General features: G+C 58.2%; 43 protein-coding genes and 8 pseudogenes (1 of these 51 running past the window's edge). 20 read left to right on the forward strand and 31 right to left on the reverse strand.

Annotated features, from left to right (window positions below):
• From GGD50_RS28175 to GGD50_RS28190, 4 genes are all read right to left on the reverse strand, one after another.
• A protein-coding gene (locus tag GGD50_RS28175; protein WP_183940365.1) for a glycogen/starch/alpha-glucan phosphorylase crosses the window boundary here: on the reverse strand, nucleotides 1-1,165 show its beginning. Its footprint begins 1,346 nt before the window's first position; only the first 1,165 of its 2,511 coding nucleotides appear in the window; its start codon is at nucleotides 1,163-1,165; its stop codon lies off the left edge, out of view.
• Nucleotides 1,166-1,303: 138 nt separating this feature from the next.
• Nucleotides 1,304-1,963: a CBS domain-containing protein gene (locus GGD50_RS28180; protein ID WP_183940367.1), complete on the reverse strand. Its 660-nt coding sequence runs from the start codon at nucleotides 1,961-1,963 to the stop codon at nucleotides 1,304-1,306.
• Nucleotides 1,964-2,192: 229 nt separating this feature from the next.
• On the reverse strand, nucleotides 2,193-3,512 hold the full coding sequence (locus GGD50_RS28185; RefSeq protein WP_183940369.1) for a glucoamylase family protein: 1,320 nt from the start codon (nucleotides 3,510-3,512) through the stop codon (nucleotides 2,193-2,195).
• A gap of 124 nt (nucleotides 3,513-3,636) precedes the next feature.
• Nucleotides 3,637-6,099: a phosphoketolase family protein gene (locus GGD50_RS28190; RefSeq protein WP_183940371.1), complete on the reverse strand. Its 2,463-nt coding sequence runs from the start codon at nucleotides 6,097-6,099 to the stop codon at nucleotides 3,637-3,639.
• 595 nt (nucleotides 6,100-6,694) lie between these two features.
• Between GGD50_RS28190 and GGD50_RS28195 the strand changes: the two genes are divergently transcribed.
• Nucleotides 6,695-7,165 (forward strand): GGDEF domain-containing protein, encoded by a 471-nt coding sequence (locus GGD50_RS28195; RefSeq protein WP_343070029.1) that lies wholly within the window; start codon nucleotides 6,695-6,697, stop codon nucleotides 7,163-7,165.
• 118 nt (nucleotides 7,166-7,283) lie between these two features.
• Here the strand turns inward: GGD50_RS28195 and GGD50_RS33575 are convergent.
• The 12 genes and pseudogenes from GGD50_RS33575 to GGD50_RS28250 all read right to left on the reverse strand — a co-directional run.
• Nucleotides 7,284-7,413 (reverse strand): annotated as a pseudogene (locus tag GGD50_RS33575) (IS110 family transposase); the annotation flags it as partial.
• 358 nt (nucleotides 7,414-7,771) lie between these two features.
• Complete coding sequence (locus GGD50_RS28200; protein WP_183940375.1) at nucleotides 7,772-8,194, reverse strand: type II toxin-antitoxin system VapC family toxin; 423 nt, start codon at nucleotides 8,192-8,194, stop codon at nucleotides 7,772-7,774.
• Complete coding sequence (locus GGD50_RS28205; protein WP_183940378.1) at nucleotides 8,191-8,445, reverse strand: type II toxin-antitoxin system Phd/YefM family antitoxin; 255 nt, start codon at nucleotides 8,443-8,445, stop codon at nucleotides 8,191-8,193. Before GGD50_RS28205 ends, GGD50_RS28200 begins: the two co-directional genes overlap by 4 nt.
• A 228-nt stretch (nucleotides 8,446-8,673) precedes the next feature.
• A complete protein-coding gene (locus GGD50_RS28210; RefSeq protein WP_183940380.1) occupies nucleotides 8,674-9,834 on the reverse strand; it encodes an amidase family protein in 1,161 nt (386 codons plus the stop codon).
• A gap of 11 nt (nucleotides 9,835-9,845) precedes the next feature.
• The gene (locus tag GGD50_RS28215; protein ID WP_183940382.1) at nucleotides 9,846-10,553 is read right to left on the reverse strand and encodes an ABC transporter ATP-binding protein; all 708 of its coding nucleotides are present in this window, start codon (nucleotides 10,551-10,553) and stop codon (nucleotides 9,846-9,848) included.
• On the reverse strand, nucleotides 10,546-12,303 hold the full coding sequence (locus tag GGD50_RS28220; RefSeq protein WP_183940385.1) for a branched-chain amino acid ABC transporter ATP-binding protein/permease: 1,758 nt from the start codon (nucleotides 12,301-12,303) through the stop codon (nucleotides 10,546-10,548). The genes GGD50_RS28215 and GGD50_RS28220 overlap by 8 nt, the downstream gene beginning before the upstream one ends.
• Nucleotides 12,296-13,129: a branched-chain amino acid ABC transporter permease gene (locus tag GGD50_RS28225; RefSeq protein ID WP_183940387.1), complete on the reverse strand. Its 834-nt coding sequence runs from the start codon at nucleotides 13,127-13,129 to the stop codon at nucleotides 12,296-12,298. Before GGD50_RS28225 ends, GGD50_RS28220 begins: the two co-directional genes overlap by 8 nt.
• Before the next feature lie 50 nt (nucleotides 13,130-13,179).
• The gene (locus GGD50_RS28230; RefSeq protein ID WP_183940389.1) at nucleotides 13,180-14,328 is read right to left on the reverse strand and encodes a substrate-binding protein; all 1,149 of its coding nucleotides are present in this window, start codon (nucleotides 14,326-14,328) and stop codon (nucleotides 13,180-13,182) included.
• Between the two features lie 30 nt (nucleotides 14,329-14,358).
• Nucleotides 14,359-15,204, reverse strand: coding sequence for a nitrilase family protein (locus GGD50_RS28235; RefSeq protein ID WP_183940391.1), 846 nt, complete (start codon nucleotides 15,202-15,204; stop codon nucleotides 14,359-14,361).
• Between the two features lie 194 nt (nucleotides 15,205-15,398).
• A complete protein-coding gene (locus GGD50_RS28240; protein ID WP_183940393.1) occupies nucleotides 15,399-16,022 on the reverse strand; it encodes an ANTAR domain-containing response regulator in 624 nt (207 codons plus the stop codon).
• 1 nt (nucleotide 16,023) lies between these two features.
• Nucleotides 16,024-17,157, reverse strand: a complete 1,134-nt coding sequence (locus tag GGD50_RS28245) for a transporter substrate-binding domain-containing protein (protein WP_183940395.1) — start codon at nucleotides 17,155-17,157, stop codon at nucleotides 16,024-16,026.
• 732 nt (nucleotides 17,158-17,889) lie between these two features.
• Entirely contained in the window at nucleotides 17,890-18,255 is a 366-nt protein-coding gene (locus GGD50_RS28250; protein WP_183940396.1) for a winged helix-turn-helix transcriptional regulator, read from the reverse strand.
• A gap of 349 nt (nucleotides 18,256-18,604) precedes the next feature.
• Between GGD50_RS28250 and GGD50_RS28255 the strand changes: the two genes are divergently transcribed.
• From GGD50_RS28255 to GGD50_RS28265, 3 genes and pseudogenes are all read left to right on the forward strand, one after another.
• Nucleotides 18,605-19,024 (forward strand): GlcG/HbpS family heme-binding protein, encoded by a 420-nt coding sequence (locus GGD50_RS28255; RefSeq protein WP_183940398.1) that lies wholly within the window; start codon nucleotides 18,605-18,607, stop codon nucleotides 19,022-19,024.
• Between the two features lie 23 nt (nucleotides 19,025-19,047).
• A complete protein-coding gene (locus GGD50_RS28260; RefSeq protein WP_183940399.1) occupies nucleotides 19,048-20,064 on the forward strand; it encodes a zinc-binding alcohol dehydrogenase family protein in 1,017 nt (338 codons plus the stop codon).
• Nucleotides 20,065-20,122: 58 nt separating this feature from the next.
• Nucleotides 20,123-20,398: pseudogene (locus GGD50_RS28265) on the forward strand (type 2 periplasmic-binding domain-containing protein); the annotation flags it as partial.
• A gap of 339 nt (nucleotides 20,399-20,737) precedes the next feature.
• On the opposite strand, the gene GGD50_RS28270 reads toward GGD50_RS28265, so the two are convergent.
• The 5 genes and pseudogenes from GGD50_RS28270 to GGD50_RS28290 form a co-directional block, all read right to left on the reverse strand.
• A complete protein-coding gene (locus GGD50_RS28270) occupies nucleotides 20,738-21,175 on the reverse strand; it encodes a hypothetical protein (protein WP_246451575.1) in 438 nt (145 codons plus the stop codon).
• A 181-nt stretch (nucleotides 21,176-21,356) separates the two neighbouring features.
• Complete coding sequence (locus GGD50_RS28275; protein ID WP_183940400.1) at nucleotides 21,357-21,713, reverse strand: hypothetical protein; 357 nt, start codon at nucleotides 21,711-21,713, stop codon at nucleotides 21,357-21,359.
• 521 nt (nucleotides 21,714-22,234) lie between these two features.
• Nucleotides 22,235-22,627, reverse strand: a pseudogene (locus GGD50_RS32955) (hypothetical protein); the annotation flags it as partial.
• 28 nt (nucleotides 22,628-22,655) lie between these two features.
• Nucleotides 22,656-24,047 carry an aldehyde dehydrogenase family protein gene (locus GGD50_RS28285; protein ID WP_183940401.1) on the reverse strand — a complete coding sequence of 464 codons (1,392 nt, stop codon included), beginning with the start codon at nucleotides 24,045-24,047 and terminating at the stop codon, nucleotides 22,656-22,658.
• Nucleotides 24,037-25,695 carry an acetolactate synthase large subunit gene (locus GGD50_RS28290; RefSeq protein ID WP_183940402.1) on the reverse strand — a complete coding sequence of 553 codons (1,659 nt, stop codon included), beginning with the start codon at nucleotides 25,693-25,695 and terminating at the stop codon, nucleotides 24,037-24,039. The genes GGD50_RS28285 and GGD50_RS28290 overlap by 11 nt, the downstream gene beginning before the upstream one ends.
• Before the next feature lie 626 nt (nucleotides 25,696-26,321).
• Here GGD50_RS28290 and GGD50_RS28300 point away from each other — a divergent pair.
• From GGD50_RS28300 to GGD50_RS28310, 4 genes and pseudogenes are all read left to right on the forward strand, one after another.
• A pseudogene (locus GGD50_RS28300) lies at nucleotides 26,322-27,428 on the forward strand (IS630 family transposase); the annotation flags it as partial.
• Between the two features lie 114 nt (nucleotides 27,429-27,542).
• The gene (locus GGD50_RS32960; protein ID WP_246451577.1) at nucleotides 27,543-27,692 is read left to right on the forward strand and encodes a hypothetical protein; all 150 of its coding nucleotides are present in this window, start codon (nucleotides 27,543-27,545) and stop codon (nucleotides 27,690-27,692) included.
• A 25-nt stretch (nucleotides 27,693-27,717) separates the two neighbouring features.
• Nucleotides 27,718-28,851 (forward strand): type II toxin-antitoxin system HipA family toxin, encoded by a 1,134-nt coding sequence (locus GGD50_RS28305; protein WP_246451578.1) that lies wholly within the window; start codon nucleotides 27,718-27,720, stop codon nucleotides 28,849-28,851.
• Between the two features lie 2 nt (nucleotides 28,852-28,853).
• Entirely contained in the window at nucleotides 28,854-29,162 is a 309-nt protein-coding gene (locus tag GGD50_RS28310) for a helix-turn-helix domain-containing protein (protein WP_183940403.1), read from the forward strand.
• A 1,014-nt stretch (nucleotides 29,163-30,176) separates the two neighbouring features.
• Here the strand turns inward: GGD50_RS28310 and GGD50_RS28315 are convergent.
• From GGD50_RS28315 to GGD50_RS28320, 3 genes and pseudogenes are all read right to left on the reverse strand, one after another.
• Entirely contained in the window at nucleotides 30,177-31,484 is a 1,308-nt protein-coding gene (locus tag GGD50_RS28315; protein WP_246451579.1) for a GMC family oxidoreductase, read from the reverse strand.
• A gap of 273 nt (nucleotides 31,485-31,757) precedes the next feature.
• A pseudogene (locus GGD50_RS33580) lies at nucleotides 31,758-31,853 on the reverse strand (hypothetical protein); the annotation flags it as partial.
• A 531-nt stretch (nucleotides 31,854-32,384) separates the two neighbouring features.
• Nucleotides 32,385-33,350, reverse strand: coding sequence for a hydrogen peroxide-inducible genes activator (locus GGD50_RS28320; RefSeq protein WP_183940405.1), 966 nt, complete (start codon nucleotides 33,348-33,350; stop codon nucleotides 32,385-32,387).
• Nucleotides 33,351-33,686: 336 nt separating this feature from the next.
• Between GGD50_RS28320 and katG the strand changes: the two genes are divergently transcribed.
• On the forward strand, nucleotides 33,687-35,885 hold the full coding sequence (gene katG, locus GGD50_RS28325; protein ID WP_183940406.1) for a catalase/peroxidase HPI: 2,199 nt from the start codon (nucleotides 33,687-33,689) through the stop codon (nucleotides 35,883-35,885).
• A 91-nt stretch (nucleotides 35,886-35,976) separates the two neighbouring features.
• On the forward strand, nucleotides 35,977-36,222 hold the full coding sequence (locus GGD50_RS28330; RefSeq protein WP_183940407.1) for a hypothetical protein: 246 nt from the start codon (nucleotides 35,977-35,979) through the stop codon (nucleotides 36,220-36,222).
• A gap of 37 nt (nucleotides 36,223-36,259) precedes the next feature.
• On the opposite strand, the gene GGD50_RS28335 is transcribed toward GGD50_RS28330, so the two are convergent.
• Both GGD50_RS28335 and GGD50_RS28340 read right to left on the reverse strand, forming a co-directional pair.
• On the reverse strand, nucleotides 36,260-36,730 hold the full coding sequence (locus tag GGD50_RS28335; protein ID WP_183940408.1) for a GNAT family N-acetyltransferase: 471 nt from the start codon (nucleotides 36,728-36,730) through the stop codon (nucleotides 36,260-36,262).
• 243 nt (nucleotides 36,731-36,973) lie between these two features.
• A complete protein-coding gene (locus GGD50_RS28340; protein ID WP_183940447.1) occupies nucleotides 36,974-37,195 on the reverse strand; it encodes a hypothetical protein in 222 nt (73 codons plus the stop codon).
• A gap of 563 nt (nucleotides 37,196-37,758) precedes the next feature.
• Here GGD50_RS28340 and GGD50_RS28345 point away from each other — a divergent pair.
• The 6 genes from GGD50_RS28345 (at nucleotide 37,759) to GGD50_RS28370 (ending at nucleotide 45,874) form a co-directional block, all read left to right on the forward strand.
• The gene (locus tag GGD50_RS28345) at nucleotides 37,759-38,457 is read left to right on the forward strand and encodes a CerR family C-terminal domain-containing protein (protein WP_183940409.1); all 699 of its coding nucleotides are present in this window, start codon (nucleotides 37,759-37,761) and stop codon (nucleotides 38,455-38,457) included.
• Entirely contained in the window at nucleotides 38,454-39,467 is a 1,014-nt protein-coding gene (gene hlyD, locus GGD50_RS28350; protein WP_183940410.1) for a secretion protein HlyD, read from the forward strand. Before GGD50_RS28345 ends, hlyD begins: the two co-directional genes overlap by 4 nt.
• Nucleotides 39,464-41,206: an ATP-binding cassette domain-containing protein gene (locus GGD50_RS28355; protein ID WP_183940411.1), complete on the forward strand. Its 1,743-nt coding sequence runs from the start codon at nucleotides 39,464-39,466 to the stop codon at nucleotides 41,204-41,206. The genes hlyD and GGD50_RS28355 overlap by 4 nt, the downstream gene beginning before the upstream one ends.
• Nucleotides 41,203-42,357, forward strand: coding sequence for an ABC transporter permease (locus tag GGD50_RS28360; RefSeq protein ID WP_183940413.1), 1,155 nt, complete (start codon nucleotides 41,203-41,205; stop codon nucleotides 42,355-42,357). Before GGD50_RS28355 ends, GGD50_RS28360 begins: the two co-directional genes overlap by 4 nt.
• A gap of 1 nt (nucleotide 42,358) precedes the next feature.
• The gene (locus GGD50_RS28365) at nucleotides 42,359-43,471 is read left to right on the forward strand and encodes an ABC transporter permease (protein ID WP_183940415.1); all 1,113 of its coding nucleotides are present in this window, start codon (nucleotides 42,359-42,361) and stop codon (nucleotides 43,469-43,471) included.
• Nucleotides 43,472-43,927: 456 nt separating this feature from the next.
• Entirely contained in the window at nucleotides 43,928-45,874 is a 1,947-nt protein-coding gene (locus GGD50_RS28370; RefSeq protein ID WP_183940417.1) for a HAMP domain-containing methyl-accepting chemotaxis protein, read from the forward strand.
• A gap of 446 nt (nucleotides 45,875-46,320) precedes the next feature.
• Here GGD50_RS28370 and vapC read toward each other — a convergent pair whose 3' ends face one another.
• The 4 genes and pseudogenes from vapC to GGD50_RS28390 form a co-directional block, all read right to left on the reverse strand.
• Nucleotides 46,321-46,740 (reverse strand): type II toxin-antitoxin system tRNA(fMet)-specific endonuclease VapC, encoded by a 420-nt coding sequence (vapC, locus tag GGD50_RS28375; RefSeq protein WP_183940418.1) that lies wholly within the window; start codon nucleotides 46,738-46,740, stop codon nucleotides 46,321-46,323.
• Between the two features lies 1 nt (nucleotide 46,741).
• Nucleotides 46,742-46,963 carry a type II toxin-antitoxin system VapB family antitoxin gene (gene vapB, locus GGD50_RS28380; RefSeq protein WP_183940420.1) on the reverse strand — a complete coding sequence of 74 codons (222 nt, stop codon included), beginning with the start codon at nucleotides 46,961-46,963 and terminating at the stop codon, nucleotides 46,742-46,744.
• Between the two features lie 360 nt (nucleotides 46,964-47,323).
• Entirely contained in the window at nucleotides 47,324-48,106 is a 783-nt protein-coding gene (locus GGD50_RS28385) for an ABC transporter permease (protein WP_425503998.1), read from the reverse strand.
• Between the two features lie 11 nt (nucleotides 48,107-48,117).
• Nucleotides 48,118-48,774: pseudogene (locus GGD50_RS28390) on the reverse strand (ABC transporter permease); the annotation flags it as partial.
• 19 nt (nucleotides 48,775-48,793) lie between these two features.
• Here GGD50_RS28390 and GGD50_RS32970 point away from each other — a divergent pair.
• From GGD50_RS32970 to GGD50_RS28405, 4 genes and pseudogenes are all read left to right on the forward strand, one after another.
• Nucleotides 48,794-49,102: pseudogene (locus GGD50_RS32970) on the forward strand (ISL3 family transposase); the annotation flags it as partial.
• A gap of 107 nt (nucleotides 49,103-49,209) precedes the next feature.
• Nucleotides 49,210-49,461, forward strand: coding sequence for a type II toxin-antitoxin system prevent-host-death family antitoxin (locus GGD50_RS28395; protein WP_183940426.1), 252 nt, complete (start codon nucleotides 49,210-49,212; stop codon nucleotides 49,459-49,461).
• Complete coding sequence (locus GGD50_RS28400) at nucleotides 49,454-49,849, forward strand: type II toxin-antitoxin system PemK/MazF family toxin (protein ID WP_183940428.1); 396 nt, start codon at nucleotides 49,454-49,456, stop codon at nucleotides 49,847-49,849. Before GGD50_RS28395 ends, GGD50_RS28400 begins: the two co-directional genes overlap by 8 nt.
• 520 nt (nucleotides 49,850-50,369) lie before the next feature.
• A pseudogene (locus GGD50_RS28405) lies at nucleotides 50,370-50,915 on the forward strand (transposase); the annotation flags it as partial.
• A 205-nt stretch (nucleotides 50,916-51,120) separates the two neighbouring features.
• Here the strand turns inward: GGD50_RS28405 and GGD50_RS32600 are convergent.
• The coding region (locus GGD50_RS32600) for a hypothetical protein (protein ID WP_210318989.1) at nucleotides 51,121-51,307 on the reverse strand (187 nt) is incomplete at its 5' end.

The following is a 51,307-nucleotide window of genomic DNA, read 5'->3' on the forward strand; positions in this document are numbered from 1 at the left end:
TCTCCAGCGCCTCGGGTAGAAGCGTGTGATTGGTGTAGGCAAGGCAAGCCCTGGTTATATCCCAGGCATTATCCCAACCGAGATTCGCATCATCGAGCAGGATACGCATCAGTTCAGCGACTGCCATGCTCGGGTGCGTGTCGTTGAGCTGGATCGCCACCTTATCGGGCAAAACATGCCAATCGGTATTATTTGAGCGAAACCGCCGCACGAGGTCGGCAAGTGAACATGCGACCAGGAAATATTCCTGAACGAACCGCAGGCCCTGTCCCATGCTCGTCGAATCGTCGGGGTAAAGAACCCGGGTGACCGTCTCGGCCGTCAGGCGTTGTGCCAGCGCACTAACGAACTCACCGGCGCCGAAAGTCTGGAAATCGAAGCTTTCCGGTGTTGCAGCCGCCCAAAGCCGCAGCGTATTTATGGTCCTGCCGCCGTAGCCGACGATCGGGCGGTCGTAGGGTATGCCGATCAGGTTGGACGGTCTCCCGACGGCGATCCGCAGATTCCCGCCGCGAACCTCGAAGGAGCAGCCGAGTTTGATTTCCACGGCTTCCTGCGGGCGAGCGACCTCCCAGGGATCCGGCCGGCGCAGCCAGTTGTCCGGCTGCTCGCGTTGCCAGCCATCGACGATCGTCTGTTTGAAAATCCCGTACTCGTAACGCAGCCCATATCCCATCGCCGGCAGTTGCATCGTTGCCATCGAGTCCAGGAAGCAGGCGGCGAGCCGCCCCAGCCCGCCGTTGCCCAGCCCTGCGTCGGGCTCCTCGGCAAGAATGGCCGGTTCGTCTATATGTTCGTGGTCGAAAAACCGCCTGGTGACAGGATCAAGGCGGAGATTGAGAATATTGTTGCTGAGAGATCGCCCGATCAGGAACTCCATCGACAGATAATAGACCCGCTTCGGGTTCTCCCTGCCGTACGTCTGTTCCGTCCGTTGCCAGCGCTGCGACAGCACATCCCTGACGGATCGGGCAATCGCCTCATATCGCTCACGGTTTCCCGCAATTTCGGGAGCGATAACATTGTCGAAAAGCAAATGACGCTCATAGAGCCCATCATTGCTTGCCCTGAATTGGATCGGCCCGCAACCATATTGTTCTGGAAGATGCAGAGAGGAAAGTGACTTGAAATCCTGCGGCTGAACAGCCGCCTTCTCGCTGCTCATGCTACCCCCTAGCCGTGCCCCGGTAGACACTCCAACAGTTGTAATTGGTTTCCGCTTTCGCGGGAGCCCGCTTGCGTCAGCGGCTCTGGCACTCTGGTTGCCAGAGTCTCTAAATATCCAGGGCCCTCTTCTGGTTCTCTAGGTCTCATGCTTCGGAAAATGATCGACAACGCCAGTGACGCCGCGGACACTCTCGGCGGCGACGCGCGCGGCCTTGCGGCATTCCTCCGTCGAAACATTTCCCCACAAATGTACAACGCCGTTTGCCACGGTCACCGTCAGATCCTGCCCTTCGAGACCGGTATTCTCACTGAGACGGATCATGATGCTGCGACGGATCGCTTCATCACCAGGAGCCGTTTCATCGGGCTTGGCGAAGATAATCGCCTGGAGAAGATCGGCGCGGCTCACAATGCCGACGACAGCGCCCGCTCTCATCACTGGAATGCGCTTGATACCGTGCTCCTCCATCAGGTTAGCAACGCGCGCAAGCGAAGTGTCCTCCTCGACAGACACCGGATTGCAGCTCATCACATCGGCGACTTTCCATGCGTTGCTCTTGATGTATGTCCTGGCCTTTTCCTCCGGGGACAACGACTCGTCGGCCATGGTTCGATGACCTAACTCGGACCTCCGCAACAGATCGCCCTCTGTGATGAGGCCAACCAATCGTCCTTCATCGTCGATAACCGGGACACCGCTGATATGATTGGCAAGCATCAGCTCTGCGGCCTGCTTGACGCTGTTGTCCGGCGAGACCTTGATAATTCTTGCCTTCATCACGTCTCTGACTAGCATCGTGTCAACTCCGACATAGAAATCCGAGCCACAAATTCGCCGTTTCCAATATAGCTCCGCGCAAAGGCTGAGACAACTCAGGGACAGTACTGAGCGAGGTCCGCGCAAGCAAAAAAAGGACTCCGACTATCATTGATTGGGGTCCAACATAGCGGCCCGGTTGTACATCTCCCGCAACAGGTTTGGCGCCGCAACGGCAACGCTCAGTGCTCTCTTCGTGGACTCTCCGCTACAGCCACGCGCCGGCAAATCCCGCTCGGCGCAGTCCACGGACGACCGGCTCACAATTGCGCATCAGTTTCCAGAGGAAACCGGTGCGATAGTTCTCGATCATCAGCGCCACCGGCCCTTGATCGATCCCAAAATGGTAAGGGCTGATCCACCACCCGGTTGCGCTCTTCTCGTCCTTGAACGTCTGATTGAAAGATGGCTTGAAGCCATAGAGCCGCGTCATCCCCAGCTTCAAGGCAGCGAAATTGCGGACGGTTGGAATGACGATCTCGGGCGCAAACGGAAGGGATGCGACGACGACCCAGGGCGAGACGGTACCATCGTCCGGCCCGAACGGTGCGCCGCGCGCGACATAGTCGAAGAATTCACGGCGCTGACCGCCAATATCCTTGGTCAGCCAGCCGGGACCGTCACTTGCGGTAAATCCCCAGCAGTGCTCGCCATAACCTTCGAACCCCAAGGGATTTCGGATCGCATATTCCTGCTGTACGAAGGTGGCTTGCCGAGAGTTTTGGAAATAGTCGCTGTCATGCTCCCGCATGAATTCATCGCGAATATCTCGGAAATCGATCCACATATGCGAAAGCTGATGCGTAAAGAGTGGGCCGGAATAAAGCAATTCGCGCCCGAAGATGTTTCGCCACTCATAGCTTTGCGTGTAAGCCGCATAGCTTTCCGACGGTAGCTGATGGGTCGGTGAGCCGAGGCCCAATATGTAGAGAAGCAATCCTTCGTCATAGCCGCGCCAGCGATAGGGAATGAAACCGTTTTCCGGTCGCCAGCCATGGGTTAGCGTCGCGCCGTGGTCGCACGCCCAGTTCCAGTCCGCCCGCTCATAGAGTGCCGTGGCGAGTTGCCTGACCTTCACCTCATCTTCCGAGTCGCCGTCGAAATAGGTGGCGGCGGTCAAAGCGCCGGCAAAAAGAAAGGCCGAATCGATCGTCGACAATTCACATTGCCAGACCCGACGCCCTGTCTCGATGTCGAGGAAATGATAGTAGAAGCCCTTGTATCCGGAGGCGTCAGGCTCCGGTCCTTGGTGGCAATGCATCAGAAATTCCAGCCGCCGTCGAGCGATCTTGACGGCAAACTCGCGAATGATGACGCCGCGCTCGACCACGACCGGAATAGTGGCAAGCCCCATGCCGACGGCGGCGATACTTGCCGGTGCGCCCGCTTGTGTCTTGTCACGCACCAGCCCGTTGTCCGGGTTGGTGCATTGGAGATAGTAAAGCAACGTCGTGAACTGAAGGCGGCCGAGATCTTCACCGGTCGGCATTCGGTTCAGATCCGGATCGGTTGACAGCAATTCCGACATGACCGACCCATCACCAAAACGAACTCGGAAGGCAGACTGCTGGTTTGCCTGCAGCTAAGTCAATTGCGGTCGAGCGCACCATTTGTCCGCCTCCTTGTTCGACTGTTCATAGGCCCAGCGCTATTTAAGTGTTGTCGCCTTCCGTAGAAGTCGTTCCCTTCACTTGCTTCATATTCGTGACGCCCCATTTCCAGCCGCTGATCTGAGGCATGTCATCGCCATGCTCCTGGATGTACTGCCGGTGCTCGATCAGCTTCTCGCGGATCGCCTGCTTGAAATAGGCTGCGCGAGCGCCGAGTTGCGGCAGCCGATCGATGACATCTTCGACCAGATGGAAACGATCGAGCTGGTTGAGAACGACCATGTCGAACGGCGTTGTCGTCGTTCCCTCCTCTTTGTATCCCCGAACGTGCAGATTGTCGTGGTTGGTGCGCCGGTAGGTCAGGCGATGAATGAGCCACGGATATCCATGGAACGCGAAAATGATCGGCTTATCCTTGGTGAAAAGCGCATCGAAATCGCGATCGGGAAGCCCATGCGGGTGCTCGTTCGAAGGCTGCAGCTTCATGAGGTTGACGACGTTGACGACGCGCACCTTCAACTCGGGGATATGCTCACGGATGAGTTGGACTGCCGCAAGCGTCTCCAGCGTCGGCACGTCGCCGCAACATGCCATCACGACGTCGGGCTCCGATCCCCGATCGTTGCTGGCCCACTCCCAAATACCGACGCCTTCGGCGCAGTGCTTGATCGCCTGATCCATTGTCAGCCATTGCGGAGCCGGTTGCTTGCCAGCCACGACGACGTTCACATAATTGCGGCTGCGCAGGCAATGATCGGTGACGGAAAGCAGCGTGTTCGCATCCGGTGGCAGATAGACGCGGATGACCTCGGCTTTCTTGTTGACAACGTGATCGATGAAACCGGGATCCTGGTGGCTGAACCCATTGTGATCCTGGCGCCAGACGTGCGAGCTCAGGAAGTAGTTCAGCGAGCCGATTGGCCGTCGCCAGGGAATGTGGTTGCACACCTTCAGCCATTTGGCATGCTGATTGAACATTGAGTCGATGATGTGGATGAAGGCCTCGTAGCAAGAGAAGAAGCCGTGGCGCCCCGTCAGGAGATAACCCTCCAGCCAGCCTTGGCATTGATGTTCGCTCAACACCTCCATCACACGACCGTCGGGCGACAGGTGATCGTCCTCCGGATAAACTTCAGCCATATAGCAGCGGTCGGTGACTTCCAGCACGTCCTGCCAGCGGTTGGAGTTGTTCTCGTCGGGGCTGAACAGCCGGAAGTTCTTGCTGTCCATGTTCAGCTTCATGATATCGCGCAGAAACTTGCCCATGACGCGAGCAGATTCGGTCGTCACCGATCCGGGGCTCGGCACCGAGACGGCGTAGCTGCGGAAATCCGGCATCTTCAAATCGCGCAGCAGCAGACCTCCGTTTGCGTGCGGGTTGTCGCTCATCCGCCGATGCCCGCTTGGTGCCAAGGAGGCAATTTCAGCACGCAACTTGCCGTTCTCATCGAAGAGTTCTTCAGGCTTGTATGTTTTCATCCAGTGTTGAAGGATCTGGATGTGCTCCGGCTTATCCATGTCGCCCATCGGAACCTGGTGCGACCGCCAATAGTCTTCGCATTTCTTGCCGTCGATTTCGCTTGGGCATGTCCACCCCTTGGGGGTGCGGAAGACGATCATCGGCCAAGCCGGACGGCTGATATTCCCTTTGCCTCTAGCGTCCGCCCAGATCCTCTTGATCTCCGCGACCGCCGTGTCCATGGCTGCGGCCAGTTGCTGTTGTACCTGGTCGGGCTCACGCCCTTCAACGAAGAGGGGGGCATAACCCATCCCCTCGAAGAACTTCCGCAGTTCCTGCTCTGGAATGCGGGCGAGAAAGCACGGATTGGCGATCTTGTAGCCGTTGAGGTGCAGGATCGGCAGTACGCATCCGTCACGGGCGGGATTGAGGAACTTGTTGCCGTGCCATCCCGTAGCGAGCGGCCCTGTCTCCGCCTCCCCGTCACCGACGACGCAAGCGACGATAAGATCCGGATTGTCAAAGGCTGCGCCGTAGGCGTGGCTCAGGGCGTAGCCGAGCTCCCCGCCCTCATGGATACTCCCAGGCGTTTCGGGAGCGACGTGGCTCGGGATGCCGCCTGGAAAACTGAACTGCTTGAACAGCCGTCGCATGCCCTCCGCGTCCTGCCCGACATTCGGATAGACCTCACTGTACGTCCCTTCCAGATAGGCATGTGCGACGAGCGACGGTCCACCATGGCCGGGCCCGATCACATAGATCATATTGAGGTTGTCGCGCTTGATAACACGGTTCAAATGCACGTAGAGCATGTTCAGGCCGGGCGACGTCCCCCAGTGGCCGAGCAGGCGCGGCTTGATATGTTCCCGCTTCAGCGGCTCTTTGAGCAACGGATTGTCGAGCAGATAGATCTGCCCCACCGACAGATAGTTCGATGCCCGCCAGTAGGCGTCCAGCAAGCGCAGTTCCTCGGCTGATAGCACGCTTTCTGCGTGGGATTTGCCTAGAAGTTTCTCGTTCATCACTGCGGTTTCAAGTGAAGTCATCTGAACCTCCCGATCAAAAATGGCAATGCAGAATCTCTCCAGTTTGTTTTCACGCAAGCTAATGCAGTCTCACTTCTGTACGGCCGACCGTCTTGCCTTCCTGATGCTCCCCCGCACCTCCTTTTGATAAAGGGCGGATTTGGCTTATGAGCCCGTCACTGTTCGCGAAGATATTTCTCCACTCATTACGAGCAAGCGCACGTTGCCGGGGAAGAGGCGAAAGCGCCGGCTCTGTTCATCAGGGGCAGATGCCAGCTTGGCCCTCAACCCGAATGCTCCATTGAAAGTCCCCTTCGGATCAGGTCAGCCCCGCTGACGAACCCAGCTCTTCACTATCAATGATGGGGACGCCGCTTTCATGATGATCGAATATGCAACTCGGCGGCGTGTTTTGACTCTGGTTGGCGGCTTGACGAACTTTATCGCCGCCACACCTTTGACGAGCGCATGAATCCACCCCCCACAGCCCAATGGCGGCATTAGAAAAATCTAAAGTAAACCTGTTACAGCGCTTCTGCAACTGTTCCCCGTACCGGCACTTCCGCGCAACTGAGGTAGCGGAGCATTACTTTTCCGAAGAGCAGGCGTTTTGCAGGTGCGCAGTTTCTCTTCGACAGTCGAGCACTTTATCGACCGGCGCAAGCATGTGGCCACCAATGCCGGCGGCATCGTCATCGCCGTCATCGTCGATACGCTCGACGACATCGGCCGGCGCTACGGGCCGCAATGGGCCGATACCGTGATGCAGTCGCTTGCCTTGATCGTCCAGTCCTCGGTTCGCCGTGGCGATCTCGTGGCGCGGCTTGCGACCAACGAACTCGGCATCTTCCTGCCTGGCGCCACTCTCGAGAACGCCCGCGACATCGGCACCCGCATCCGCACGGGCGTCTCCGCGGCCACGTTCAGCGCCGACGGCGCGGCGCTTTCCGTTGCCATCCGCCTCGGCGGCATCTCCTTCGACGGCCCGGCCGACTTCAACCAACTCCGCCAGCTCGCCGACCAAATGGCCTTCGAGCGCGGCGACGAGAGCGACGACATCCCGATCAGCGCGCTGCCGGCCGCCTGAGACTGGCCCCCCCACCGCAGCGGCAGCGGTGACATAGGCCCAAACGGCGAGACCCGTCCTTGATGCGGCGTCAAAGCCGATCAGGCCGCGAGGGATGAGGTGTCGGCGTGGGGTCCCCTTAAACAGCCTTCATGACGGAAACCTCGATTACAACGCCAGCCGTCACATATTTCCACATCGCGACGAGCTGCTTTCCCGGCTACGGCGACAATGGTTGTTTCATCAAGGCGCCCCTGGTTGTCTCTTACGCCAATCGAGATTGTCGCGCGTGCGATCTGGCTCTATTTCCGCTTCAATGTCAGCCTGCGCGCGAAGTCGAAGACTTGAGGCTCGGGCGCGGCGTTTGTCGTTCCTTACGAGACGATCGGCTGGTGTCGCAAAGGACGCAATCGAATACCACGCTCCATTTTGCCGGCGCGCCTTCCAATAGCCCATCGAAAACGTCGAGAAGTGTATCGGTGGTCGCTTGGCCAAGCGCATTGCCGGCTATCCAAGCTCTTGAACAACGGAAACCAACCTTCCGCCCTTACGATGCTGGCAAAGTGGCTGAGGCGATCCCAGGAATTCCCCGAAAAAGACATCGGCTCGCGAAGGGCGCACCCGATGTTATTCGCGCCATGGATCGACGAGGATCACGCCGGTTCCATCGAAATCTTGAACATTCCGTGTGACCACCGTTAAACCGTGAACCAGCGCGGTCGCCGCTATCAAGGCATCGGCTTCGTTACGGCGATCTGGAATATGTAAGTGGGCACAACGCGTTGCTATCGCGTCATCAATTGACAGAACTCGCTCCGCGAACTCAGGGCGGACACGGCTGTCCATCCATGCCCGCAGGCGAGAACCTTGGGAAGCATCTCGACGCTGGATGCTCAATATCCCGCGCTCAAGTTCCAGAATCGTAATCGCGGAAATGAATAGGTCGCTGGAACCTTGAGCACCGACCCACTTCGTCACATTCGGATCAGCTTTACCGTCTCCGACTTTACGCAGCTCGGAGACGACGTTTGTATCCAGCAGATACTTCAAGACAGATCGACTCCGCGAGGTGCAATGTCGGCTCGGGGTGGATCGAAATCGATGGCTGACAAACCGGGCATTGAAAGAGCATCGACAAGATTGCGGCGTTTGCCGGTCAGGCGCTCGAACTCGCTGTAGGTCATCAACACATGGGACGGCTTCCCGCGATCTGTGATAACTACAGGCCCCTTATTGGCAGCCTTCTTTGCCTTACTCACGTCGTGGTTCAACTCCCGGCTAGAGAAACTCGTGATGCTCATAGCAGCCTCCATGTAGGAACATGCCTACATATAGGTTATTGCTGGCTGCAAAGCAATGCCCGCCTGTGACGGGATCTGAGCGAGCGACCCGTGAAATAGAAACGCCACGTATCTGTCTATCAACCCGCGGTGTTAGCCGTGCATCCACCTGCTGGTTTGGCTGCTCGCAGGTTTCCAATGTTTTCGAACAGGCTGCACCCCATTCGTTTCTCTGAAACGGCAGCTTCTTCACTCAAATCGTAGTCGCTTCGCCACATTCACCAGCGCTCTGTCGGTGCTCCTTCCACCTATCAAAGAGAATGAAATCCTCCTGTCAGAACCGGCAATCGGAAATGCCAATTGCGGGCGGCCGCTAAGTCCAGATAGACACAGAAGTTTGATACAGGCGGAGCGAAACGTTGCGTGGCTTTCCGGCGGGGCATCGCGCCTTGGTGGACGCATAGCCAATGTCGGAACAGCCACGATGGCATCTTCGCCAAACAGTCGATCAATCTCCCTGGAAAAGTGCTCTCGAACCCGACGCGCCTCGTGCACCTCCTCCTCGCATAGGCGCGATCCTGCTAGAAGACGCGCGGCAATGTCGGGCGAGATAGCCTGCGGGCTTCGTTCGAAAAGCGCTCTGTTGCTTTCCCAGGCTTCCTTTTGGAGAATGGTGACGAATGCCAGAGCAAGCTCGTCCAAGCTGAACGAGCCGATGGAGCCCGCTTCGCGAATAGGCATGGCCGCCGATCGAAGACCGGCGATCATCTCGTCGGCGATCGCGTCATCGATGATTTCGAAAACATCCTCGGGAATGAGAATGGATGATGGTCGGTCATCGGCCTCAGGCATGCCGACGGCGCTCATCACCGCGGCCATTGGTTCCAGGCTCCGCGTCATGAAACCCGGCACATCGAAGCTTGGCGCCAGCGGACGCAACGCTCCAATGTCGAGGCTTCCGTGTGTCGGCCGCCAGCCGATGAGGCCGTTGATGGCGGCGGGCAGCCGGACCGAGCCGGACGTGTCTGTTCCAAGACCGAGGTCCGCGAGGCCAGCAGCAACCGCCACGGCTGAACCCGACGACGACCCGCCGGGAATGAGGTCTGGATCGCGCGGATTTTTCGGCATTCCGAAATGGAGGTTGCCGCCGAGAAGGGAATAGGCAAGTTCGTCCGTATTGGTCTTGCCGACGAATCGGGCACCGGCATCCAAGAGTGTCTGGACCAGGGGCGCCGTCGATGTCTTGATGCCGGAGGCGGCGAGCAACACGGCATTACCGGCCGCCGTCGGGTAGCCGGCGACGTCGAAAAGGTCCTTTACCGCCAGGCGAAGACCGGAAAGCGGGCCGGTCGCCGCATGCCCGACATTGGCATCCGGATAGGGCATGAATGCATTCCACCGGTCCTGCATTTGACCGCTCCCTAGATCTTCAGATGCTGCAGGACACGGTTGCGGCTGTCTGGACCATTGGGACTTTCGTCTTCGATCGCTCCAAGTTTGAGAATGGCCCAGCGGTCCGCCACCGAAAGGGCGAAGTCCAGGTTCTGTTCGACCAACAGGATCGTCGTGCCGCGTTGCTCACGGTCGTGCCTCAACGCTCTGGCAATGTTTTGGACGACAGAGGGCTGCAGGCCTTCGGAGATTTCGTCGATCAGCAGCAGCTTTGGTCGCAGCATCAGTGCCCGCGCGAGGATCAGCATTTTCTGCTCACCGCCCGAAAGCGTGCCGGCCTTCTGTGTCAGCCGATCCTTCAGAAACGGGAAATAGCCATAGACCCGCTCCAGTGCGGATGGCAGATCCCGATCGCCTTTGAGTGCGAGGCGCAGATTATCGCGGATGGATAGATCCTGAAACAACGGCAATTCCTGAGGGGCATAGGCTATCCCGGAGGCGACCAGCTCGGCTGGCTTCTTGTTGATGATAGCGGCGCCGTCGACCTCGATCTTGCCTTTGCCGACGCGCAGGAAGCCGAGGATCGTCTTCAGCAGTGTCGTTTTGCCCATGCCGTTCTTGCCCATGAGGGCGAAGATCTCGCCGGGCCGGATGGCGAGCGACACGCCATTGACGACATCGACCGCACCATATCCGCTTGATACGCCGCTGAGCTTGAGTTTGAACGGGTCAGCCATGGGCGCCTCCTGCGTAGATGGTGCGAACCGTTTCGGAATTGACCACGTCATTCACCGTGCCGTCGAGAACGAGCTTGCCCTGGTGGAGAACCACGATGCGGCTCGATATGTCGCGTACGAAATCCAGATCATGTTCGACCAGGATGGCGGCGAAACCCATCTCGTCCGTGAGTTTCTTGAGGATGGCGCCGATGGTCATGCGCTCGGGCTTGGTAAGGCCCGCGGTCGGTTCGTCGAGAAGAATGATGCGTGGTTCCAGAGCAACAACCATCGCCAGTTCGAGAGCCTGTCTTTGACCATGCGACAGCAGCGAGACCGGTTTGTCCAGCATGTCAGCCATGCCGGTGAGCGTCAGGATCTCGGCTGCTGCTGTCGGCAGCGTGATCTCGGCGATCGATCGGATCAGGCTGGGTGTCTCGCGGCTGAGACGCGCCATCTTCAGGCATTCTACGATGGTCATGCTGTCGAAGATGCTGGCGACCTGGAATTTCCGGCCGACCCCCAGGGCGACGATGCGCTCGGGTGAACGACCGGCGATATTGGCGCCGATAATATCCACTTGACCGTCGATCTCCTGGGTGCCGTCCGACAGACAACGCATCAGCGTGGTCTTGCCGGCGCCGTTCGGGCCAACCAGGCTGACGAGTTCTCCGGCGCCGATTTCAAGGTCAATGCCCTTCAGGACGGAGAAGCTGCCATAGGATTTGCCGAGACCGCGGATCGACAGAAGGCTCTTGCCTGCCAACGCACCATTCTTGGCGACGATGCGCGTCGGCAAGGGCTTCAACGTGCTGTTGGAGTTTGCGGACTGCAGGAAACGCGTCACCAGGGAGGCGAGGCCGCCCGGCAAAAGGATGATCATAACGACGAAGAGCGCGCCAACGATCAGCTGCCACAGGAAGGGCAGATCGCCCGACAGACTGGCGCTCAGATAATCGATGCCGATTGCGCCGAACAAGGGCCCGACGATTGTTCCCCGACCGCCAAGCGCCGTCCAGACGACCAGTTCGGTTCCGAATACAAAGCCGGTGTTCTCGGGCGCGACGACACCGGACGCATTGGCATAGAGGAAACCCGCAAGGCCGCATACGCCGGCAAGAACGCCGGTGAGGACTATTTTCAACCGAGCGGGGTTCATGCCGAGATAGGCGACGCGGGCTTCATTGTCGCGGATTGCGGTGAGCAGACGGCCGGCGTCCGACCGGACAAAGACGATCCCAAGCACGGCCAAAGCCAGCAGGCAGGTGCCTGACAGGCGAAAATAGCCAGGAAGCCCGAGCGGGAGAGTTTCGTAACCGACGAGGCCGCTCGATGAACCGGTCCAGATGCCACCCGAAAAGATGAGCTGTGTGACGACGAGCGGCACGACGAGCGAGATCACGGTGGCATAGAGCGGTGTCGATCCGTGATAGAATGACAGCCAGCCGACCGCGAGACCAAGCAGGAGCGGAACGAGCACGGCGGCGACAAGGGCGACGACGAAAAGCGCCGGGCTTGCGCCGATATGGGTGAGAACCATGGCGGTGGCATAGGCGCCGACGCCAAAGAATGCTGCCTGCCCGAAGGTGAGAACGCCCGTATAACCCCACAGCAAATCGACGGTGATCGCCAGCATGGCGTAGATCATCGAACGCGTGAGGACGTTGAGGCTGAAGCGGCCGAGGAACATCGGTCCGAAAACGATCAGCAGAATTGCGGCAGACGCCAGCACCAGCAAAAGAACAAGCCGGAGTTTCTGTTTGTCAGGCACGGGTAAATCCTTTTGGACGTATGCGCAATGTGACTGCGCAAAGGACGGCGACGGTGATGCCGCCGAGGATCGGACTGAAATAGGTGCTGACGAACACCTGAGCGGCGCCGAAGATGAGACAGGCGGCGGCAAGCGCGCCGAAAGAAGAGCCCGCGACCATCACTAGCATGAAGGCGCCGGTCAGCCAGGCGACGCCCATATTGGGATCGACGCTGGTCAATGGCGCGAGCAGCACGCCTGCAAGGGCGGCAAGGCCGGTGCCGATCATGAAGGTTGCGAGCCGCACCTTTTCGGTGTCGATACCGAGCCCGCGCGCCAGCGTTTCGTTCATGATGACTGCCCGCGCGGAAAGACCAAGCCTTGTCCCATCGAGCAGCGAGGTGAAGCCGAGACCCAGACCGATAGCCGCGGCAATGGCGAAAAGGCGGTAGGCCGAATAACCGGTGCCAAAGAGGTCGACGGTGCCGGGCAGCAGTGCCGGCGTAAATTGCACGTCACGGCCAAACCAAAGCGTGAGCAGTTGGCCGATGACAATGCCTAGCCCCCAGGTTGCAAGAATGGCGTCGAGCGGTCGACGATAGAGAGGCCGCACGACGAACCGTTCGGCAACGCCGCCGAGGATCGCTCCGACCAGAAATGCGAAAGGAATGGCAAGCCATGGATTGAGGCCGAACCCGCTGACGACGACGGCGCAGTAAGCCCCGATGGTCAGCCATGCGCCATGCGCGAAATTGATGATCTTCAGCACGCCGAAGATCGCAAGCAGCCCGGCGGCAACGATGAAGAGAATGGCCGCGGTACTGACGATATCGAGAAAGAGGGTCATTTCTGGAACTCCGATGCTGGAGGCGGGGCCCCTGCCCCGCCCCGCTGATTTCAGAGGTTCGGGCACTGATCGCCAGGATTGACGTCTTTGAAGCTATCGACAACTGCAACGCTGCCGTCGTCCTTTACCTGGCCAAGATACATCGTCAGCGGCGCATGATGCTGCTTGTTCATGGAGATCTTGCCGCGCGGGCCGGTGAAGGATACGTCGGGAAGGGCCTTGAGCACATCAGCCGTATCGGCGCTGCCGGCCTTCTCGACGGCTGCCTTGTAAAGGTAGATCGCCTCATATTGCGGCACGGAAAGATCGTTCGGCGTTCGCAGTTCCTTGCCGAATTTCTTTTCCATGGCCGAGAGAAACGCCTTGTTTTCAGGGCTGTCGATGCCGGTGACGTAGGATGCGGAGAGGAAGATGTCCTTGGCATCCGCGCCCATGCTCTTGGCGGTACCTTCGTCGACCGCGAGATTGCCGTAAGGCAGGGTGACGCCGGACGAGCGCAACTGCTTGGTCAAGGTCACGTTCGGTGCGCCGCCGGCCGTCGAGGTAATGATGGCGTCGGCGCCGGAGGAGCGGACCTTGGAGATGATGGCGGTCCAGTCGCTGCCGTCCATCGGCAGATATTCCTCGCCGACGACCTGAGCACCGGCTTTTTCGATGTAGCCCTTGGCGAAGGTCAGCATGCCGCGTCCGAAAGCATAATCCGAGCCGATCAGGAAGAACTTCTTTGCGCCCTGTTTGCCGATGAAATTATCAACGACAGGCGGCACCTGCTGTTCTGGAACCCAGGCATCGACGAAAAGCTTGGCGTTGCAGGATTTGCCTTCGTAGAATGACGTATAGATATACGGCACATCACCCTTGGAAATGATCGGCAGTCCGGCATTGCGTGCAGCACTCGTCTCCATGGAGATGACGACATTCACCTCCTTCTGGAAAACCAGGGAATCGAAAGCCTTTTGCGCGCCAGCTGCTCCTGATGCATCGTCGGCAATCTCAAGCGCCAAAGGCCGCCCGAGCACGCCGCCTTTGGCATTGATTTCTTCGACGGCGAGTTCGGCGGCTTGAACGACGGACGGTGCGACGACGCTGTTGGCGCCTGACAGCCCCACCGGCACGCCGATCTTGATTGGATCCTCGGCAAAAGCTGCGGTGGCGAATGCCGCGGATGCCAGTGTCAGGATGATGGTTTTCATTTGCATTTTGTTCCCCTTTCTTGAGTTGGGTTGATATTACCCGTAGACATCGTCTCGGCGGTCGCCGAGCAGATGATTGAAGCTGTTGAGCGCGCGGGTTTCCGTGACGCTCGACAGATCGATTTGTGCAAGGAGGATTTCCTCGCGATCGGCACTGGCCGGACCGGATATGGGCCAACCTTGCGGGCCGACGATAAGGCTGCGGCCGATGAAGGTCTGGCCGCGCTCAATACCGATCCGGTCGGCGCAGGCGATATAAAGGCCATTGGTGTGGGCGGCCGCCTTGTGCAGGATATTGGCCATCGGCTCAGCAGCGCTTTCCGCCCCGGCCATCGGTACCCAGTTGGTGGGCACGCAGACCAGTTCCGCGCCGGCCAGCGCCAATTCGCGAAATGTTTCCGGAAACCACCCGTCATAGCAGATGGCGATGCCGATACGGCCGAAGGGCAGGTCGAATACCGGCAGCCCGATATCACCTTTTCGGAAAAGGCGGTTTTCGTTGTTCCACAAATGGAGCTTGCGATATTTGCCGATATACCCTTCGGGACCGCAAAGGAGAGCGCTGTTGTAAAACCTGTCGCCATCCTGTTCGGCGACGCCGCTGACGATGTAAAGGCCAAGCTCCCCGGCAAGGCGGCAAAGCGTCTCGGCGCTCGGGCCGCCGGGTACCGGGCCGGCCAATGCGGCAACCTCGTCGCCGTCACGGAAGCTATAGCCGCTGTCGGCCAGTTCCGGCAGAACGACGATTTCCGCACCCTTGGCCTTCGCTGCCCTTGCCAGCCGCTCGATGGCTGTGAGGTTATGGGCGCGATCACCGACGATCGGTTCGAACTGGACGGTTGCGACGGTTACCATCCGCGCGGTCGAGGTCTTGATGCTCAATCTCGTCTCCAAACGCAAAAAACCCCTGGCACGGAATTCAATCCGTGAACCAGAGGCTACATAGCCATGATGTGAATACGGCAGCCCTGCCGCTGAGCAAACCTGCTCGTTATCTTTAGGCTGGCACGAAAGAATGGGACCGTCAAGCCGCTTTATCGGGCCTTTTCAAAAGGTGCGTAGATACAGCTAAGGGTTTAAGTTTGAGGTTTTCCGCCGATGGATAGCCCAAGGCTTTTCATGGTGTCCTGCGCGGCAATTATGGATTCGGCGATCGTCGCCATCGGAACGCGCTTTGACGTCGCCTGATCGCGCAAGAGCTTATAGGCGGCGTCCTCGTCGAGACCATTCATGACCCGCAGCGCCGAAACGGCTTTTTCGACCAGCCGGCGACTTTTCAACGTTTCCTCGAGTTTCTGCACTTTGCCGGCGAGCCGTTTTTCGTAGCTTTGCCGATATCGTGCAAGTGCAAATTGCGTCAGAATGCCGAGCGGCCGTAACGGTTTGCTGATAACGCCGTGGGCGTTGAGGTCGATGATCGCCTGGAGTGCTGTCGGAGTCTCATAGGTCAGGATCGCGATGACCGCCGTCTGCTGGAGGTCGATGATCTCAAGCGCGTGCTCGACATGGACATCCTCGACATGCAGGAAGACGGTGTCTATGTCGGGAGGTAAGGCAGGCGGAAGGGGCCAGGTCGCCCGAACCTCGCAGCCAAGGCGCTTGAGGTGGGCGATCAGCAAGTTGCCGTCCTCGTCGCGCGGATGGACAACCAGAACGCGTGCGCGCCGCAAATCCTGAACGATCCTGCTCGGTCCCGCCATCTCAGGCCTCCAGCCAAACGTCTTCGAACCGCGAAGCCGTCAGGTACGGGTCCGGTCGGATCGGTCCAGGCGCTTGCCAGGCAATGTCGAAAAGCCCGTCGGCCCGCGCCACGCCGATGCGGGGGTGCAGCCATAGATGACGGGTATCGGCGTCGAAATTGATCCGGCCTTCCGGAGCAAGAAAATCTTCCAGCAGAATTTCCTCGGAAATGCGATGGGTATCGAGCGATCCGGCCCGGGCAAGCGCTCGGGCGAACAGGTGAACCTGCGCATAGGCCGGTTGCGACCATACGCTCGTGGTGAACTCCTGGCCGAAACGGGCTTTGAATGCCGCTACGAAACGCTCGTTCGCCTCGTTTTCGACCGTTTGGAAATAAGTCGCCGAAAGAATATGGCCGGTGCACGCCTCGGCTCCGATCTCGCGAATCTCGCTCTCGGCCATGGTCAGACTGGCAATCGGAACCCGCCTACGATCGATTCCCGCCTCGGCATACATGCGGTAAAAACGCTGCGCCGGCCGCCCGATGAGAGTCGAGAAGATGGCATCGGGTTCGAGACGAACGATATCGGAAATAACGGAACGCAGCGTTTGCTCGTCGGCATGGAGAGGAAGATAGCGCTCGCTGACAACCTCGCCGCCCTTTGCCTCCACCACATCCCGCATGACCCGATTGGATTCGTGCGGATAAATATAGTCCGCTCCGACGAAGAGGATCCGGCGCCCATGGTTGCGGAGCAGGTATTCCGCGAGCGCGAAGGTGTTCTGGTTGAGGGTGGCGCCGGTGTAGATCACATTCTCCGAATACTCGAAGCCTTCATACATCGACGGATAAAACAGCAGTCCATTGTGCCGCTCGACAATCGGCAGCACGGCCTTGCGGCTGGCCGACATCGACGCGCCGAAAATGATATTGACGTCGTCGTCGGCCAAGAGACGCCGCGCCAGATTACGATAGGCGGTTTGATCCCCGCCCGGATCATAGGCGATCGGAACGATGGGCTTGCCAAGCACGCCTCCGGCCGCATTGACCTCTTCGATCGCAAGCGCAGTGCCAAGAAAGTGCTCGGTTTCGGTAATTTCGCTAATTCCACTTCTGGAAAATAGCACTCCCACCCGCCATTCGGAGCTTGTCATCTTCGCCTCTTCGGACGTCGTTGGAGGTTCGATAGCGGGGAATTTCTCAATCCCGCGCATTCGATTTCCCTACCCTTAGTGCGTTTCCATGTGATGTCGCAAGCGGGTTGGACGCAGGTACTGGGTTAGTCATCGCTAACAGAATGACGTGAGTTACCACTATGAACCGATCCGGGCGTCACATGGTCGGGTATCGGGCAGATATACGCCTGCCCTTCGGCCTTGCCAGCCTATTCAGCCTTGGCCGCGGCCTGGAGTGCTGGCGTCTCATCAGCGAGAGCCCGGTTGACGCAAGCGCCTTCGTAACCCCTTTAACTGGCAAAGGACATAGACAATCCAGATTCTGGAGCGGAATCAAAACCTAGAAGCATAATCTTGAGGCGTCCGCCGTTGAAAATATTTTTGTCACCGTCGGCGCCTTGCCTGTCAAATCGCATCCGGTAGTGAGCCGCCGTTTCAATCGGAGAGATGGCTTGGCAAGACGAAGCCCCCCACCCGACAACGTCGGGGCCCTACCCTGCGAGACGTGCGGACGCCCGTAATCGAAGTCGAGTGCGCCCACTGTGACCGGAAGGGATCTTACGAGCAGTCGGAGCTCGTGAAGGTCTTCGGAGCTGATCTGTCGTTCAAGCGGCTTCATCGTCGGGCCGCGCTGGGGTGTAAGCACATGACCGGGCCGGATGGAGACCGGTGCGGGACGCAGTTTCCATGCCTTGCAGGGCTGGCGACGAGCTAGGCAGCGTTCGCCGCGACAGGCTTCCCGAACCTGCCGATGTTCCCGTCGCCCCATGCCTTCAATGCGATAAGGATAGGCTCGAGGCTGCGTCCCAGCGGCGAGATCGTGTATTCGACCTTCGGTGGAACCTGCGCGTAGATCTTGCGCTCGATGAGGCCGTCGTCTTCGAGCTCGCGCAACTGGTTTGTCAACGTACGCTGCGTGACACCCGTCACCTGCCTGCGGATCTCGTTGAACCGCATGGTTCCTCCTAGAAGATGGAAGAGGACGACGCATTTCCACTTGCCATCGATCAGGCTGATCGCCGCCTCGACCGAGCAGCCCGGATTGCAATCGAAGCGGGAATGACGGGCCTTGGCCATGAGAGTATCCTTTTGATCCTTAGAGGCATCTTCGCATGTAGTTCGTCGTATTGTAGTTATTTCAGGTTTCTGCTCGGATGCAAGATGCAAGATTCGTATTCCACGCCCTGCGGCGACCGCGCAAAGACGATCATCTGCGCAAGCAATCTATTGAATTTACATCGTAAAGACGAGCAGTCGCCGCTTCCTGCGGTCTGCTTCGCGGTATCCAGAGGGATACTATTGGCAATCGTTGTGCGTATCCAAACAGAACGCCCGTACGGCTATATGGAGGTGACTGGTTCGACGATCCCACCAAGTGGGGGACCGCTCAAGCCCCACCCAGGAAAGCAACCTCAAGGAATTTCCAATGTCAGAAATCAGCTTCACCTCCCGTTCAATCACACGCGAAGCCGCCGCAAGGCTCGTCGCAGAAACCATCGCCGCATCGCAACGCGTCGGCTTCGAACCCGTCGTCGCCATCGTCGACGCCGCAGGAAACCTCAAGGCCTTCGAGCGCAGCGACCGCAGCTCGTACCTCGCCGTCAACATCGCCATCGACAAGGCCTACACGGCAGCCTCCTTCGGCCTCTCGACCGCACAGTGGGTCGACCTCCTTGAAGACCGAGGCGCGTCGAACCTTCGCCACGTCCCGCGTGTGATGGCGGCGGCCGGCGGCTTCCCAATCATGGAAGACGGCATGATCATCGGCGGCCTCGGCATCTCCGGCGGAAGTTGGGCGCAGGACCAGGAAGCTGGCGAAGAAGCACTTCGCAACTTCGCCAAGTGAAAGCAGTTCAAGGAGCACAGAAAATGAAAGCAGTCGGATATAAGACCCCCTCGGCCATCGACGGGGCAGATTCCCTCGTAGACATCGAGATCGCCAAGCCGGTCCCTGAAGGCCACGATATCCTGGTCGAGATGAAGGCGGTTTCGGTGAACCCCGTCGACTTCAAGATCCGCCGCAGCACGCCCCCGGCACAGGGCATGGACTGGAAGGTTGTCGGATGGGACGCTGCGGGCGTCGTCGCCGCCGTCGGCCCCGAGGTCACCAGGTTCGCTCCGGGCGACGAGGTCTGGTACGCGGGTTCGATCCTTCGGCCGGGCACCAACGCGGAGTTCCATCTCGTCGACGAGCGCATCGTCGGCCACAAGCCCTCCAAGCTGGACTGGTCCGAGGCCGCCGCTTTGCCGCTGACCACACTGACAGCCTGGGAAGCTCTTTTCGACCGGATAAATGTGAAGAAGCCGGTGTCGGGTGCTGCGAACGCCATTCTGATCATTGGCGGTGCCGGCGGCGTCGGCTCGATCGCCATCCAGATTGCCCGACAGTTCACAGACCTGATCGTCATCGCCACCGCGTCGCGTCCGCAGACGCGCGAGTTCGTGACGAAGATGGGCGCCCACCACGTCGTCGACCATTCGAAGCCCCTGGCACAGCAGATCGCGGATCTGGGCATCGGCGCGCCTGCCTTTGTATTCTCAACCACCCAGACGGAGAAGCATGTGGTGGAAATCGCAGAGTTGATAGCGCCGCAGGGCCGCTTCGGGCTGATCGATGACCCGAAGAGCTTCGACATCATGCTGTTCAAGCGCAAGGCTGTGTCGATCCATCACGAGCTGATGTTCACCCGTTCGATCTATCAGACGCCCGACATGATCGACCAGGGACGGATTCTCGACGAGGTCGGTGCCGCCGCCGATGCTGGCCGCATCCGCTCCACGGCGACGGTGCGCCTCGGCGCGATCAATGCCGACAACCTGAAGAAGGCGCATGCTCAGCTCGAGAGCGGCTCGACCATCGGCAAGGTCGTCCTCGAAGGGTTCTGACAACCGAGGGCGGCCTTTCGCGCCCGCCCTTCCATACAACGTTCCTATTCGTCGCCACCAGCAGGAGTTTCGCCCAGTTGAGGCCGAACGACTGTTCACGCTTGCGCCCAATAGCTATGTGGAGCTTGTGTTGATGCCCGCGCTTGCAGCGAGAATGCTCGAGCTAGCGCCCGGCATCAAGCTCCGCATGACGCCATTTGGCAACGATCTCGCCGAAACCGGCATCGTTTCCGGTACCACCGCCATGGTACTTGGCCGGATCGTAGATCCGCCTGATAACCTCGTCGTCCAACATCTTATGGACGATGGGCTTGCCTGCGTGGTGCGCAGAGAAGTGGCACGGCTTTTTTGAACAGTTTGGTGCCCATTTCTAAGTGGTTTCCGGGGCTATCGAGGAGGGTTTGAGCTTCTTGTTCGTCCTTCGTCCTTCGTCCTTCGTCACGACGTCGAAACCCGAACCCTCCTCAATTCACAACCCGAAATGTTTACCATAGACGATGATGGATGAGAGATGTCGTTAAGACCTTACGAACGAGAGCAGGTCTATGCTACCGCTCCAACGCCAGACGTATATCCAGCGACATCAGAAATAATGGCACGCCACGCACAACGATTTTCCGGAATTATGTAGCAAGTGCCACCAGAACTACAAAAGTGAGAACGCTGCCCGTAATCATAGGCCAGGTTCATTGCCGGGTTTCTGAATGGCGCTCCAGAGGGTGCCCGGCGTAAAATCATAGCCCAAGCGCAACCATTGCATTACATCGAACGGGTGCGCGACAATGAGATCCGCGCTGCCAATCTCATATCTTAGAGCCTGCAGGCTTCGCTGGCCCGAAGAAGTAGTGTTCACCACTTGCGTGTCTACGACAGAAGCATCCTTGGTCGCGAAATCCATCAGATTGTCCGTAACAAGAATGTCAGCTCCGGCACCGAAGGCCGTAGCTAACACGCCTGCATACTCCACGTCGGACATGGCGAAGCGCTCTTCTCCACCTAGGATAAGATAGGGATCAAGCGAATCTGGACCATATTTCATGATGTCGATAATGGAGCCGGTATATGCCTTTGCGGTCTTCCGTGAATTGCAGCCGACGGAGAACCGTTTCAAGGGTTTCGATCATCTCGAACGAGATGACTGGCTGAGCTCTGTCATCTATGCCCCATTTTTGGCTGCTCATCATGGACACCAGGGTCTGGGTAGCAGTTCCTTTACGACCACGGTCGTGCGCCATTATGCTGCCGACGAAGACGTTGACATCGAGCAGCACTCGGACAGGACGATCCATACCTTATTTCCGGTGCGTTGCGGCACGGGTGAGGGCCGTCGCTTCTTCCAACATGTCGATCTCGCTGGACGCGTCTTCCGGCCCCCCGAACCGGTGCTCGGATGCTAGGTCGGTAGTTGCCTTCTCGAGACGAACGCGCGCCGCCGCTGCCATCATTTCGCGGCCAAGCCTGATGATAGTGTCTTGGTCGTCTTGTGCATTCAACTCGAGCAAGAAATCGCGGACACCCTTGGGAAGCCCAACGAAGACCGTGATTGCGCTGGAAACCGCGTTTGATACGGACCTGTTTTCCATCGAAGCCACCATCTTCAATTTCGTGGCCGTTCTGCCATCGACATTCGCCGAAAGGGTGGAGGACATCACAAACTCCTATAGAAATACATCATTCCTATATACCTTCAAAGGCAGCGATTTACAAATGGGAGTTCGCGTGCGCCATCACAGGATGTCGCATGCTCACGCCTGAAGACTCGCTTCGTTGGGGGCAGTTGCTTATATGAGGGGGTCAACACGGAACTGTCGTCAAGGTGACATTTTTTGCACTCCGTCGATTATTGCGGCATCCATGGTCTGAGCCCGACTGCGCGACGAGGCTCGTTGCCAAGCCAAATCCAACTTATATACGGTCGCTGTCCGAGACAGCCGCACCAACATCCCGCTTGCGGGCGGACAAGGGCTCAGGAGGACGGGACCATTCTACACAGCGGCCCATTTTCAGGGCCATGCAACTGCTCGGTTCGTCCAACCCGGATCCGCCAGGACCAATCGGATCCTGGAAGATTGCAGAATTCAGTTCGGGTAACCGATCAGGCGGTCTTTATGACCGCGCCCTCGATAACGACGCCGGCATTGACGTATTTCCACAGCGCGACGAGCAGCTTGCGCGCGAGCGCGACAATCCCCATGGCGACCTCGAATTGCCAGATTTGGTAGGCCGGAACCGCGCGAATGTAAGCGCCATCGATGAAAACGGAAACGGGCAATTCCCGGGCACGGCTGATCCGATACGGGCTTGCGATATCCCATCTTCCACCTAATCGGCAACTTGGCGAGCCGGGTGTTGCTCTCCCATTTAGCAATGTGCCGAGGCTTGATGTGCCCGGATCTTGCGTCCTTTCACATGCACGGCCACGCCATCGTGGCACGCGCGCATAACAAGAGCCGAAGAGCGAGTGGATCGTACGGGATCTATAATCATGAACACCACGGAGGCAATTACAGTCGTGGCATTTCCGATCTTGCTGGACGGCTTGGTCGGCCTGAAACTGCGTCAACCCTGTCCCCTGGAAGCGACTACGCCGATCAATTGACGCCGTTGAACACGACCATCTTGTCGTCGGCCATCTCTCCCATCGTGTACGAAATACCGCCGACTCCATATCCCGACTGCCTGCGCCCAGCAAAAGGCATCCAGTCGGTTCGAAAGGCCGTGTGGTCATTCACAAGCACGGCCGATGCATCCAAATGCCTTGCCGCCTTAAGCGCAACGGCTATGTCAGTGGAAAAAACGCTCGCCTGGAATGCGAATGGCAGCGAGTTGGCCATGCGGATCGCCTCGTCAACGTCGCTATAACCATAGACACAGGTGAGCGGCCCGAAGACTTCAAGTCGCGACACCTTGGCGTCCGCCGGTGGATCGAGCAGGACAGAAGGCAGGAGCGTGGTCTCGGACAGCCGCCCTCCCCCGAATTGCCTTGCTCCGACATCGGTCGCTTCCTGGATCCAGTTTGCGACCCGTTCGGTCTCGCGCGGCAGGATCAGCGGTCCGACCTCCGTCTCTTTCAGAGTGGGATCACCGACACGAAGGCTCGCAACCCTGGAGGCAAGCGCCGCGGTGAAGTTGTCCAGGATGTCAGTGTGAACGAAGATTCGCTGCACCGATACGCAGACCTGGCCTGCGTGATAATAGCCGCCTTTGACGATCGTCCCGACGATGAGGTCGATGTTGGCAGTACGATCGACGATGACGGGAGCTGCTCCGCCGTGTTCCAGCGCGCATCGCGTGCCGGGAGGCAGCTTGCTTTTTAGATACCAGCCGACCTTTGCCGAGCCGATGAAGCTCATGAGGGCGACACGCGGATCTGTGGCAAAGCGCTCGGCAAGCGCGTTGTCCTCGGTGATGAGCGTCTGACACCAGCGCTCGTCCAGTCCCGCCTCCCAGAACAGCTTGACGATCTCGACGCAGGAAATCGGTGTGGTTGCCGCCGGCTTGACGATGACCGGACAGCCAACGGCGACAGCAGGCGCAATCTGGTGGATGATGAGATTGAGGGGGTGGTTGAACGCCGATATTGCCGCCACGACGCCGATAGGTTCCTTGGTGGTGAAGGCCCACCGGTTGGTGCTGGCGGCGGTCAGGCCCATCGGGATTTCCTTGCCGCCGAAATTGCGCAGCTCGTCCGCCGTATTGACGAGACCATCGATCCCGCGCGTGACCTCGATGATGGCATCCGTCAGCGGCTTGCCACCCTCGCGGGCGATCATCATTGCAAAGCGGTCACGGTTCTCCGAAAGAAGCTCGGACGCCCTTCTGAGGATCGCCATCTTGCGATGGGTCGGCAGCCAGCCGTCACGATCAGCATAGGCTTTCGCGGCAATGTCGAGCTTGTGCTCGAGGGCAGCAGCGTCATCGGCCGGTATTTCCGCAATCACCTCGCGATCGTATGCCTGATAGACCTTCAGGTTAGGCGTCATCTTGATCCTCCAGGATGGCGGGAAGCCGTTCGCGCAATTCCCTCACCAGCACGCGTTCGTTTTCCGAATAGTCGACGGGGACGTTCACCAGATGAACGCCACCACCAGCAAAGGCATTTTCGAGCGCTTGCTTGAACTGACTGATATCGTCGACCCTTGTCCCCTTGGCGCCGTAGGACTCTGCATATTTCACGAAATCCGGATTGCCGAATGTCATTCCGAAATCCGGGAACTCGTCCACAGCCTGCTTCCAGCGGATCATCCCATAGGCGTCGTCCTCGATGACGAGGACGACGAGGTTCAATTTCAACCGGACCGCCGTCTCGATTTCCTGGGAGTTCATCATGAAGCCGCCATCCCCGCAGACCGCCATGACGCGGCGATCGGGATAGAGCATCGAAGCGACCATAGCCGACGGGAGCCCGGCGCCCATGGTTGCAAGAGCGTTGTCGAGCAGCAGCGTGTTCGCCATGCGCGTCCGATAGTTCCGCGCGAACCAGATCTTGTACATCCCGTTGTCGAGCGCAAGGATGCCGTCATGCGGCATGACCTCCCGGATGTCGTGGACCAGGCGCTGCGGCGTGAAGCGATCCTCCGTCGCCCGAGTCGCGATACGCTCGAGGATGCGCTCCCTTAGATGAAGAAGAGCCTGGGCGTTCGGCAGCTTGCCTTCGAGACGATCCGCCAGCGCCTTCAACGATGGGCCGATATCGCCGATAACTTCTGCTTGCGGGAAATAGACCTGTTCGACGGTCGCTGGCTGATATCCGACATGGACCACATGCGGACCGTCCTTGCCCATGATGAACGGCGGCTTCTCGATCGTGTCATGGCCGATGGTGATGATGAGATCAGCCTGTTCGATCGCCTCGTGGACATAATCCCGCTCTGACAAGGCGGCGGTGCCCATGTAAAGCTCCGTTCCACCTGGAACCGTTCCCTTGCCCATCTGCGTCGTGAAGAACGGGATGCCGCTGCGGATGACGAACTGTGCGATGTCCGACGTCGAGCGGGGGCGCGAGGCCGCGGCCCCGAGCATGAGTAGCGGGCGTTTCGCCGCTGTGATGAGCGCGGCTGCACGATCGAGGGCCGCGCCACTCGCGATCGGCAACTCCAGTTGATGCGGAGCAATCAACGCGACCGGTTCGCATTCCTCGGCGGCGATGTCTTCCGGAAGCTCGAGATGAACCGGCCCCGGCCGTTCCTCCTGTGCGATCCGGAATGCCTCCCTGACCATTGTCGGGATCATCTGCGGCGAGACGATCTGCCTGGCAAGCTTGGTGAGCGGCTTCATCGATGCCACGACGTCGACCACCTGGAACCGGGCCTGCCTGGATGACAATATCCCTTTCTGTCCGGTGATCATTACCAATGGCATGGCTCCGAGCAGCGCGTATGCTGCGCCCGTCGAAAGGTTCAAGGCGCCTGGGCCAAGCGTCGTCAGGCAGACACCCGGTTTACCCGTCAGCCGGCCATAGGTCGCAGCCATGAATGCAGCCGCTTGCTCATGCCGGGTCAGCACCAACTGAATGGACGATTTGCGGATAGACTCGACAACATCGAGATTCTCTTCGCCTGGAATACCGAAAATGCGGTCGACCCCTTCGTTTTCGAGCGCGGCGACGAGGAGATCAGAGCCTTTGGTCATGACGGATGCCTCTATTGGTTGCCATGTCGATCGAAGGGAGCGATCGAGATCTGGCGGGTGCGCAGTCGAACATAGGCGTCTTCCCGATCCGATCCAACATCGGAATTTCGCGCAGTACTTCAAAAAATGGCTAGAGGGTCGGTCACCTCCAATGTTCTGGGCAACATTGAGGAGCGAGGGCTGCGGATGCGGTTTCTCGATCACCGTGAAGAAACCGGCCCGGGTCTGGGCGGTTGGGGATTTTGTCGCCGCAGTGAACCGCACAGACGGCATCGCCTAGTGTTTCGTCTGAGAGATTATGACGGGTTGTCTATGCCGAGGATTGGGAGCTCTTGAGGCGGGACAAGCAGTTGGATGCTGCGCGTTTGGCCCGGTTGCTTTTGGATCAAACCAATTTGGTCGAGGGTCTTTAGCATCTGGTGAACTGAGGGTGCGGTGACTTGAAGTAGCGCTGAAAGTCTGCCTCTGCTGGGGCTCGACCATTGATTTTCGAATAGGCCCATATGAAGGCCAGGTACTGGCCCTGTTTGGCAGTGAAAATGGCTCGCTTGGCGGGCTTGTCTTGGTCAAGAAATTGATTCATTTCGGATTCATCCCAAGCCCCTCCAATATGAAGGGTTGTTGTGATGAACGTACGATATCGGGTCGATCTTAGCCAGATCGAACGCGACGAGCTTCGCGTTTCGGTGAGTGGCGGCAAGCAGCCAGTCCGGCGGCTCAAGCGTATGCAGATCCTGTTGGCAGCAGACGCTGGCGTCAGCGACAAGGCGATCGAAGCATCGGTGCAGACCAGCGGCTCGACCATCTATCGCACCAAGAAACGCTTTGTGGAGATCAGCCTGGAGGCGGCCCTCAGCGAAGAGCCACGCCCCGGGGCTGCTCGAAAGCTGAGCGGCAAGGATGAGGTACAACTGGTTGCGTTGGCTTGCTCGGATCCGCCCGAGGGCTGCACCCGGTGGACTTTGACACTTCTGGCCAACGCGCTGCTGGAAGTGGTCGAACATGAAAGTATCTCACGCGAAACCATCCGCCGCAGACTGGACGACAACGACCTGAAGCCATGGCAGAAGAAAATGTGGTGCATCGCCAAAATCGATGGCGAATATATCGCCAGGATGGAGGATCTTCTCGACCTCTACGCTGAGCCACACGACCCTAAGCGACCGGTCGTCTGCTTCGATGAAAGTCCGATCCAGCTCATCGGCGAAGTTCGCGTGCCGATCGTCCAGAAACCGGGAAAGCGATACCGTTACGATTCCGAATACAAGCGCAATGGCACGGCCAACCTCTTCGTTACGGTCGATGCCAATAGGTCGTGGCGCAAGGTCAAGGTCACCGATCGGCGCGCCAACGAGGACTTTGCGGTCTGCATGCGCGATCTCGTCGATGGCGATTATCCCGACACCCACCGGGTCCGTGTGGTGATGGATAACCTATCGACCCACACGGCCTCTGCACTTTATCAGACGTTCCCAGCCGCCGAGGCACGTCGGATTTTGCGACGTCTTGAATTCCACTACACGCCCCGCCACGCGAGTTGGCTCAATATGGCCGAGATCGAGATCGGCGTGATGCGCCGTCCCTGTCTTGACCGCCGCATCGACAACCGAAACTTGCTCGAAAGTGAGGTTCAGGCATGGGAGCGTCGCAGAACCAATAGCGGCGCCCAAATCCGATGGATGGTCTCAATCGACCAAGCACGCGAAAAAATGGCTAAGTCTTATCCCACACCACGCTCAACGACTCAGAATCTCGGTGACGGGTACACTAGCCCGTCCTACATATCCCTTTGGTGGTTTGAATATTTCAAATATTCGCTTTATATATCCACTAAAAGGAGCTTTTGAATGCAACTCGGCATCGAGACATTTCTGGAGGGGAACTGGCACCAAAGCGGCTTTATTACGATCAAAGATAAAAGCCTCGGCTTTCGTGGACCGTCGATCGTGGAATACGACATCGACTACTTCATGAATTTCGCTGCCGTAGCGCCTTGAAAAACAAGTGACAGATGCGCGAGCTATGTCGGTCAATCACCCAGTCGATCTCGAAAATCGATACCGGGACACATGGCCGCCCTTTCTCCTCGACCTCATGCCGCAGGGCCATGCCCGCCGCAAGCTTGCGGAGCATCTGCGGCTCGACGTAGACGCTCGCGCTTCGGACGTCGCCCTGCTGCTAAGGGCAGGTGGAAATCCCGTCGGAAACATGAGAGTTACCGAAGCCGTGACGGACGAGCTTTATCGGTTGGCGCGCGTTGATCGGGAAGGAGTCACGGAAGATGAAATCTTCCAGCGCACCGAGCACTTCATTGAAGTGCTCGACCGTTTCTCGATGATCGCATCGGGGTCAAGCGGCCTGCAGGGCGAATGGCCCAAGGTTGCGCTTACCCTAGCGACCGACGGATTATATTACCCCGATATGCTGGTGAGCGATGGCGAGGCGGTGGAACACTATATCGTCAAGCTTCTCCGGAGCAGCGAGAAGCGAGACCGCCTGATCCTCGAAGCTGAGGCGGGTTACTCGGTTCTCGCGAAGACACTCGGGTTGAACGTCCACGACACGTCGCGTTACGAGAACGGCGTTCTGATGATCAGGCGTTTTGATCGCGAGGTTGCGGGCGGCGAACTGGCACGTATCGGGCAAGAAAGCATGGTCTCCGCTCTGGGGGTTGCCGCGTTCGGTCATCTTGCAAGCCATGAAGACTATATCGGAGTGCTCAAGCGGCATTCGGACAATGCGTTTGCCGATATCGTCGAATACGTGAAGAGGGACATCGCCAACAGAGCGCTTGGCAATCCGGACAACCATGGCCGCAATAGCGCGCTGTCCAAACGGGGCGATGAAAGCGTTAGACTTTCTCCACTGTTCGATTTCGCACCTATGAAGCTTGCCGTCGAAGGTGTCGCGCGCTCAACTCGGTGGGCCGCCATGAGGGATTTGCATCGGGATACGACGCCTGACTGGGATGCGGTATGCAGAGCTATTTTCGAAGACGAAGCTGCGGCGAGCGCGCTCCGCGAAGAGATCTCGGCATTTGCGGTACGCCTTCTGGACGCGCCTTCGATTGCGGCGGCTGTCGGCATTCCGGAAGAAGCGACCGAACTCGCAATGAGAGATTGTATCTCGGTGGCTGAAAACGCTTTGGGGAAGTAGATATGGCAAGGTGGAAAAAACCTAACAAAGAAGAGATCAGCGCCGGGCGGGCGATCCTTCGTGAGAGGGCGGCCGCAGGAGAGCTGATATTCCCTGCGGCCGTCGCCGAGATTAGGAGGTCGTTCGGTTTGACGCAGGCACAGTTCGCCTCGATCACAGGCATCACAAAACGACAAGTCCTCGAAATCGAAACTGGAAAAGCTAATCCGACGGTCGAAACCCTTGAGCGGATTGCGGGTCTGTTCGGCTTCACGCTCGGCTTCGTTCCGAAGGTCAATTCAGCGTCAACCGTCGCTCCGAAACTGCAATAGCGTTGTAATAACTCGGCTAACGCCCAAAGGCTGGACTAAATGTTCGCCTGGGACCGGGTGACCCGTCTTACGATATGCAGGTATCGAGGGCTGCGTGCGTTATCCTCGCACAGAGCCTCAAGCGGAGGAGACGGGCCGTAAACGAGACTATCACATATGTTGGATTGGATGTTCACAAAGAGACGATTTCGGTGGCGCTTGCTGATGGCGGCAAGCGCGGCGACGTGCGTGCGTTTGCGCGGTACATGTTGACGATGAAGTGGTACCCTTGCCGGCGATTGCGCCAAGCGCACCAGCAGATCATCGCATTCCGCACAAATTTGAAAGGCGTATCTGCGCCCATGTGCGTAGGAATTCTTGTGTTTGAGGCAGCTTCGATAAGACTTCGCCAGCCTGGCCGCTTATATTAATATTCGAATCCGTTATCCGGCATGCGCCGATATCCAGCGTCACCGTCGCCACCACCTTGCCGTCCATGGGTGATAGTTGGAGAAACGATTCCGTGCTCGATCCGCAAGTAAGAGATACGTTTGCAGTAACAGAAACACCACTTGGAGCTGTGCAGAAGTCGACCCCTGTTACCTCAAGCCTCCTGGTGCGATTTGGCCCAGCAGGCATCTGCTCGCACAGTTTCGCAGTCGCAATTATTGAACTGATTTGTTGCCATTCCGGACTTTTTAAAGCCGACCAACAGCCAGCCGAGGCAAAATCGGAAAATATGATAGATAAGCCTGCAGAAATACCGGCGATTTCGGCGAATCTGACAAATCGGCCACTCATAGGACCGCTCTCTATATTTTTAGGATAGTGAATTCTACATGGACTTAGCGTTTTCTTCAACTATCCAAGCTTCGGAAACACTTCCTTAGATTTTCGCACGCACGTGTTGCACCACTCTCTGATGGCGACCAACGATGTTCTCGTGTGCACGCATCCGGCCGCACAGCCGTGACGCAAACCCGCTTAGCTACTCCAACTCTGCCACTCGACGCCCCAATACTATTTTGCGAGACATCAGCAAATGCGTCGCGGGACACTCAGAGGCAATGCCATTTTGGGCTCAAAGCGTGTGCTTATCGACAGACCCACCGGCGTACTTTGACGGCGGATCTCAGTGACGAGATGGTCGGCAAGCCTGACGGCGAATGCGACGGCGGGAAGCGTGGGGTTGGCTTGTCCGGACGTCGGGAAAACGCAGCTGCCGGCGATATAGAGGTTAGCAACGTCGATGACGCGGCAGTTTTGATTGACGACGGCGTGCTTGCGGTCAACGCCCATCTTGGTCAACCCGATCTGATGATAGCCGTCTTTCGCTTGCGCATTGATATGCTCTTCAAGCTTTTCGGGTGCTGTATCGAATATCAGCTTGCCGATTTTGCGTTCCTTGAGCCATCGATCGAGAGCGAGATGCGCTTGCAGCGTGCCGCCGATATCCTGAGGCAAATATCGGAATGAGACATCGAGCTTGAACTGGCCGTCCGCATCTTTCTCGGGCTTGAGGAAGGCGCGATTGGAGCTGCTTGGAATTTGCTCCCCGTGGTAGCGAAGGCCATATCTCATGTCAGGCCTGCGCAGCACAAGATACGGTTCGGCCGCGCCGTATTTTTGGCGAAGCAGCCCTAGCGCGGAAAGGGTCGCGCCGAGCGGATTGCGCAGTACATTGCGCAGAACGTTATGGTAACGGTGTCGATCGGCTTCGCCCCATGCCGCCTTGTGGACGACGGCCTTCCGACTGTTCCAGAGATATAGCAACGAGAGCGCCGCATCGGTCTCGCCCAAAGCGGCCCTTCGGTTCGTCGGCCAAAAGGCGATATTCGGCAGTTCGAGTGCCCGTTGCAGCTTGGGGCCGGGTTGAAACCGGTTACACACGAAGGTTCCGGTGGATGTGCGCTTAAAAAGATACTGTTCGGCATGCTCCTTGGCGGCGAATTCGATCTGCGCGATCTGGCCGGCGATGTGTCCCATGTAGAAGCGCCCGAGCGGCCCGTCGCTTCCGCCGAACAATTGCGGAAACGCGACTTGGAGGTTCAGCAGCAACCGCGTATTGCCTCTGCCGCCGCAGGCCAACACATAGTGGTCGGCGCGCACCTTGTACGAACCGTCGCGGCAGGCAACCGATATGGACTGTAGCTGTCCCTCCACCGGATCAAACGCCAGAGCTTTGACCCTGGCGTCGAGGGCGACGAAGAGGTTCTCCGAAGAAGCGATCTCTGCCCTGTTGGCTCTTGCCGTATTGCGTATCCGTGTCCAGGTTTCCCGAGATTCTGGAAAATCTGCCTCCGGCTCCGGTTCCGATCGCTCGCCGGCAATATTGCTGCTCAAAAGAGCCCGCGCCCGTGGATAGAAAGGCGAAATCTTTTCGTGAGCAATAGGCCAACCGGAGTGTGCGATATAATCTCTAGCCTCGAAGTCTATGTCATCCAGCTCGACGCATTGCCCGCCCCATCGTCCGGACGTGCCGCCAAGTCCGGTGGCAGACGTCACTTGGTCTGCAGCGTGATGGGTATCTTCTCCTATGTCGAACCCAGTTTCGTTTCGTTCGGGTCGCTTCGATTGCTTCGGCCCGGCTTCGATCAGCAGCGTTCGCATGCCGCGCCTGCTCAGTTCCAGTGCAGCGGCGATACCGACCGGTCCCGCGCCCGCGACGCACACGTCAAACCCTTGTTGAAACACCTCTGGACCGGCAAACATCTCAACCCCCGTTTTCGAGATAATGTCCTTTCGGCAGCAAGCCGCAGTTACCCTTGCATCCCCTCGTGGGCACTGCGGATCGGTCTTCGCGCGATCGCCAGAAAATTTAAGGTGGAGGCGCAGACCTAGCGCAGCACGCTAATGGTTCACTACCCGCAGAACAATTCCGCCTAAAGTAGAATGAAATTTGCTCGTCACCCCAAGCAAAAGGATTAGTTACAGCTTTGCGCGCTCTACAATCGCTTGCATCGTCCAGAACTTCGGTGCCCTCGATGGCAAATGATCGAACATGTCTGGAAGAGGAAAGCCCGCGTAACCGCTAGATCCCGCAAGCCCAGAACCGGGATGGGGTCCCGTCTGCAGGTCACCATACCGGGCAGCGGTATCTGATGCCGCAATCAGGGGTCGGACACCGGTGCACGCCCATCACTCACCGGAAGGCCAAAACCTCTCGCAAAAAGAGCGGCAACAAATGAGGCCGTAACCCGATCCGGAAGGTACGGTCAAAACACCGATTACGTTGTTCGCTATTTAGCTGTCGAACGACGGCATGCGCGTACTCACTCCTGGACCGTGCGGTTGCGACAGCAAATTGTGCCGCTCGCGCATCGCGTCGGCTGATTGGCGAACGACTTCGGAAACCTCGAGGAACTGTTTGGCCAAGGGACTTGTCCTGCGCCAGATCATGCCGATCGTTCGCGACGGTTCGAGGTTACGGAAGCGGGCGATGGATACGGACGCCGAACGCGTTTCCACCGCTACTGCCATTTCCGGGATCAAGGTGACACCAATGCCGGCGCTGACCATCTGGACGAGTGTGGATAGAGAGCTGCCATCCATCAACTCGCGCGGCAGTGCCGAAGACAGATTGCAGAACGATAAGGCCTGATCGCGAAAACAATGGCCCTCTTCCAACAGAAGCAGCCTCATCTCGCGAAGCGCTTCGGGATTGGGTACCGGCTTGCCTTCATCCTCGCTTGGCCGGACCAGGACGAAATTTTCCGAAAACAGCGTAACCTCGGTCAGTGAAGGTTCGGATACAGGTAACGCGACGATTGCCGCGTCAAGCCGGCCCTCGGCCAGCTCCTGTACCAGCTTCGAGGTCAGCGTCTCGCGGACGTGAATGTCGAGCCCGTCGTGCATGCGCGTTAGATTGCCGATGATCGCAGGCAGCAGATAGGGTGCGATCGTCGGAATGACACCCAGGCGCAGCCGCCCCACGAGCCGATCCTGGGAGGCCCGCGCCATATCTGCGAGCTCGTCGACCGAGCGAAGAATGTCGCGGACGCGCAGCACAAACGCTTCCCCGAAACTGGTCAGCCGGACCTGGCGCGCGCCTCTTTCAAAAAGCTCCGTGCCCAGCGATTCTTCCAGTTCCTTGATCTGCATCGACAAGGCAGGCTGGGAGATCGCGCAGACGTCAGCCGCGCGTCCGAAGTGACCTTGTCGTGCCAAAGCCTCGAAATAGCGAAGCTGCTTGAGTGTCAGATTCGTCATAACCTTACCTTATCGTCGCAATCAGTAAATCCAACTTAAATTAATGGAACTGCTTGGCTATAGTCGCAAAAGCGCCGATGAGGTGTAGCCATTGTCACGTCTGGACCATAAAATGGCCAGGGACGATGCGCAGCTCATTGGCGTCCAGGCTGTCCGGACACCGGTGCCTCCCAAGCTCGTTGCTTCGGGACGGTCTGCTTGCCAACAAACAAGGAAGTTTCATGTGTCTGGTACTTCGTCATCGTGCTGACCATGCAACCCTACTGCTTTTCAGAGGATCGACGGTGATCCTCCTCTGGATGGCTCAATTTCCAAGTAATCGCGAGGGAGAGAAATATGGATACGAAAACCGATGCAGCCGGTAAATGTCCGGTGGTGCACACACACACGGCCCATGGCGGCAGGTCGAACCGGGACTGGTGGCCGAACCAGTTGAACCTCAGGATTCTCCACCAGAACTCTGCGCTGTCGAGCCCGATGGGCAATGCGTTCAACTATGCCGAGGAGTTCAATAAGCTCGACCTTAACGCCGTCAAGCAGGACCTGCATGCGCTGATGACGGATTCGCAGGATTGGTGGCCCGCAGACTTTGGCCATTACGGTCCGCTTTTCATCCGCATGGCCTGGCATAGCGCAGGCACCTACCGCACCGGCGACGGCCGCGGCGGCGCTGGAGCCGGTCAGCAGCGTTTCGCGCCGCTCAACAGTTGGCCTGACAACGTCAACCTCGACAAGGCGCGCCGGCTGCTTTGGCCGATCAAACAGAAATACGGCAACAGAATCTCCTGGGCCGACCTGATGATCCTCACAGGCAACGTTGCGCTGGAATCGATGGGCTTCAAAACGTTCGGATTTGCCGGCGGCCGGCCGGATGTCTGGGAGCCCGAGGAAGACGTCTACTGGGGCGCCGAGGAAACTTGGCTGGCCGACAAGCGCTACTCCGGTGAACGCGACCTCGAAAACCCGCTTGCCGCGGTGCAGATGGGGCTTATCTACGTCAACCCGGAAGGCCCGAACGGCAATCCCGACCCGCTTGCCGCTGCCAAAGACATCCGCGAGACCTTCGCGCGCATGGCCATGAACGACGAGGAGACGGTCGCCCTTATTGCAGGCGGACATACTTTCGGCAAGACCCACGGCGCGGGCGATGCCGCCCATGTTGGTGCCGAGCCCGAAGGCGCAGGCATTGAAGAACAGGGGTTCGGCTGGAAAAGCAGCTTCGAAACAGGCAAGGGCGGTCACACGATCAGCAGCGGCCTGGAAGTCACCTGGACCACGACGCCGACAAAATGGAGCAACAACTTCTTCTGGAACCTGTTCGGTTATGAATGGGAACTGACGAAGAGCCCAGCCGGTGCACATCAGTGGACCCCGAAGCATGGCGCCGGTGCCGGCACCGTGCCGGACGCGCATGACAAGTCCAAGCGTCATGCACCGTCCATGCTGACCACCGACCTGGCGCTTCGCTTCGACCCCGCCTACGAGAAGATTTCGCGGCGCTTCCACGAAAATCCGGATCAGTTCGCGGATGCCTTCGCTCGCGCGTGGTTCAAGCTGACCCACCGCGACATGGGCCCCCGCGTGCGTTATCTCGGTCCGGAGGTTCCGGCTGAGGAACTGATCTGGCAAGATCCGATCCCTGCCGTCGACCATCCCCTGATCGACGCAAAGGACATTGCCGGTCTCAAGGACAAGATCCTCGCATCGGGACTGTCGATCTCGCAACTGGTCTCGACCGCTTGGGCTTCGGCCTCAACCTTTCGCGGCTCTGACAAGCGCGGTGGAGCGAACGGCGCGCGCATTCGTCTTTCGCCCCAGAAGGATTGGGCAGTCAACCAGCCGGTCCAGCTCGCAACCGTGCTCGAAACGCTTGAAGGCATCCAGAAGGCATTCAACGACGCCCAGCCCGGCGGCAAGAAGGTATCGCTCGCGGACCTGATCGTCCTCGGCGGTGCAGCCGCCATCGAAAAGGCGGCCAAGGCTGGCGGTCACGACATCGAGGTTCCCTTCACGCCCGGTCGGACCGATGCGACGCAGGAGCAGACCGATGTGAGCTCCTTTGCCGTTCTGGAGCCGATCGCCGACGGGTTCCGCAACTACCAGAAGGGCGAATACTCCATTTCGCCTGAAGAGTTGCTGATCGACAAGGCGCAGCTTCTGACGCTGACCGCGCCGGAAATGACCGTCCTCGTCGGTGGCTTGCGTGCGTTGAATGCCAATGCTGGACAGTCCCAGCACGGTGTCTTCACCAAGCGTCCGGAAACGCTGACCAACGATTTCTTCGTCAACCTGCTCGACATGAGCACGGTGTGGAAGGCCTCGGCGGACTCGAAGTATGTCTTCGAGGGGCGCGACCGCGGTACGGATGAAATCAAGTGGACCGGCACCCGCGTCGACCTCGTTTTCGGCTCGAATTCTCAGCTCCGGGCACTTGCCGAAGTCTATGGCCAGAGCGACACGCCGGAGAAGTTAGTGCAGGACTTCGTGGCTGCCTGGACGAAGGTGATGAACGCGGATCGTTTCGATATCGCCTGATCTGAACAGGAAGGCATTCGGGCGCGGCCGACTTCAGCCGCGCCCGAGTGTCATGCGCCACCGCACAAGCATTCGGCGGAATGGCGAGACGTTGCCCATCAAAAATATCGGCTGCTATATTAAAACCGCGCGCATCTTCTGCAGGGAGGCAGATATGTCCGGGAAAAAAGATCAGGGACGTTCAAGGACCGCCCCGGCTCGAGGGTATCGCCTTCGCGCGAAACATGGGCGGCAAGCCCGCATCCTTCAAAGAGCCAACCGCCAGGTCATCACGATGGCCGCAGCCGTTATCATCGTGTTCTTTGCGGCCATCATCCTGCAGGCTTTGCTGACGTAACGCAGGTCAGTCGTAAAGACACGTAATGTGCGCCGTCTCACGAGAGACCTTGCCAGATGAGCCAATGGGAGTGGCTAAGTTTCGGGTCTCGTTGAAAGCCCAAGGCCTCCCAAAACATAGCCGCGTCGGCGTTGTCCGTATTCACCGTTACGGTCGTGCCGCTCGGAATTGTCCTGTTCAAGATCGCCGCTGCCAACTGACGTCCCAGGAAACGACGGCGGTATGCGGGACGTATAAAGAAGCGTCGCAGGCGCATAGCAGACGGCAGAAAAGGATCGACCGTCATGCCTCCAATGCCCGCCAGGTCACGGTTGACCCTGATTACCAGGAGAACTTCGTGTGCTTGAGTGAAGCGCTGTTCGCCGCTTTGCCATTCAGCATGCAGTCGTTCAATAAACCGTTTGCCTTCGAAAGCCGCGTCGCTGCGCAAGGCACCGAAATCAGCGGGAAGACGGTCGACAATTTGGTCAAATTGAAGTTGGTGGGGTAGATCACCTTCGATGGCCATAGCCAGATATTAGCAGGTATCGGTGACCGTCACTATCGCTGACGACCTTGCCCTTTCTGAGAAGAGCGTCAGGCCTCTCGTATGAACTCAAAGGGCGATGCGTGGGGCGATCGGCCGCCTTGAGCATTTCGTCTTTGCCCGCCGGCAAGCCGCCTGGTTGGAAGCGACTTGCCGGTCGGCTGGATGAAGAATTTTGGCAGCCATCTTATGCTCGCTCCGGACGAACACTGATGGAACTCGATACTAATTTGCCGCAATTCTTCGAGCGAGAGCCATCACATAGTCATCTGCGATATCGGCCAAGGTCAAAGCGACCTCCGATTCCTTCCAACCTGCAGCCATTGCCGTGAGCACGAATTCTCGAAATGCCTCGGCGAGTACTTCCTCGCGCTCGACGACGCGATACGGGTTGTTCGCAGCGTGTTGAGGGGCGCTGATTTGTATTGTCGGTCGGGTAGATTCCATTGATACGTCCCCCTTAAGGTTGACCAGTTGTAAAATTTTGTCCTGCACGTCTGTTTTTGCCTGCACTGCGATTATGCTTATTTTCTAAAAGATTACGTGCGACGTGTCGTTAGACACGCATCCCGAAATTTGTCGCAGCGTCCATTTCTGCAATTGCTAATCAGTTCACCCTGCACTTGCGGTAGAGTCTTCGCACAAAGATCTACAGACGATCCCACCGGGACGCAGCGGCCGGTGGGCGAATCACTGGCCTGCCAAGCCAAAGATCGCAGGTCAAAACCATGAGCAGTCTCCCATCGATCGTGTTTGAACATGCCGCTCGTTGTCCATTTACTAGTCACGTCTTCCGTCCTCTGGGCCATGACGAGCAATTCTCGCGTCATTGTTTCCCTTCTGCTCTGAAGACCGAACATCAGCACAATTCGCTCGACGATTGCGCTTGGCTCGGAGCTTTTGCCATTGAGATTGCTAGTGCTGCAAACTGCGGGCGGCAAAGCCGAGCCGGTTTATCGCGAATTCAGTCAATCGATTGACTTATTTCAAAATCGGTTCATTATGGGAGCATGAGACCAAGAAACGATACAAAATCCGAGGCTGCGCGCAGCGACATCACGCGTGAAAAATTGCTCGAAAACGCCCTCGACGTGTTCGGTCGATACGGCTTCGACGGTGCCTCGACACGCAAGATTACAAACGCGGCCGGCGTGAACCTTCAGGCGATCACCTACTATTTCGGCAATAAAGAAGGGCTTTACATCGCGACAGCCGAATATCTCGCCGACATGATCGGTCAGCATGTCGGCGGCATGCGACAACGCATTGCGAAGGAAATTGCGGCGCTCGATGCCACCGGTACGAAGCTCGGCGAAGCGCAGGCGCGGCTCTTTCTGGACGAGATCGTCGAGACGATGGTCGTCCTTTTCGTCAGCAAGAGATCCGAAGCCTGGGCGCGTTTCATCATCCGCGAGCAGATGGAGCCGACCGCGGCATTCGAGCGGGTCTACTCCGGCATTATGGGGCCGATGATCGCTCTCGGGCGACGTTTGATCGGAGCTGTTATCGCCGATGACCCGGCATCTGAAAATGTGCGCCTGCGTTGCCTGTCCTTCGTCGGCAGTCTCATGGTTTTCAGAATGGCCAATGCGGCTGTGCTCGCTCAGATGGAATGGGATGCGATCGGCGAGAAGGAGATCGCCATATTGCAGCAGCATGCGCGCAGGCTTGTCGCCGCCCTCGGGCCGGCGAGAGGAGAAATATCGTGAACAGGATCATTCCGATTGCTGTCGTAGCCATCATAGCCGCGGGTGCGGCCGCGTGGTGGTCCGACGCGCCGGCAAAACTCGGCTGGAAATGGCAACAGCAAAAGGAGTTCGCACTCTACGGCAATGTCGACATTCGCCAAGTCTCGCTTGCATTTCGCGTCAGCGGCAAACTTAGCGAGGCTCTTGTCGATGAGGGCGATGTCGTAAAGCGCGGCACCGTGCTCGCCCGGCTCGATGCAGAGCCCTATGACTATGCCGTCCGCTCCGCCGAGGCTAATGCCGCAGCATTGCGCGCCACGCTCGACAAACTCAAGGCAGGCGCGCGGCCGACAGAAATCGCGCAGGCGCGCGCCTCTTATCAAGAGCAGCTTGCCGATCTGGAAAATGCCAATCTGGCCTACGATCGCGCCAGACAGCTACGACCCTCGGGCAACATATCCGAAGCCAGCCTGGATCAAGCGACGGCAGCGCGGGCTATGGCGGCCGCGCGCGTGGATTCAGCCAATCAGGCGCTGAAGTTGCTGGAAGAAGGCAGCCGCGCCGAAGATATCGCGGCAGCGGAAGCCCAGTTAAAAGCCGCCGAAGCTACACTGGAAACGGCCCGCACCTCGCTCGGGGATACCGAGTTGCGCGCACCGAATGACGGTGTGATCCTCTCCCGCGTGCAGGAGCCAGGAGCGATCGTGGCACCGACCGATCCGGTCTTCGTGCTGTCGCTGACCGAGCCCGTCTGGGTGCGCGGCTATGTCGCCGAGCCGGATCTCGGCCGGGTCCACCCCGGCATGAAGGTCAAAGTGACGTCGGACACGAAGCCGGACGAAGCTTATGACGGCACGATCGGCTTCATTTCGCCTGTTGCCGAATTCACACCGAAGTCCGTGGAAACACCCGAGCTGCGCACGGACCTCGTCTACCGGCTGCGGGTCACCATCGACAAGCCCGGACCAGATCTGCGCCAGGGCATGCCGGTAACCATTCACTTCCCGACACTACAGGCGGCGGAAAAATGAGCGACGCGGTCGACAGAGCCGGAAGCGGCGACCTTGTCCGGCTCGACGGGGTCACAAAACGGTTTGACGCGGCAAAGCCGGCGCTTGACGCCATCACCGGTGCGATCCGCGGCGGCGAGATAACCGGCCTCGTCGGCCCTGATGGTGCCGGCAAGACGACGCTCATCCGCCTCATGACGGGTCTGATGCTACCGGAAAGCGGTACCGTGCAGGTTCTTGGTTTCGACACGCGCAAAGATCCCGCCGCAATCCAAGCGGGGATCGGCTATATGCCGCAGCGCTTCGGCCTCTACGAGGACCTGTCGGTTCAGGAAAATCTCGATCTCTATGCCGATCTGCGCGGGCTTCCCAGGCAGGAAAGAACTGCGACCTTCGACGAGTTGCTTACCTTTACCGACCTCAAGCGCTTCACCGGCCGCCTCGCCGGCAAGCTTTCCGGCGGCATGAAGCAGAAACTCGGCCTTGCCTGCGCGCTTCTTAAGAAACCAAAGCTTCTGCTGCTGGACGAGCCCGGTGTCGGCGTCGATCCCATTTCACGGCGCGATCTCTGGAAGATGGTCGAAAACTTGACCGAGGAGGGTGTCGGCGTTGTCTGGTCGACCGCCTATCTCGACGAAGCCGAGGCCTGCAACCGGGTGTTCCTGTTCAATGAAGGCAAACTGCTTTTTGCCGGCGAGCCGAAGGAACTGACCGCACGCGTCGCCGGCCGCGTTTTTCGGATCAGCGGCATTGCCGGCAGGCGTCGCCAGATGCTGACAAAACTCCTTGACGAAGACGGCGTGGTCGACGGCGTCATTCAAGGAGAAGCGATAAGGCTTGTTGCGGTCAAAGACGGACAAAGCCGGTTTGCGGCCGCCGGCGACGCCGAGGTCAGGGCTGCAGAGCCGCGTTTCGAGGACGCGTTTATCGACATGCTGGGCGGCGGACCGGGCGGTCGCTCGCAACTGGCCGAGACGCAGCGAAGCTTTACCGTTGAAGGCGACAAACCAGTGATAGAGGCGCGCGGCTTGACCAAGCGTTTCGGCGATTTCATCGCAGCCGACAAGATTACCTTCGAGATCCCGCGCGGCCAAATCTTCGGACTGCTCGGACCGAACGGCGCCGGCAAATCCACGACGTTCAAAATGCTCTGCGGCCTGTTGAAGCCGACGAACGGCGAAGGCCGGATTGCCGGTTTCGACCTGCGCCGCGACACCGCAGAGGCACGCAATCGTCTCGGCTATATGGCGCAGAAATTCTCGCTCTATGGCGATCTCAGCGTGTCCCAGAACCTGCAATTTTTCGCCGGCGTCTACGGACTGCGCGGCGCGCGCAAGCGCGAGCGGGTCGATCTGATGACATCGATCTTCGATTTTCGTTCCCGGCTATCCATGTCGGCGAAGGATCTGCCGCTTGGCCTGAAACAGAGACTGGCGCTTGCCTGCGCGGTGATGCATGAGCCCGAGGTGCTCTTCCTCGACGAGCCGACGTCCGGCGTGGATCCGATCACACGGCGGGAATTCTGGACCCATATCAATGCGCTCGTCGAAAAAGGCGTCACAGTCCTCGTCACCACGCATTTCATGGACGAGGCCGAATATTGCGATCGCATTTCGCTGATCTACCGCGGGCATTCGATCGCACTGGGTTCTCCTGACGAATTGAAGGCTGGGGTTGCCAATGCAGAAAACCCCGATCCGACCATGGAAGATGCCTTCATCGCCCTCGTCCAGGCATCGGAGGAGAGGATGGCGGCATGACATCCCCTTCCCCGGCAGCTACGGCTTCCTCATGGCGCGAGCGTATGCGCCGCCTCGCCGCATTGGTGCGCAAAGAGAGCTTCCAGGTCATGCGCGATCCAAGCAGCATCCTGATTGCCTTCGTGCTTCCGATCATCCTGCTCTTCCTGTTCGGCTATGGGGTCTCGCTCGATACCAAGCTGACGCGCGTCGGCCTGGTCATGGAGGAAACGACGCCGCTGACCGGCGATCTTGCCGCGAGCTTCCGGGCGTCCCGCTATTTTTCGGTCGTCAGCGGCCGTGATCGCCGGCAGTTCGAAGAAGACCTGATCCTGTCACGCATCCGCGGCATCATCGTCATACCGGCAGACTTCACGGCGAACTATATAGCCGGCAATCGCCCGCAGATTCAGGTCATCGTCGACGGCTCCGATCCCAACACCGGCAGTTTCGTGCAGAACTATGCCCAGGGCGCGGTCACCAACTGGCAGCTACAGCGGCAGGCGGAGATGATGAGGGGCAATCCGGCCATCGCCGTCGAACAACGCTTCTGGTTCAACCCGGAGCTTACCAGCCGTTCCTTCCTGGTCCCCGGTTCCATAGCGATCGTCATGACGCTGGTCGGAACATTGCTGACATCGCTGGTCGTCGCGCGCGAATGGGAGCGCGGCACGATGGAAGCGATGATGGCAACACCGGTGACAGCCGCCGAACTGCTTGCCGGCAAGCTGCTGCCCTATTTCCTGCTCGGCTTGACCTCGATGACGCTCTGCGTCCTGCTTGCGGTCTTTCTCTTTGGTGTACCGTTTCGCGGCTCGGTCCTGGCGCTCTATGCCTTGTCAGCGGTTTTCCTGATGCCGGCGTTGGGCCAGGGCCTGCTCATCTCGGCTGTGACCAAGAACCAGTTTCTCGCCTCGCAGCTCGCGCTGATCTCCGCATTCCTGCCGGCCTTTCTGCTTTCCGGTTTTCTCTTCGAGATCAATTCGATGCCGACCGTCATCCAGTGGATCACCTTCATCGTCCCGGCCCGGTACCTCATTCCTAGCCTGCAGACCGTCTTTCTCGCCGGAGATATCTGGCCGATGTTCCTGCGGGCGATCGCCATCATGTTTGCGATCGGCTGCATCTTCTTCCTGCTTGCCGCGCGCAGCACAAAAAAGAGGATCGCCTAAGATGTGGTGGTCGAGGCTGAAGGCCCTCATCATAAAAGAGCTGCTGGCGGTGATGCGCGATCCGAAGAGCCGCTTGATCTTGATCGGGCCGCCGATCGTGCAGCTTCTGGTCTTTTCCTATGCGGCGACCCTGGAGGTGCGCAATGTCGATATCGCATTGCTGAACCACGACAGCGGCCATTGGGCCCAAGAACTCGTCCAGCAGATCGAAGGTTCACCGACTTTCCGCAGCATCTCGCCGGTGCAAGATCTCGCCGAAATGCGCGATGCGATCGACCGCCAGCGTGTCACCGCCGCTGTCGTCGTCGGCCCTGATTTTTCGCGCAATATCGAGGCAGGCAGGCCCGCCGACCTGCAGATCATTCTCGACGGCCGCCGGTCGAACGCCTCGCAAATCGTCGCAGGCTATCTCAACCAGATCGTGGCGACGCTTTCCACCGAAACGCCGGCGGGGACACGCGCTGCCGCACGATCCGTCGCCGTCGTGCCGCGCAACTGGTTCAATCCCAATCTTATCTTTCAATGGTTCATGGTGCCGAACCTGATTGCCAGCATCGCGCTGCTCATCGGCCTCATCGTTACCGCTCTCTCCATCGCACGCGAGCGGGAGCTTGGCACCTTTGATCAGCTCATGGTGTCGCCCTTGCGCACCGAAGAAATCCTGATCGGCAAGTTCATCCCGCCGATGATGATCGGCCTCTTTCACATGACGGTCTATATCCTTGCCGCAATCTTCATTTTCGGCGTGCCGCTGCGCGGCTCGCTGCTTCTGCTATACGGCAGTTCGCTCTTCTATCTCGCGTCCGTCGCCGGTCTCGGTCTCTTCATTTCGGCGCTTTCGGCAACGCAACAGCAGGCAATTCTCGGCGCCTTCCTTTTTCTGGTTCCCGCCATGCTGCTTTCCGGCTTCGCCACGCCGATCGAGAATATGCCCGACTGGCTGCAGCCGCTGACCGTCATCAACCCGCTGCGCTATTTCCTGGTGATCGTCAAAGGCGTTTTTCTCAAGGACATCCCAGCTGCCGAGGTGGTCAATCAGACCTGGCCGCTCCTGGTGATTGCGTCGGTCACGCTGAGCGCCGCGTCATGGCTCTTCCGCCGCAGGCTTGAGTAGCCCAAGGCAAACCGCGAGACACCTCCGTATAAATTCCACTGAAAAATCGTTCAAAGCCGGTGTGTCGTTGTTTGCGGCCCCGGAATCAGGACGTAGTGCTACAGCCTAATTCCGCGCCGCGAAAATCAGAATGAATCTTTGTATAAATCATTGAAAATGCTGCATATCACGACCTTTATAAGTAGATTTCTGAAAGTAGCCAGAATGAATATTTATCACCGTCAGGTATAACCACCGCCTTTAGAGACTCTATTGAGCCGATTTACACAATATAAACTATGTTACCCCATAAGAGTGACATTAAATGGGAACCGTGGTGCGGGCGCATGATTCAGCGCCCAGAAACTTTCGGGATGAAGGGTCGATAGCACCGACCTATCCGACGCAACCTTCCCTTGATCCTGTCAGCTGATGCGTTGACAGCAGAATTCCAAATCCGGGGATGGGGACCTGTATATGGTAAATTGGAAAACATTCGGCATTGTCGCGCGTCTGGCAACGGGATTTGGCTTTCTGCTCATCCTGATGATCGGTTTGACGCTCTACTCGATCGGCCAGGTCAAGACGATCGACCGCAATCTTAGCGTCATCAACGACACCAACAGTGTGAAACAGCGCTTTGCAATCAATTACCGCGGCAGTGTTCACGACAGAGCGATTGCAATCAGGGACGTGACCCTCGTCACGTCAGCGGAAGAACGCCAAGCGGTTGAAAAGCTCATCGAGACGCTGGCCTCGTCCTATGCCGACAATGAAAAGAAGATGGCGGATATGGTCGCTTCGCCGGCCGGTGCGACGGCTGAGGAGAAGGCCATCCTCGATGAAATTGCCGCAATACAGGCCAAGACCAATCCGCTCGTCGCCGACATTATAGCACGTCAGGAAAAAGGCGATGGCGAAGGCGCGCGTAAGATCCTTCTGGAACAGGCAAGACCTGATTTCGTCGCCTGGCTGAAAGCGATCAACAAGTTCATCGACTATCAGGAAGCGCTCAACAAATCGATCGGAAGTGACGTTCGAAGCGCCGCCGGCGGCTTCAACTCGCTGGCTTTGACAGCGCTCGCCATCGCGATTTTCCTGGCAAGCGTGGCGGCTGCCTTGACCGCCCGCTCCATTGTTGGACCGCTGGCTAAACTCCAGACATCGCTTGTATCGATGGCGCAAGGCAATATGGAGGGCGATCGCAAGCTGGAAAAGCGCAGCGATGAGATCGGCATGCTGGCCCGCGCTGTCGCATCGCTCCGCGACGCAATCTCGGCAAAGGCGGAGCACGACGCGGATTCGGATGCAAGGCGAGCCACCGAAGAACGCAACCGGCTACAGACCGAGGCGGCGGAGCGCGAGGCTCTTGCCGAACAAACCAATGCGGCGGTGAACCAGCTTGCAGACGCCCTTCAGGCCTTGGCGAACGGTGACCTCACGCGCCAGATCGCCGGCCCCTTCATTCCGTCGCTCGACCAATTGCGCGTCGATTTCAACCAGGCTGTCGACAAACTGCGACTGGCGATGCAAAAGGTCGCAGAGAACGCCAGTGCCATCGCATCCGGCGCACAGGAAATTCGCTCTGCTTCCGACGACCTTGCAAAGAGGACCGAACAGCAGGCTGCCTCGGTGGAAGAAACCGCCGCAGCCCTGGAAGAGATCACGATAACCGTGTCAGGCTCCAGTAACCGCGCCCAGGAAGCTGGCCATCTCGTGCGCAAGACGAAGGAAAGCGCCGAACACTCCGGACGTGTCGTGCGCAGCGCCGTCGAAGCCATGGACAAGATCGAGGCTTCTGCGACCGAAATCGGCAATATCATCGGCGTCATTGACGAGATCGCCTTCCAGACCAATCTCCTCGCATTGAACGCCGGCGTCGAGGCAGCACGCGCCGGCGAGGCCGGAAAAGGCTTTGCCGTCGTCGCTCAGGAGGTGCGCGAGCTAGCTCAACGATCTGCAAAGGCCGCGAAAGAGATCAAGGATCTGATCAACACCTCCAACAACCATGTCAGAAGCGGCGTATCCCTGGTCGGCGAAACCGGCAAGGCCCTGGAAGAGATCGTCACCCAGGTCCAACAGGTCGACGGCAATGTCGGGGCGATCGTCGAAGCATCGAAGGAACAGGCAACGGGCCTCAAGGAGATCAACACCTCCGTGAACACGATGGATCAAGGCACACAGCAGAACGCCGCCATGGTCGAACAGGCAACCGCGGCGGCTCACAACCTTGCATCGGAGGCCGAGGCTTTATTCCAACTGCTGTCGCAATTCAGAATAAGCGCTCAAACGACGTTCGCCCCCAACAAACCAGCGACTATTGCCGCTGCCAGCACGGCATCGAGGCCTTCGGCATCTCCGGCGCGGCGACTGACCGCGAAGCTTACCAGTGCGTTTAGCGGAAATGCGGCTGTGGCAGACTAATTTCAACCGATGTTTACTTTTGTCCGTTCCGATTGCGGCTTTCGATTAAAATTCGAAATGAAGGAAGTGCAGGTTTCGGGCGTGTCCGGCCCTACGACCAGCCGCTCGGTGTCCAAGCGTCCGAGTTGTATTCCGAGGCCGGCGTGGTTGGGCGACAATTTTTGTGGCGAATAGGAATTATGAACTTCTCCGAATCAATCTGCTCCAGCCTATATCTGTTGAGTTCTGCGAGATTTTGACCCTGACTGTCCTTTTGCACCAACCCGCCTGGATAGACGCAATGCCTTGAAAAGATTGATGGTTCAAATTTTCGGTTGGGTCATAACCAAACGCAAAACCGGGTTAAATCGTCACGGAAATCAACGGCCGCGGCTAGGAAACCTTCCGCACAAGTCGGGGATATCTCGTCTCGATATTATTGGAATATCCCCTCAACCTCTTTTAACTCAGTTGGAGTCTGGCTTTTCGGGAAGCCAATCTTCGGCGATCAACCCGTCAACCCGCGTGAATTCACGCAGGTTTCCCGTAATGACTGAAAGGCCGGCACTTCTGGCGTGTCCGGCGATTAGCACGTCGTAACCGCCAATCATTTGTCCCTTTCGCTCCAAAACCGCTCGAATATTCGCAGCATGAGCGGCGGCGGCTTCGTCAAACTGAAGAATTACGAGGCGAGCAGCAAAATTCTCGACACTTGCACGATGCTTCACAGGATCGGCAGATTTTTCGGCGCCATACAGAAGTTCGTTCAGGATGATCGTTGAAATGCAAAGTGCGTCTGCATTTTCATTGAAACGGTCGCGCAAGCCCTTTGGCCTGTCACGCAGAAGCCTGATGCACAAATTGGTGTCGAGCATATAGCGCAACATCTCAGAAGTTTTCCCTGACTTGTGCTGCGGGTTGTTTACGCTCGCCAAGATCAATACCGGGCGCATCAAAAAAATCATCCCAGATACTGTTGGCCGGGACAATTACACGGCGGTTGCCATCTCGTAGAATTGCCACTTCCTTCACATTGTCGGGAAAAGCGACATCTTTTGACAAACGAACTGCCTGGGTTCGGTTTGATTGAAAAATGGTGGTTCGTGACATCGCGATGGCCTCCATCGGGTATATACACGATGTATATCTCAAGTTTGTATATGTCAAGCGGATATACGTAACAACAAGGTTTGTCGGCTTGCGGGGTCAGTGAAATCAACGCGAATAACGACGATCATCTTCGAATAAGGCAAATCGCTGTACTTCGTCCAAAAGCGCCCTGACGGAAGACGGTTGCCATTTCCGGCCACCACGGGAGTACTTTCGTGAGGCCTTACTCCATCTCCAAGCCTTCTCGCCGCGCAGACTCCGAAACCGTCACTTATGGTGCTTCTCCACCGTTATACTGTTTTTCAAAAACAGTATAACGGCAAGGGGATAGGAAACAGGAGTGAGCAGTCCATGGGCCTCTCAACTGGTATGATTTGAGCGAGATCGAAGCAACATGGCAAGGCCCACGCCCACGATAACAACAGTGCCGATGATGAACAGGAACGCTGCAGCTGCAATTGCCGGGCTGACATTCTCGCGAATCGTGGAGAACGTTTGGCGGGCCAAGGTACGCTGGTTCGGTCCGGCAACGAAGAGCGTAAGGACCACCTCGTCCAGTGAGGTAGCAAATGCGAAGACGGCACCGGAGAGAATGCCCGGCAAAGCCAGCGGGAACGTGACACGACGGAACACGGTGATTGCGGGTGCACCGAGACTGGCTGCCGCCTGCTCTATACGCCGATCAATCCCGGCCAGCGAAGCGGATACCGTCACGATCACGAACGGTACCGCAACTACCGTGTGGGCACAGATCACGCCGACGTAGGTGTTGGCCAAACCGATCCTTACGAACATCAGTTGCATACCGACGCCGAGAACCACGGCCGGGACGACCATCGGCAAGAGAAATACGGTCCGGAATAGGTCGGCGAACAGAAGGCCGCCTTTCCGAAGGCCGAGCGCCGCCGATGTTCCCAGCGCTCCTGCAAGAAGCGTGGTGCCGGCACCGATCAGCAAACTGTTGACGATCGACATCCTCCAGACATCAACTGTCAGGAGTTCCTCAAACCAGCGCATGGAATATCCAGGGATGGGATAGGCGAGAAACACACTCGATGTGAAGGCAAGCGGCAAGATTGCCGCAAGCGGAGCGAGCAGGAACGCCATCATGAGAGCGCCGAACAACGGCTTGGCGATAATCATCGTTCGAGGCATCAGGTTCGAGCCTCGTTCGGTTGCAGGCGATTATAGATGCCGTAGAGCAGGATTGTGGAGAGCAACAAGATCGCGCCAAGCGCTCCAGCCATGCCCCAGTTCGCGGGGTTGATGGCGTAATAGGCAATCACTGACGAGATCATCTGATCCTGTGCACCGCCAATCAATGCTGGTGTGATATAGTAGCCAATCGCGGTCATGAACACCAGCAACGATCCCGAAACCACCCCCCGCATGGCAAGCGGCAACAAGACGCGGAAGAAAGCTCGCCAAGGCGGCGCGCCGAGAGATGCCGCGGCGTGCATCAGATTCCGCGGGATTGTCAGGAGCACGGAATAGATCGGCAGAACCATGAACGGCAGCAGCACATGGGTCATGGCGATGATCACGCCAAGCCTGTTGAAGATGAGATGAATGGGACCACTCGTCAGGCCAAACCATATCAATATGCTGTTGATCAAACCGTTGTCCTGCAGGAGGATAAACCAAGCAGCGGTACGAACCAGAAGCGATGTCCAAAGCGGCAGAAGGACAGCTGCCAGAACGAGTTGACGCTTCCATCCATCAACGGAAGCAGCAAGCATGGCATAGGGAAGGCCAAGCAAGGCGCATACGATCGTGACGGTCATGCTGACCCCCAATGTCCGCAGCAGGATCGTCTTGTTGACCGACTTCCTTTCCGACCGCGTCATCGGACGCGCGTTGCTGCCGGATAAAAGTATCGGGAGCACGCAAATCGATCTGATTCAGGACGATCCACACTCATTAACGCAACGCACTGGCGCCGGGTGCGTCGCGCTCATCGACAATCACGGCAGGCGATATTCGATACTGTGCACGCTTTGAACAAAGAAGGTCTGTCCTATTCGGAGATCGCATGGCGCACCGGCTACGGCCGGCGCAGCATCGCGAAATGGCCGACGTTCTTGACGCCACCCGACCGACAGAAGTCGACGCTGAGGCCAAAATCCCCGTGCTATCGGCGGGAACAGATGATGCCAGTTCGGTTATTCCAATCTCAACGATCCGAACGTCTATTGCACATTTCGCATGAAATACGTATTTTAGGTAAAACCATTCACGAGGTCCCGATGAAGCAGTTTACCTTTTCCGATATGAACCGCGCCTCCGGGGAAATCCTTGAGACGGCACTGATTGAGCCGGTCGCACTCACCAAGCGTGGCAAGCAGAAGCTGGTGATCCTGACGGCTGAAGCCTATGATCGGCTGAAGGGACAGCAGCAAGTGCAGAGTTATCGGCTGGCGGATGCGCCGGAACACATCCACGACGAATTGATGGAGGGCATCGACGCGATCCTTGACGGAGCGCATCGCGATGCTTGAGCGGGGACAGATCGTCCGCTTCCATTATCTGTGGGCGCACCAGGCACAGGTAGGCGAGGAATCTGGCCGCAAAGCCCGGCCGGTTTGCATCGTCGTGCGCACACCCGGCAATCCCGGCGCCGTCTATCTGTTTCCGATCACCTCGCAGGAGCCGCAGCCGGAGCGTGTCGCCCTCTCCTTTCCCGAAATGGAGTGCCGCCGAGCGGGCCTTTCCTCTCCCTGCTGGATCATTCTCGACGAATATAACCGCGTCGAGCTGGACAAGGCTTTCGACTTCGAGTCAACCAAACCGATCGGCAATGTGAGTCCTGCTTTTCTCGAAAAGGTTGCAGTCGCGGTGAAAAAGGCTTCGGTCAATCGTCTGACAAAGGGCGTCACCCGCTCATAGCTTCGGTCCGGCTGTCCAGCAAGAGAGCATCAAGGTCCTGGCGGGTGGCCAGAGCTGTGATCTCCCGATCCACGCCCGGATTCGTCCCGTGCCAGTTGAGGGATTGATCAGACACCGCGGACGAGCAAGCAGGAAAATGAGCCGAGCGTCTAACACACTCAAGCCCGTATTGTACCGAATGCGCCGACAAGTGGAGGCGGGCTAAGCCTAAGCGCATCAAATAGCCTTAAACGGCGAGCGATACGTCGCTCTCCTTTTTCGTAGCCTATCGAAAGTACGGTTGCGGCTCTAGCGGCAGCGAGATCCTTGCAGGTCGACGTTTCAGAAAGCCGACAAATCCGCTCGGATCGTCCACGGCAGACCGCTCTTACTTTCGGGAGGAAAGATCTATGCGTGCCGAAAACCCTCTCCCCATCCCGGTTGGAGCCGAAGCTACGTGGTCCGGGAAAAGTCGAAACGATCGGTGCCTCATCTTCGAGAGCTTCCGATGAGGCAGCCAGAGAAGCCTATGCGCGTGGAGAGGGGCGTCAAGCTGGTAGTATCGGATGCCCATGAAGGCATCAAGGCTGCTGTCTCCAGGGTCCTCTCGGCCACTTGGCAGCGCTGCCGGGTCCACTTCATGAGGAATGCTCTCGCCCATGCCGGAAAGAGCGGCCGACGGGTGGTTTCCGCCTTCATCGCTACGGCCTTCGCGCAGGATACGCCGGAGGCGGCAAGCACCCAATGGCGCAGTGTTGCAGACCAGATCAGGCCGAAAGTCCCAAAGCTTGCCAACCTCATGGACAATGCCGAGGAAGATGTACTCGCCTACATGACCTTTCCCACACAGCACTGGACCAAGCTACACAGCACCAATCCTATCGAACGTCTCAACGGCGAAATCAAGCGTCGCACCGATGTCGTCGGCATCTTCCCCAACGACGATGCCATCGTCAGACTCGTCGGCGCGCTTCTGCTCGAACAGAATGACAAATGGGCCGTTCAGCGTTCTCGCTACATGACCCTTGAGACCATCGCACAAATGAGCGATGATCCTATCGTCAGCTTGCCCGCTGCGGCCCGCTGACCATGGTCCGGCTCTCCCGGAAAGCACGGCGATCACCAAGCCGAGCTACACCTCTCCAAAAGACGCGATCTTGGTGACCGTACCCGATGCAACTTGAAGCAGCCGCTCCACACGTCGGCGTGAACGCGAATTGCTATTGTGCGATGCAGCACATCCATAGCTGCGTCACGCAATAAAAGGATTCCCATCGCCTATGAATCAGGCATTATGCTTGCATCTGATGGGCGTGGCGGTCTTTTCCTCCCAGTGCCGCCGCATCGACTGGTCTCCTCTGGAGGTTTTGAACCTTCATACCTAATACCAAAGCTCGATGATTAGAACTCATTGGCCCATTTCCTGCGTCCGATTGACATGATGCGCCAAGGCTGGCGTTGAAGCTTGCGCCATGCATC

This window comes from Martinezella paranaensis, from assembly GCF_014200235.1.
Lineage (GTDB): Bacteria > Pseudomonadota > Alphaproteobacteria > Rhizobiales > Rhizobiaceae > Rhizobium > Rhizobium paranaense.

Coding starts and splice junctions, on each gene's coding strand:
- GGD50_RS28225 (WP_183940387.1), bottom strand. CDS start 13,129: ATGACCCTCTTTCTCGATATCGTCAGTACCGCGGCCATTCTCTTCATC.
- katG (WP_183940406.1), top strand. CDS start 33,687: ATGGATACGAAAACCGATGCAGCCGGTAAATGTCCGGTGGTGCACACA.
- GGD50_RS28385 (WP_425503998.1), bottom strand. CDS start 48,106: ATGATTATCGCCAAGCCGTTGTTCGGCGCTCTCATGATGGCGTTCCTG.
- GGD50_RS28345 (WP_183940409.1), top strand. CDS start 37,759: ATGAGACCAAGAAACGATACAAAATCCGAGGCTGCGCGCAGCGACATC.
- GGD50_RS28230 (WP_183940389.1), bottom strand. CDS start 14,328: ATGCAAATGAAAACCATCATCCTGACACTGGCATCCGCGGCATTCGCC.
- GGD50_RS28260 (WP_183940399.1), top strand. CDS start 19,048: ATGAAAGCAGTCGGATATAAGACCCCCTCGGCCATCGACGGGGCAGAT.
- GGD50_RS28285 (WP_183940401.1), bottom strand. CDS start 24,047: ATGACGCCTAACCTGAAGGTCTATCAGGCATACGATCGCGAGGTGATT.
- vapB (WP_183940420.1), bottom strand. CDS start 46,963: ATGTCACGAACCACCATTTTTCAATCAAACCGAACCCAGGCAGTTCGT.
- GGD50_RS28335 (WP_183940408.1), bottom strand. CDS start 36,730: ATGGCCATCGAAGGTGATCTACCCCACCAACTTCAATTTGACCAAATT.
- GGD50_RS28275 (WP_183940400.1), bottom strand. CDS start 21,713: ATGTCCTCCACCCTTTCGGCGAATGTCGATGGCAGAACGGCCACGAAA.
- GGD50_RS28365 (WP_183940415.1), top strand. CDS start 42,359: ATGTGGTGGTCGAGGCTGAAGGCCCTCATCATAAAAGAGCTGCTGGCG.
- GGD50_RS28395 (WP_183940426.1), top strand. CDS start 49,210: ATGAAGCAGTTTACCTTTTCCGATATGAACCGCGCCTCCGGGGAAATC.
- GGD50_RS32960 (WP_246451577.1), top strand. CDS start 27,543: ATGCAACTCGGCATCGAGACATTTCTGGAGGGGAACTGGCACCAAAGC.
- GGD50_RS28250 (WP_183940396.1), bottom strand. CDS start 18,255: ATGGCCAAGGCCCGTCATTCCCGCTTCGATTGCAATCCGGGCTGCTCG.
- GGD50_RS28210 (WP_183940380.1), bottom strand. CDS start 9,834: ATGCAGGACCGGTGGAATGCATTCATGCCCTATCCGGATGCCAATGTC.
- GGD50_RS28205 (WP_183940378.1), bottom strand. CDS start 8,445: ATGAGCATCACGAGTTTCTCTAGCCGGGAGTTGAACCACGACGTGAGT.
- GGD50_RS28215 (WP_183940382.1), bottom strand. CDS start 10,553: ATGGCTGACCCGTTCAAACTCAAGCTCAGCGGCGTATCAAGCGGATAT.
- GGD50_RS28360 (WP_183940413.1), top strand. CDS start 41,203: ATGACATCCCCTTCCCCGGCAGCTACGGCTTCCTCATGGCGCGAGCGT.
- GGD50_RS28400 (WP_183940428.1), top strand. CDS start 49,454: ATGCTTGAGCGGGGACAGATCGTCCGCTTCCATTATCTGTGGGCGCAC.
- GGD50_RS28185 (WP_183940369.1), bottom strand. CDS start 3,512: ATGTCGGAATTGCTGTCAACCGATCCGGATCTGAACCGAATGCCGACC.
- GGD50_RS28355 (WP_183940411.1), top strand. CDS start 39,464: ATGAGCGACGCGGTCGACAGAGCCGGAAGCGGCGACCTTGTCCGGCTC.
- GGD50_RS28320 (WP_183940405.1), bottom strand. CDS start 33,350: ATGACGAATCTGACACTCAAGCAGCTTCGCTATTTCGAGGCTTTGGCA.
- GGD50_RS28180 (WP_183940367.1), bottom strand. CDS start 1,963: ATGCTAGTCAGAGACGTGATGAAGGCAAGAATTATCAAGGTCTCGCCG.
- GGD50_RS28305 (WP_246451578.1), top strand. CDS start 27,718: ATGTCGGTCAATCACCCAGTCGATCTCGAAAATCGATACCGGGACACA.
- GGD50_RS28340 (WP_183940447.1), bottom strand. CDS start 37,195: ATGGAATCTACCCGACCGACAATACAAATCAGCGCCCCTCAACACGCT.
- GGD50_RS28290 (WP_183940402.1), bottom strand. CDS start 25,695: ATGACCAAAGGCTCTGATCTCCTCGTCGCCGCGCTCGAAAACGAAGGG.
- GGD50_RS28245 (WP_183940395.1), bottom strand. CDS start 17,157: ATGACAAGCTCCGAATGGCGGGTGGGAGTGCTATTTTCCAGAAGTGGA.
- GGD50_RS28370 (WP_183940417.1), top strand. CDS start 43,928: ATGGTAAATTGGAAAACATTCGGCATTGTCGCGCGTCTGGCAACGGGA.
- GGD50_RS28310 (WP_183940403.1), top strand. CDS start 28,854: ATGGCAAGGTGGAAAAAACCTAACAAAGAAGAGATCAGCGCCGGGCGG.
- GGD50_RS28240 (WP_183940393.1), bottom strand. CDS start 16,022: ATGGCGGGACCGAGCAGGATCGTTCAGGATTTGCGGCGCGCACGCGTT.
- GGD50_RS28190 (WP_183940371.1), bottom strand. CDS start 6,099: ATGACTTCACTTGAAACCGCAGTGATGAACGAGAAACTTCTAGGCAAA.
- GGD50_RS28255 (WP_183940398.1), top strand. CDS start 18,605: ATGTCAGAAATCAGCTTCACCTCCCGTTCAATCACACGCGAAGCCGCC.
- vapC (WP_183940418.1), bottom strand. CDS start 46,740: ATGTTGCGCTATATGCTCGACACCAATTTGTGCATCAGGCTTCTGCGT.